Genomic DNA, 57,671 nt, shown 5'->3' with positions numbered 1-57,671 from the left:
TTCGCAGAAATCACGTTTGAAAGACCTCATCGCACGAGGCAAGGAACAAGGTTACCTGACTTACGCCGAGGTAAACGATCACCTCCCGGAAGATATCGCAGATCCGGATCAGGTTGAAGACATTATCCGGATGATCAACGACATGGGTATCCAGGTGTGCGAAGAGACACCAGACGCGGATACCCTGCTGATGACCGAAGGTGACTCCACTGCCGACGAAGCTGCTGCCGCCGAAGCCGCTGCTGCTCTTGCCGCCGTTGAGACCGACGCTGGCCGCACCACCGATCCGGTGCGCATGTACATGCGCGAGATGGGCACCGTTGAGCTGCTGACCCGCGAAGGCGAAATTGTCATCGCCAAGCGCATCGAGGAAGGCATTCGCGATGTCATGGCCGCTGTAGCACATTTCCCGGGCACCGCCGGCACCGTGATTCAGGCCTACGACCGCATCATCGAGAATGAAGGTCGCATCAGCGACATCGTCACCGGCTTCCTCGACCCGGACGACGCCGAGCCGTTCATGGGTGAAGACACCAGCACCGAAGACACCTCTGCTGATGACAGCGATACCAGCAGCGATGACGACGATGACGACACCTCCAGCGAAGACGACAACGACAACGGGCCAGATCCGGAAGAAACCCGGCTGCGCTTCGAGCTGCTGAAAGAGAAGCTGGACGCTGCCGAGAAGGCCTTGGCCAAACACGGCCGTGGGCACAAGAAAACCCAGGAAGCCCTGAACGAACTGGGCCAGGTTTTCGCCCCGTTTAAGCTGGCCAACAAGGCGTTTGACGAACTGGTGAACGTCGTTCGTTCAACCAACGACCTGGTCCGCGAGAATGAGCGCGCCATCATGCAGATCTGTGTACGCGACTGCAAAATGCCGCGCAAAGACTTCATCAAATGGTTCCCGGGCAACGAAACTGATCTTGAGTGGGCCGGCGAAATTGCCGCCACCAAAAAGCCCTATGCGGCCGCTATCGGTGAGCGTGTAGATGAAATCGTTCGCCTGCAGAAGCGCATCCAGAACGTTCAGACCGAAGTGGATCTGGACGTGGCCGACATCAAGGAAATCAACCGCCGGGTGTCGATCGGCGAGGCGAAAGCCCGCCGCGCCAAAAAGGAAATGGTTGAGGCCAACCTGCGTCTGGTTATTTCCATCGCCAAGAAATACACCAACCGCGGCCTGCAGTTCCTGGATCTGATCCAGGAAGGCAACATTGGCCTGATGAAGGCGGTCGACAAGTTCGAGTACCGTCGTGGCTACAAGTTCTCCACCTACGCTACCTGGTGGATTCGCCAGGCCATCACCCGCTCCATCGCGGATCAGGCCCGCACGATCCGGATTCCGGTGCACATGATCGAGACGATCAACAAGCTCAACCGCATCTCCCGCCAGATGCTGCAGGAGATGGGCCGCGAGCCCACACCCGAGGAGCTGGGCGAGCGCATGGACATGCCGGAAGACAAGATCCGCAAGGTGCTGAAGATCGCCAAAGAGCCGATCTCCATGGAAACACCCATTGGTGACGACGAAGACAGTCATCTGGGCGATTTCATCGAAGATATCCAGGCTCTGTCGCCAGTGGATTCAGCCACGGCTGAAGGCCTGCGCGAAGCCACCCGCTCCGTGCTGGCCGGCCTGACCGCTCGGGAATCCAAAGTACTGCGCATGCGCTTTGGTATCGAGATGAACACCGACCACACTCTGGAAGAAGTCGGCAAGCAGTTCGATGTTACGCGGGAGCGTATCCGTCAGATCGAAGCCAAGGCCCTGCGCAAACTGCGCCACCCTTCCCGCTCCGATCACCTGCGCGGCTTCATTGACGACCAGGGCAACGGTTAATCCCCAAGACAGTAGCGGGCGCCACCCCTCGTGGGTATAATGGCGCCCGTTTTCTTTTCCGGGCCTATAGCTCAGTTGGTTAGAGCAGGGGACTCATAATCCCTTGGTCGCTGGTTCGAGTCCAGCTGGGCCCACCACTTCTTACATTTCTGTAATCTTTCCCCCGCTTTTACCGGCCTTCGCCGGAACACAAAACACCCTGCAAAGCCCTGCTGTTACTGGCCTACAGCCTGAAAGACCAACCACAAAGCCCCGCCCGTTGTTCTGAATTGTTCCACTGACTACCGCTAGAAACCGCCGATATGTGGGGGTATCGTTGGGGGTATCTGGGCCGGTCCCCAGATTTTGACCCCAAAAATACCCCCAACATGGAGACCAACCCCATGACCAGAGCGGCCAACAAGCTGACGGAAACGGCAGTAAAGCACGCCACATTCAGCAAGTACGGCAAACGCACCAAGCTGGCGGACGGGGCCGGGCTGTATCTGGACATTCAGAAGGCGGGCCGGTACTGGCGGCTGAAATACCGCTATGGCGGAAAAGAAAAGCTGTTAGCCCTGGGGGTATATCCTGACGTTTCCCTGAAGGAAGCCCGCGCCAAACGCGACGAGGCAAAGCGCCTGCTGTCGGACAATATCGACCCAGTGACCCACCGCCAGCGAGAGAAAGCCGAGCGGGTAGAGGCAACCGCTACCACCTTCAAGGGCATTGCCCTGGAATGGCTGGATCACGTACACAAGAAAAACGTAGGGGCCACCACCTACCCCAAAAACAAACGCCGCCTTGAAATGTACGCCTTCCCTAAACTAGGCCGCCGCCCGATGGCTGAGATTGAGCCGCCTGACGTTCTGGCGATACTCCGAGAGATTGAAGGCAAGGGCCACGTAGACAACGCCCACCGGCTGAAAACTCTAATTGGCCAGGTTTTCCGTTACGCCGTGAGTACAGGCCGGGCAACCCGTGACGTTACCGCAGACCTTCGGGGCATTCTTCCCGCGCCAAACGTGAAGCATCACGCCGCAGTCACCACCCCGGACGAAATCGCGGATATGCTGAAAAAGATTGATACCTACTGGGGGAGCCCTACGGTATGCCTGGCCCTGAAGCTATCGCCCTACCTGTTTCTGAGGCCCGGCAACCTTCGCCACATGCGCTGGGAGGAAATCGACTGGGACGCCGCCACCTGGACAACAGACACCACGAAAAACGGGGAGCCGCTGGTGGTTCCACTGGCCCACCAAGCTATCGCCCTGCTTAGGGAGCTGGAGGAGCTGAACGGTAAACGTGAATGGGTATTCCCGAGCGGAGCGGGCAAAGGCCGCCCCATGAGTGAGAACGCCATTACCGGAGCCCTGAACCGTCTGGAGCTTCAGGGCATTATGTCTGCCCACGGATTCAGAGCTATGGCCAAAACCGTGTTAACGGAGCGCCTGGGCTTTCGGACTGAGATTATCGAAATGCAGATGGCCCACCGAGTAAGGGACGTTCACGGCAGAGCCTACAACCGGACAACCTGGCTCCCAGAACGCCAGGCCATGATGCAGCAATGGGCCGATTACCTGGACAACCTGAAGAAGCCAGACAACAACGTGACACCGATTCACCAGACCGCCAGCAAGTAAACCAAGGGAGAACCGCCATGCTCGACACCACCGGCATAGACATGATTACCAGCGCACACACCCGAACAAGCGCCATTCTTAGCGCCTTATCGTTATACCTGGAGACCGCCCAAGGTGAAGGCATAGACGGTATAACCGCTGATAAGGTTGCCGCCTTAGTCTGGCAAGCCCAAATCAATATGGGAGACCTTCAGGACGGAATAACAGAGACCACCGCCACCCTGAAAGCACTGACAGAGGCCCGCCAGCAATGACCACAACGCAGCGTTACACAGTCGAAAGCTTCACCACCGGAGAGCGCCGGACAGTGACCGCCCCTGATGCCTGGGCCGCGCTGGCGGATCAGCCGGGCCCATGCTTTACCGTGGTTCGCCGGGCTGGCGGACAGTATGCAGCCGTTACCGATGGGGGCGGAGCTTTCCCGGTAGCCGGGGAGCATATCGCCAGCACTCCGGAAGCCGCCGCCGCTTCAATCCGCCAGCATTACGCAGCCATTACAGCCGCAGCATAAAACCAGTTTGGGCCGCGCCTATCCCGGCCAGGAGAAAAGCGGGCACCCTACCCGCCTGGCGCGGCCTTCCAAAATAGGGGCGCTGAAGGGGGCGCAATGAAACCACTGATTAGAAAATCCTGGTACACCCTGACGGAAGCCGCCGACTACCTTACCGAAGGCACAAAGGGCCGCCGCCCGGTATCCGTTGCCAATCTGCTGCAAATGGCTGAAGAAGGAGCCGTTACCCTAACCCTTCAAACGTTTGCCGATACCCCCGGAGAAACCGGCGAACTTGTTGTCCGCTTCAGCGACACGCTGACGAACACAGCCCCAGAGCTTGCACCAGCTGGCGCACGCGTCGAATTTTACGATGCCGAAAAAAGCCGGGGCCGTAAATTGCGAATGAGCCCCCTGAACGACAACGGGCCGCCTTTCCTGTTCTGGCACCCCTGCGAACGCGTGATAATCGAAAGCGGGCAACTGAGGCTGCCTTACATGGTCACAAACCGGGCCCTTTTCCGGTTTTGGTGGCGGTTATCGCTGAAGGGGGAAACCTTCAACCCTGCGCAACTCATAGCCGCCACAAAAGCAGACGAACCCCACTTGTTAGGCCGCTGGCTGTACGCCTCAGAGCCCACCGAGGAACCGCAGTGGTTTGTCAGGCTTCCGCTTGCCGCCCTGCCTGATGACGCCCTGATAGGAATCACCACGGAACAATTAGAGGCCCTGCTACCCGGCAATACCGCTGAACACGCTGGAGAACCTACGCCCGCATTCCCTGACAACACCCCGGAGGATATAGGCTTGTTGCTTGACGCCTGGCGCTTGTTTTGGACAAACGCCACCCCAAGGGATCGAAGCACCAGACCAGACCGGGGCCAGGTTGTGGCATGGCTGGAGGGCCACGGGATGAGCGGTAAGTTAGCAGACGCCGGGGCCACCATGATTACCCCGGACTGGGCCCGAAAAGGAGGAAGAAAATAGAACCCCTACACCCTTAAACCGCCTGATTTTACTGGCGGCCCGCCAGTTTTTGAGCAAAACCCCTGCACCCCTTCCACCTGTTTCAGCACCGCCAGCAATTAGAGGATTACCCCGAACTTAACCGGAACCAAGGGGTAATCCGACATGACCGCACAACCGCAAACCGTAGACACCACCCGCCAGCACATTGACCGCATGTTGCGCCGTAAGGAAGTGGAGGCCATTACAGGCCGCAGCCGCAGCGCAATCTATGAAGGCATGGCCGCTGGCACATTCCCCAAGCCCGTAAAAATCGGGGCCCGCGCCGTGGCCTGGCCTGAATCGGTAATTCGTAACTGGATCGCTGAACGCATGGAAGGGGGCCAGGCATGAAAACGGCACCCGCCCCCGAAGGGGCAAGGCACCAGACCCAAACCCAGTATAGCAACGCCACTGCTGGCGGATATGCGGAGCGTCTGGATTCGATACGCGCCGCCCTGCTGGAAGCGGGCATAGAACCGGCCAACCCTGACGCCCTGCTGTCCCGGCTGGCTGATGCTGAAGGCAAGCCGGTACGGTTTGGCACCGCCAGCAAGCCCCGCAGCAAAAACGGCTGGCTGATCGCCTACCATGACCGGGGCCTGCCCTTTGTCGTTATCGCCGGAGACTGGAGCACCGGAGCTGAAACAAAGTGGATAGCCGGAACCGGGGATACCCTGAACCCTGCCGAGCGCCGGGAACTGAAGCGCCGGATGGCGGAAGCCAAACGGGCCAGGGAGGAAGAACAGGCCCGGCAATGGGAAGCCAGAGCCGCCGCAGCCGCCCGCCACTGGCATTTATGCAGCCCGGCAGACCCGATGCACCCGTACCTGCAACGCAAGGGCATACAGCCGCACCGGGCCCGCCAGAAGGGCCGGGAGCTTGTGTTACTGCTGGCGGACTTCACCGGCAAAGCATGGAGCCTGCAAACGATAGACGAGGCCGGGGGTAAACGGCTGATGGCTGGCGGTAAGAAGGCCGGTAATTTCATCGTAGTGGATGGCCCCGACTACCCCGCCCGCGTGCTTATCTGTGAAGGCTGGGCCACCGGCTGCACCCTGGCAGAGATAGACCCCGCCGCCCTGGTATTGGCTGCCGTGGATTGTGGCAACCTTCAAGCCGTAGCAACCGGAGCCCGTAACCGCTGGCCTGATGCTGACCTGATTGTGTGCGGAGATGATGACCGGCAGACACCAGGCAACCCCGGAGCCGCAGCAGCAAAGGCCGCCGCACTGGCCGCCGGGGCCCGGTTTGCCTTGCCGCACTGGCCGCCAGCCGCACCGCTGCACTTGTCAGACTTCAATGACCTGCACAACTGGCAAGGGGGGCGGTAATGACCAAACAGCCGCCCATTACTGCAACAGACCCCAGAACCAACCTAAGCGCCCCGCTGCCTGGTATTGATACAGCCCCTATACCGCTGGCGGGAAGAACGCCGCCGCCACCCTACCCGGTGGACGCCCTGGGGGAGCTACTGGGCAACGCGGCAAAGGCCCTGGCCTACTACGTTCAAACCCCGCTGGGCATGGCCGCGCAATCTATCCTTGCGGTTACTTCGCTGGCGGTACAGGGCCACGCCAACGTGAAGAAGGGCAACGTGGGGACAAGCCCCACAACCTTGTACTGTCTGACCATAGCCGCCAGCGGGGAGCGTAAAAGCTCACTCGATAGCCAGGCTATGAAGCCCATCTATGAATATCAAGCAGAGCGCCGGGCAGAGTATGACGCCCTGATGGCTGAGTACCGGGCCGATCTGGAAGCCCACGAAATGCGCTACAAAAGCATAGTGGGGAGCTACAAGGGAAGCGGCAAGAAACCCCGCCCGCTAACCCATGACGAGCAACAAGCCCTATCGGCTGAGCTGGCGGAGCTGGAAAAGAACCGGCCAACCCCGCCACCGCGCCCCCATATCCTGATGGAAGAACCCACCGCAGAGGGAATCTATAAGCACTTCCTTGACGCCCTGGCAACCGCTGGCCTGTTTTCGGATGAAGGCGGGGCATTCTTCAGCGGGCACGGCATGGCAGACGAGGCCAAGGGCCGGATTATTACCATGCTTTCCCAACTATGGGACGGGAAACCCATCACCCGCACCAGAGCAGGGGCCGGGGAGTCTGGCGTACTGGCAGGCCGCCGCCTGGCTGCCCACCTGATGATACAACCGGTTATCGCTGACAAGGTATTGTCAGACCGCCTGATGATGGGGCAAGGCTTTCTTGCCCGCTTCCTGGTATGCAGTGACCGGTCATTGGTGGGTAGCCGCTTCTTATCGGGCCGCGCCAACGATGAAAGCGCCGCCAGTGACCCGGCCATTACCCGTTTCTGGGACGCCCTGGGGGAGCTTATCCGCCAGCCCTTGCCCACTGATGAAGCCGGGGAGCTGGAGCCGGAAACCCTACCCATCACCGGGCCTGCCTTTGACGCCTGGGTAGCTGTGCACGATTCCATAGAGGAACAGCTGTCACCGCATGGGGAGCTGTCCGTAATACGGGAGTTTGCCGCCAAAGCTGCCGACAACGCCGCCCGGATCGCAGCTGTCCTGTCCTACGTTGAAACCCGGTCAGCACCAACCCCGGAGCATATCGACCGGGCCGCCGAGCTGATGCAGTACTACCTGCTAACCATGATCCAGCGAACGCAGGAAGCCGCACACAGCACGACCGAGCATGAAGCCCGAGAGCTGGCGGACTGGATCAGGCAGAACGGGGGAGAGCTGAGCGCCGATGGCTTCAAGAAACTACCGGCTGCCTACCGAAAAGCCACCAAAGCACGGGAGCTGCTGGGCCTTCTGGTGGACTATGGCCACGCCTTTGTTTCCGTCACTGGCCCCAACAACAAGCCCCGCGCCTGGAAGCTGAGGGAGGGCCCGGACAATGTTTGATCTGATGGGAGCGATAAGGCAACGGCGGAAAGCCAAAACGCCACCCCTTGCGGATTCTGCGGAAACTGCGGAAAGCCCACAACCACGGGCCGGAGAGCTTGCGGAAGGTTTGCGGAAAACTGCGGATAACTGCGGGCCTGGGATTTTTTCCGCAACTCTCCGCAAAAATCCGCAAACGCCAAAAGCCAGCGAACCCCCGGAAACAAAGGGCTGCCGGGAGTTTTCCGCAAATCCGCAAAATCCGCAGACCCTTGCGGGGAAGAATGGACAGAACCCCGATGCCGTTCTTATGGAGATAGCCACAACCCTGAAGGCTGACGCCCATATGTTGCGGGCCCTTCTGTCTGATGACGATATGCAGGCCATAGCCGAGAACTGCCCCGGTTATGACCTGGCCCGGCTGGCGGATTACTTCAGGCTGATGGAGGCCCACGGAAAGCCCCTGCACGACGTAGAGCACCACCTTACCCAACTGGTACGCCAGGGCACCGCCAGAAACCGCCAGAAGGCCAGGCAAGGCAAAGAGCTTGAACGGGTATGGCGGGCCGCCCATGAATCATTCCTGAATCACGCCATGGCCTGCCCTGCCTGCAATGCACCACAAGGCCGCTACTGCCACACCGGGGCGGCATTTCGCCGGGCTTACCTTCAGGCATACCAGAACACAGACCAGCCGGAGCAATGACCATGACCAACGTAACCCCGCTACACCCTGCCCACCGGCTACGGAGCGCACAAGAGAACCTACGCAGCCGGGCCAGACCTACCCCCTGCCCCTATTCAGTGGAGGACATGAGGGCCGCCCCGCTGCTGATGGCGACACCGCCCGGCTATCAACCCCAGATCGACACCACCACCCGCCAAGTATTGGCCGCCCTGCTGCAAGACCTGGAGGAACACCGGGACTGCTGGCACGACCCCATGACAGACCCTGACGCCTGGCTGTGCGCTGGATACATTCACGAAACCTTGCAAGCCCTGCTATCCCAAGCCGGGCACGCCAAGGGGTAAGCCCTACCGCCAGCGGATCACCCACAACAAGCCGGGCCCTGCTGGCGGACAAAACCCGAAAGGTACTACCGGGCAACAACTCACCACGGGGGCGCAGAAGCGCCCGAGCCGCCCAATTATCGGCACCCTATGGCTTCACCACCGCACGACCGAACGCCCCGCCCTGCCTGCCTGAAGCCGTGGCGAACGTGGAGAAACAGGAAGCCGGGGCCCCTGGCACCTACCCAGCACCGCGCGGACGGTGCAACCACGCGGTAATCGGCAAATTTTCGGGAATTCGTGACGCCTCACCAGATGGCCGGATAAAGCCAGAAACGCCAGATAGTTACGACTGCGACAACTGAGGCCAGATAGCGCCACGACACAGTAAATCATAAGCCCGATGGCTGGATGAAAAGGTACTCCCAGACCGGGGCCCGTTGCGGGTAGCGTGGAGCGCGACCGCTCACCAGATACGAAACCAGACACCGCCCGGTTGTTGTTTGGTAGTCCGCGAGGCCGCACGAGATCGCACCCAGACCACAGCAACGCAGCAACCTACCCCACCGGGGGCGGGTAAAATCCCTGACGCTCCCAAGGGCTCGACCGCGTGCCCTAGCCAGATTTTTACGCGGGAGAAATAAGGAAACTTTTTTCGAGGGGGTACGCCGCTGGATTTTGCCCGTATGAGTTCCAGAGACTGCCGGGGGTAGCCGGTTCTTTTTGGGGGTACTTATGGGGGTATTTCCGAACACACCTGAAAGCCACCCGCATAATTATCAGGTGGTTACAGCCGGACTTCGGGGGAAGCTGGGCCCACCATCTCCCAAACTCCTCCCCCAACCCGCACCCAACTCACTCCTGTCCAACTTATTTACACATACGCCTCCAACCTTCTCTTAAGCACTGCCCAAGCCTCTGTTTTAACGTCAAATAATCCTATTGGCACACACTGTGCTGAAAGTCAGACGTAAGTACAGATCGCGGCTTCGCCGCACTGCGTTCAGGGCTTGCCCTGAGAGAAGGTGAAAAATGAAACAGATTACAAAGCAGATAACACACGTTATTGCGGCTCTGGCATTAACCTGGTCTGCTGGGGCTATGGCCCTGATCCTTGGCCCCGCAGACGCCGACAAAACTGTCGACGTAGGCCCCCCAAATCCAGCGCTTGACGCCGGTGACGTTGCAGCCCTTTTTGGAACGTCCGACCTCACTTTGCTTTACAAGTCCAACTACGAAGGCCCGGAAGAAGGCTCCTACCAATCCTTCTACTCCACCAGTTTCACCGGAGACCCTAACAACGCGGTGATCAGCTGGGATGGCCCGGACTACATTGTGTGCCCTGAGTGTTACCTGGTTGTCAAAGACGGCAACGAGCCACAATACCTGTTCAACATCGGCAGCTGGAATGGCCAGGACGTACTGGATCTTCAGGGCTTTTATCCAAACAGAGGCGCCATTTCTCATGTAGCGATCTTTGGCAAGTCCGTTCCTGTACAGGTTCCTGAGCCAGGAACACTGGGCCTGCTGGGACTTGGCATTCTGGGCATGCTCACAATCAGAAGAAAGTTACAAAAATCCGCCTGAGTGTCGACATTTTTTACATGCCACTAAAGCTCCCCTTGGGGAGCTTTTTTTGTGCCCGTTCACAAAACCGCAAACATTAAGTAACAGAAATACACGGAAGCCCACCTTTTAAGCTCATGAGTTTTCGGCCGTTTTAGACAATTCTTGAGGTACGTGGTTCTACCGACACCCTGTCGTGTCAAAAATGCCAACGTCCCGATCAGACAAGCCTCATACACTAAAACCTGAACAAGCGTACCAGTCCTGAAAGGAATCCCTCGGGACTGAGCACAAAAACAATGAGTGAACGGAGTGTATACATGGTTCTTTCCCCCCGATTCTCAGTACGGGCGGTATCCCTTGCCGTTGCAGCAGTTTCCGCCTCCCTGTCCATGCCCACCAGTGCCAGTATGGGCAACCTGGGCACCAGTTATGGTGTAATGCCGGTCGATGTGGCCACCGCCCAGTCCCTTTCGATGTTCAATGAGTAGGTTTCTGCCACCTACTACAATCCGGCAGCGCTGACGAAAGATCCTCGTGGCGAACTTACGGCGGGTATCCTTCATTCCGAACAGGAGCTGCGTTCCGACAATCCCAACGCCAGCGGTGACATTGTCTCGGACTCTCCGAGCCAACACGTTTTGATCGGCATGAAGACCAACCTTGGGTCACTCACCCGGTTCGGGCACCCCATCTATCTCGGGTTTATTGCGGGCGTGGAAAAGTACGGTAAGGAGATGCTGGCTTTCAGCTCTGAAACCAGCGAGAGCGGACAGTTCCTTCAATACGGGAAAGAACCTTTGTTCCTTAACATCGGTGGTGCAACCCCGATCTGGCGCGGTATTTCCGCCGGTGCTTCGGTTCGGGTAACGCTCGAAGCGACCGCTAATCTTGATGCCGTCTCGACGCTGGGCGGCGAAACCAGCCGTGAGCGCCTTGCGGTCAATGCCGAGCCTTCTCTGAAGACCATTCTGGGCACGAACATCGATCTGGGCAGCACATTTTGTCCTGAATCTGACTGTTTCCTGAACGGATGGGAAACGGCGCTGACCTACCGGACGAAGTCATCGGCCTCAACCACAGTCGACTCCAACATCATCGTGACCCAGACTATCCCGGATCCCGGGCTCAGCCTGGCTGTGACAACCATCGACTCATTCCAGCCGGAAACGATTGCCATCGGCACACAATACTCCGGTGACGGCTGGCGCATCGGCGGCAGTATCGAACAACAGAACTGGTCGGAACTGGAAGACGAATTCAGCGGCGACTCCATCAAGGATCAAGGTTCCGTGGCCTCCGGAAACCGGATCGGTTTCGACGACATCCTGATTCCCCGCCTTGGTGCGGAATATCAGTTGAACAAGAACTTCGCCCTTCGTGGCGGTGTTGCCTACGAAGAGTCTCCCCTTAAAACCACTCGTAATCCGGAGCTCAACTACCTGGATACCGACAAACTGGTGGTTGGCCTTGGTATCAGTGCCACTTACGACCGAACCCGCCTGCTCGCCTACCCGGTGCGGCTCGACCTGGGCTATCAGTACCAGCAACTGCAGGAGCGCGACTTCACCGTGGTGGACTACGACGGTGACGAAACCAGTGTCACTGCCGATGGTGATATCCACGTATTCAGCGGATCCATCACCCTGAAGTTCTGAGGAGGCTTGCCATGAAGTACAACAAGACCCTGGCACTGATTCCGGCCATTTTGCTGGCCGCCTGCGGCGGTGGCGACAAACAGTCCATTGACGAAAAACCCAGACCCGGCTCGATGGTCTATTCCTTCCCGATGGATGGGCAGGCTGATATCAGCCCGAAAGCCGACATCGTGCTGCGCTTCTCTCATGCGATTATCGATGATGAAGCAACCCTGCAGAACAAGATCACCCTGCAGAGTAACGACCAGCCCCAGCCATTTACCGTGACCTTGATCGATAATGGCAAAAGTCTGAAGCTTGAGCCTGCTAACCCGCTTGCGACCGGCGAAGAATTCACCGTAACCTTCCAGGAGCCGCTGGCCGCCGAGGGCGGCCGGCAAATCACTACTCCGAACGCTACTGGTGATGACGGCATCCAGTTCGCAACCCGTGGCGCCTATGCGGGTCTCGCGGGGCTGGCCAACACCGCAGACACTTTCGACATTGCCTGGCAAGTACCCGCCAGCGACAGCCCATTCCAGGCCATGAATTTTTCGACTTTCCGGTTTGCCATGACGCAACCGGTGCATCCTGAATGGCAATCACTCGGCGGCAGTATTCAGCTGCAGGATGCCAACGGTGAAGAGGTTCCGGCGACCGTACTGGTTAAAGGCAACCGCATTACGGTTGACCCCTGCGTAACCCCCGAACTGTCGCAGTGCGGCAGCAAACAGGATATTCTCGACACCGGTGAAACCTACACCCTGCATTTGACCAACCTCGCCAGCCTGACCGACAGCAGTGAGGAGAACCGCTTCACCGGGGAATTCACCTTTACCCCGAGAGAGACCGGCCCAACGGTTGTGTTGCAACAAACCGCCGTAGATTCCGGCAACGGTGAACTGAGCTCCGTGCTCAACGGCCAGGCCCTCAATGCCGTAACGCTCAACTCGGTACTCCAGGGCGAAGCCGGCCCCTCTCAACAAACCGGGGACCTGTTTGCCGAGCTCGCCTACGCCCCGGCGTTTGATGCTGACGAAGCACTGCCGCTGCGTATTCCCAAAGGCAGTGTGCTGGAAAGCACCAGCCTGAACGTACTCGTGGGTGGCAAGGTACAGGTTCTGGATGCCGCGACCGGCGAAGACCAGCAAACCGGCACCATCAAAGTGACCATGCTCTCGGATGCATCCGGCTACATGAGCCCGAACCAGTACACCGATGACATCAATGCCCCGCGGCATATCACCCTGTTCATGGACGTATCCATGAACACGGAGGCAGCACAGCCGAATGCCGCGCTGTCCCAGGATCTGATGGGTGTTGAACTGCGCGGTATTGCTCTGGTTCGGGACGGCGTTCTGACCATCGACGCCATCGGCATGGTGGAACCAAACCTGCTGGGCCAGGAATTCACCGATTCCACCATTGCCTTCCATCTGCAGGCCGCAACCGATGCCGACTCGGTTCTGGATGCCGAAAACCTGCGGGAACTGGATGCCACACCACCCAGCCTGGTGAGCTGGATGCCCGGCCCTGCGAACGCCGTTCCGCCAACCCGTCAGTCCATGCAGCGCCCGGGCGACCCGATCATTCTGTTCTTTGATGAGCCGCTTGATCCGGCATCTGTCGAGAATGGTGTCGAACTCATTGAAAACGGTGCACCGGTAACTAACCTTCAGGCTCGGTTGGATGGAACAGCGCTTGTGCTTAATCCGCAGGGTGGCTTGAAGCATGGCGTACCGTATTCCGTGTCTGTCGACGGACTTACAGACCTGGCGGGCAACCGCGCGATGGTTTCTCCGTTAAGCTTTGAGCTCGATAGCATTGAAGAAAACGGTAGCCCGGGAAATAAAGGATTCCCCCTGGCGTTGACGACCTACCCTGGCTACCCATGTGAAACCGACTACGAAAACACCCTGGATCTGGAAAACGGCGTATTCGGGAAATGCTGGACCGCCGACGCCAACAACGCCGGTGACGTGTTACCCGTCAGCAAAATGCCGGCGGACCGGCCAATCACGGTCGTGTTTTCCAAGTCTCTCGATCTGGATTCAGTCATCGTCGGTGAGACCTTTACCGTTCAGGAAATTGCACAGGAAGCAAACGGTACCGTTACCGTCCTGAACCAACAGGTGGCAGGCCGATTAGAGAAAAACAACCAGCGCATCCGGTTCTACCCAGAGCAGCCGTGGCAGGTCGGTGCGCATTACCGCTACATTCTGGCCTCCTCAGAGCAGAGCGGCACTTGCACTCCTGGACAGTACACGTCGATTTGCGACGAGGACGGCATACCACTGAAAACGGATCTGCTGGAAGGCCTCAATGATGGTGACGGGAACAATGGCCCTGATAATCTTGAGATCGTATTTACCGGTTCAGAAGCGCGCTCCACAGTCTTCACACCGCTGCGGAATCTGCCGATTCGGGACACCAATTCGAATCTTGCGATTGACTGCGATGACCTCGGCAGCGAATCGTGTCTTGAGCCATTTAATCACCAGGGGAGCGATAGTGAAGGCTTTTTGCCCTCGGCAAACGCCGCAAAACTGCTCGTAACCCAGGACCATGCCGAGGATGCCCGGGTTGGTTGTGCGGTTGACGGTGCCGATTGCCCCCGCAAAAAATTCATCTATCAGACCTACGCTCTGAATACGGAGGTTATTGGACCTACCGTGGATCCCGACACCGGGCGAGACGCCGTCAAAGTGCTGCTTTACCCAACCCAACTGGCGACCACGTCTCTCGACGTTCACCTGTCGTTGCTGAGCACGGTTTCCAGCACCGGGCCCCAGGTATTAAGAATGCGCTACGCCAAGGACGATCCTGAATGTACGGGAGCATCCTGCGCCAGAAACAGCCTGATTCCGGGTTACATCACCGAGAATGATCAGGGTGAGACGATTTTCAAAACCAAAGCCGAGCTGTTTCTTGATGCCCCCGGGTTGAAGGCAACCGCGTCCATCCTCGGAATTCCCACAGACTTGCCACTGACTCACAACCTCTTTGGCTATCCTTTCACTCTGGAACTGGAAGGGCGTGTGGTGTTCTTTGATGACGGCCGGATGCAGATCGAACAACGGAACTTCAATGTCCCCCACATCGACGTAGAGGCTGTCGCCCTCGGAATCATCAATACGGAAATCCCATTGATCATCCCCGAGCAAGGCGTCTACCTGAATTTTATATCCAACCCGGTGAAGGAAATTCCGGCTCAGTACGAATAGAACACAGGTTACTCAGGTCTACCCTCCTCAGGCCAGTCTCCGGACTGGCCTTTTTTATGGGCCTTTTGGGGCCACAATCACAATCGGTTTTTCATTCCGGGTCGTTTTCCTGATAATCTGGTTGCAATATGAAACCCAACAACAAGAATTCCGGGAGAGCCTGCATGGAAAACGGCGTCCACTACCGCACCTGTCACCTCTGCGAAGCCATGTGTGGCGTTGCCATTGAGGTCAACAACGGCAAAATCACCAGTATCAAGGGCGACGATCAGGATCCTCTGAGCCTGGGCCACATCTGCCCCAAAGCCGTCGCACTTCAGGATCTGCATGAAGACCCGGAGCGCCTGAAGAAGCCGATACGCAAAACTGCCCAGGGCTGGGAAGAGCTATCCTGGGAGGACGCCTTTGATCTGGTTGCCGAGAAGCTTCATGGAATTCGGAAAACCTACGGCCGGAACAGTATCGGGGTCTACCTCGGCAACCCCAATGTTCACAATCACGGCGCGCTGATGACCACCATGCCGTTTTTGCGGGCCATCGGCACCCAGAATCGCTTCTCTGCCACGTCCAACGACCAGCTACCGCACATGTTGGCCAGCCTGGAGATGTTTGGTCACCAGATTCTGTTTCCGATTCCCGACATCGACCATACTGACCTATTCATCTGTATTGGCGGCAACCCGATGGCCTCGAACGGCAGCTTGATGACCGTACCGGACATCCGGGGCCGCCTTAAAGCACTGCGGCAACGCGGTGGGCAACTCGTCGTTATTGACCCCCGACGCACCGAAACCGCCCGCCTGGCCGACAACTTCCATTTTATCCTGCCCGGCACCGATGCCTTCCTGCTGATGGCCATGGTACACACTCTGTTCGAAGAGAACCTGGTGGATCCCGGCGCGGCCGAGCGGCTGGTGAAAGACGTGGATCTTCTGCGCCTGGCCGCCCTATCGTTCTCACCGGAAGCGGTAACCAGGCACACCGGCATTGAGGCTGAGGCCATCCGACAGCTGGCACGACAGCTGGCCAAAACGCCACGGGCAGCCCTGTATACCCGAATGGGCACCAGCACCCAGGCGTTTGGCGGCACCACCACGTGGCTGGCCTACTGCCTGAATATCCTGACCGGTAAGCTGGATGTACCCGGTGGCGTACTGTTCACCCAACCGGCGGTGGATCTGGTGGCACTCGGCGCCATGTCCGGGCAGCGAGGGCATTTCGGTAAGCGCCACAGCCGGGTTCGCGGTCTACCGGAATTTGCGGGAGAGTATCCGGCCAGCACCATGGCCGATGAAATGCTTACACCGGGCGAAGGTCAGGTCCGTGCCTTTGTGACCGTGGCCGGCAACCCTGTGCTATCAAGCCCTAACGGCCAGCGACTGGAGTCAGCCCTGGAGGGGCTGGATTTCATGGTGTCCGTGGATTACTACCTGAACGAAACCACCCGCCATGCTGATGTCATTCTGCCGCCAACGGCGGCCCTGGAGCGCAGTCACTATGATCTGATCTTCAGCCAGTTTGCCGTACGCAACGTAGCCAAGTACAGCGAAGCACTGTTTCCGGCAGCGGACGACGCCCGCCACGACTGGCAGATTCTGCTGGAGCTCGCACACCGTCTGGAACAACAGCGTAAAGGCGGGCGCCTGCCCCTACGCTCGGAAATGGGCTGGAGGGCGTTCAAAAAACTGGGACCAGATCCTATTCTGGATCTGCTCTTGCGAACAGGCCCCTATGGTGCCGACGCCGGCCCGGTGCGCCCATTCGCCCAAACCGCCATCGAACTGGTGATGGACATTCTTCCGGAGCGTAACCCCCTCAAAGGCCTGGCCCGGCTGAGCCCACTCAACCGACGTTGGGATGAATTACCTAAAGGCCTATCACTTTCTGCTCTGAAAGCCGCACCGCATGGCATCGACCTCGGTCCCCTGCAACCGGCGTTACCGGAAAGGCTGTTCACCCGCGATGGTCTGATTCAGATGGCACCCCGCCGCTATCTCGCGGATGTGGAGCGCATGCAGGCTACCCTTGAATCTGCACCCGCTGACGGCCTGCTGTTGATTGGCCGTCGCCATGTCCGCAGCAACAACTCGTGGATGCACAACAGCCAGCGTCTGGTCAAAGGCAAAGGCCGCTGCACCCTGCTTATCCACCCGGACGACGCCAGCAAACGAGCGTTGAACCCCGGAGATCATGCCGAGGTTTCGGTTCAGGGGCGAGACGTGGTGATCCCGGTGGAAATCACCGAAGACATTATGCCGGGTGTGGTGTCCATCCCCCACGGTTGGGGTCACCATCGATCAGGCACCGGCCAATCAGTGGCATCGTCCCACGCCGGGGTCAGCATCAACGATCTGTTGGATGATGCCCTGGTGGATCCGGTTTCGGGAACCTCGGTCTTGAACGGCCAGGCGGTTGATGTCAGAGTCTGGCAACCCGAACCTCAACAGAAACAGGCCTGATAGTGGCCTCTTGAACAAACAGGAGTGTAACCATGCCCAGAGGGCTGCAATTGGTCTTTATTGCCATCGGGCTGGTTATTATCGGTGTGTTACTGGTTTATATCTGGCGCCAATCCAGGCTGCTGTCCGAACAGCGGCTGCGCCAGAAGAAAACTGAGGAGTTTCAGGCCCGGCGCCGGGACGAAATGATTGAAAGTATCCGGATTATCGCCATGGCGGTAGAGGAAGACCAGGTTGAGTATTCCGAGGCCTGTCTGAGATTCAAGGGTCTGCTGGATTACCTGGCCCCGGAACTGCTGGAAAAGCCACCCTTTCAGGTGTTCCAGACGGTGCACGACAAGATTCAGCATATGCCCACCCATCGGGCGAGGAAGAATACCGACTCCGCGACCATCCGGGAAATGGACAAAGAACGGTTTGCGGTGGAAAGGGAGTATTCCGATGAAATCCGTCGGGCCGCTACCGCAATCCGGCATCATCGTTTTGACTGACGTCAGGGTTTTGTAACTTTTTGTTACCGACCGGACGCCCGCCTCAAAAATATGTCAAAGCAAATCAATAGCTTTAAGCCTCAAGGAAAGCTGACACCATGCTCATTTATGTAATCTGCATGCAGTCGCCTTTCCTTTTCCTGGAGCTTGTCTAAATTTAAAAACAGGAGGCCGCTCCCACCACACTGGATCAGCCTCCCCGTTGTTTTCTCCTGACAAGTTTGGACGACTCTGCAACAAGCGGGTGAACTTGCCGGCCTCAATGGCCGGCCCTTTTTTATCCGCCCTGACTCATCATCCCGGCCATGGCCATAATACTGTCTTTGCGGCTTACCAGCTCATCAAACTGTTCCTGAACCAGCTCCCTGTCCAGACCCAGCTCATCATAAACGGCCTGAGTTGCCGGCTCACCTGCGCCCAAGGCAACACCACGTTCCGTCAGTAACTGCCGTCCCAGCCACAATAAACGAGCATAAACACTATGGGGACCGTCATAGGAAGGATTCTTCTGGTAACGAATGGCCAGTGTCACCTCGTCCGGCATACCCCAGTTTTCCATCAACTGCGCTGCAATCTGCTCCCGGGTGATCCCCAGCAGGTAATGCTCAATGACACTGGAATCAATGTGCGGGTTCACCTCCAGCGACCGGCAGACCAGCCTGAAATGCGGCGGGAACACCTGAGCCAGTACCAAATGCCCGAAGTTATGGAGCAAACCAGCCAGGTAGGCGAGGCCAAACAGAGGTCGCTGCCCTCGAGGCATCATGCTCGCGAGAATGCCCGCAGACTGAGCCTGCCAGATGGCCTGCTGCCAGTAATCCACATAACCGTCCGGATGATCCTTCGGGTGCTTCAGGGCACGCCCCAGCGCCAGGCCCATGGCCAGGTTCATCACAAGATCAAAACCCAGTACCCGGGACACCGCATCGTGGACGGAACGCACCTGCCCTGCAGCGGCGTAGAACGATGATGATGCCCAACTCACGACCTGGGCTGCCAGGCTCGGATCGCTCTCCACCACATCCACCAGGTCCCCCATTACCGCATTAGGGTTTACCCGCAGATGAATGATGCGCTGAGCAGTCTCAGGCAAGGGCGGCAGCTCCAGCGTATCCTCCAGTCGCTGCTGAATACGCAAGCCGGTGAACTTTTTGATGGCGGAATGCAGCTGGTCACGGTCGGCGGCGTGATTGTCAAGATTGACGGATATATTCGCGGTATCCACCGCAAAATCGTGTCGGGCGGCCTTTGCCGTCAACTGGCGGAAATCTTCGCCCGGCATCATCAGGCCCAGGTCCTGTTCCCCCAACTCCAGCGCGACCGCCTCGAGTTCATCCACACGCCGGTCAACTACGGTCGGCCAACCGGTGAGTGATGGCAGCGCCGGCAACTCCTGAAGCCCGGCTTTCTGGCGGACCCGAACCTGCTCGCGCCGCTGCATCATTCTCAGATCCCGCCCCAGACGCTTGTTCAGGGCTTCCAGATCGAGCATATCGTTGCGACGGCAGATGGCCTGCAGATTACCTTGATCGTCGCTGAGCAGTACCATTCGGAGCAAATGGCCGGTATCAATCTGGCTTACGCTCCGGAACGATACACCGGGGGCGTTATCACCAAGTGCCTGCTGTACCACAACAGGAAGTTCCATAGCATTCTCCGGACAAAGGTTATCAATCAGTTTTCATGCATTTTGCAGTCATTAACGCGACATTAACAGGCCAATATCGGCCACGAGCACAGGCGTTATGAAATTCATGACCAACACTATACGTCGCCATAACGAATTTTCTCACCCAGCCACCGTCTGATAAGTGCTGAGACTACCCGAGGCTCCTTCATCAGGCTCGGCGCCATGTCACGAATGGGAGCAATCCAACCCTTGTCGCGTTCAAAATCGGCCAGGCGAAACTGCATCAAGCCAGTCTGGCGAGTACCCAGCACTTCTCCAGGACCTCGAATCTCAAGATCCTTTTCGGCGATAAAGAAGCCATCCTGACTGTCCCGCAGCGCCTGTAACCTGGCCTTGCCATTATTGGACAGGGGCGGGTGATACATCAGCACGCAGAAACTGGCTTGCTCACCGCGGCCAACCCGGCCCCGCAACTGATGCAACTGCGCCAGCCCGAGCCGCTCCGGGTTCTCGATAATAATCAGAGAGGCATTGGGCACGTCCACGCCGACCTCGATCACCGTGGTGGCCACCAGCAAATCCAGTTCGCCGTTTTTGAAGCGCTCCATTACCGCGGCTTTTTCCTGGGCTTTCAGGCGGCCATGAACAAGGCCAATGGCCAGATCCGGCAACCGCTCAACCAACTCCTGGGCGGTCACTTCCGCCGCCTGGCACTGAAGCGCCTCGGATTCCTCAATCAGAGTGCAGACCCAATAGGCCTGCCGACCTTCCCTGCAGGCCTTGCGTACCCGCTCAATGATGTCGTCCCGGCGGCTCTCCGGCAGCACAATCGTTTCGATGGGCTTGCGCCCCGGCGGCAGCTCATCAATCACGGAGGTATCGAGGTCGGCATAGGCGCTCATGGCCAGGGTTCGCGGTATGGGCGTCGCCGTCATGATCAACTGGTGCGGTGCCAGCGTTCCGCCAACCCCTTTCTCTCTCAGGGCCAGCCGCTGGTGCACGCCAAACCGGTGCTGTTCGTCGACAATCACCAGCGCCAGGCGCTGGAATACCACGTCATCCTGAAACAGGGCATGGGTACCAATGGCAATCTGCGCACGACCCTCGGCGACCGCACTCAACGCTGTCTGTCGGGCTTTGCCTTTCACCTTCCCCGACAACCAGGCTAACTCCACACCCAATGGCTCCAGCCAATTTCGGAAGTTCTGATAGTGTTGCTCCGCCAGAATCTCGGTAGGTGCCATCAAGGCAACCTGGGCGCCGGCTTCGATGGTTTGCAGAGCAGATAAGGCAGCAACCACGGTTTTACCCGAGCCGACATCTCCCTGAACCAGGCGTAACATCGGCACCGGCTGACTCAGATCCTGCCGGATATCGGCAATCACATGGCGCTGGGCACCGGTCAGACTAAACGGCAGTTGCTCCAGAAATCGCTCTGCCCGGTCTCCCGCTGGTAGCAGCGGCAAGGCCTCCCGGGCCTGTATCTGCTTCCGGACCTGCAACAGGCTAAGCTGATGCGCAAGCAACTCCTCCATCACCAGCCGCTGCTGAGCCGGGTGCTTTCCCTCTACCAGCAGATGCACCGGGGCGCCGGCCGGAGGCAAATGCACCAGGCGAACAGCCTCGGTTATGCCGGGCAACTGGTAGTCCGCCAGCAGTGCCGGGGGCAGCCAGTCCTTGATGGGGTAGCGATCCAGATAGCTCAGGGCCTGCTGACACAGCCCCCTGACCCTGGGCTGTTGAATGCCCTCGGTCAGAGGATACACCGGCGTGAGCGTCGCCTGTTCGGCCGGCGGCATGGCAGGAGGATTGGTCTGGTATTCCGGATGGTAGAATTCGTAGCCGGCCCGGCCTGGGCGCACCTCGCCGAAACAGCGCACTCGTGTGCCTTCAGCAAGCTGGTTTTTCTGGGCGGCATTGAAGTGAAAAAACCGCATCACCAGAAACCCGGTGTCATCCCGCAACGTCACCTGCAGGCTGCGCCGGCGGCCCATCACCAGGTCGGCCTTCATGACCTCACCTTCCACCACAGCAATATCGCCGATACGCAGGCTGCCCATGGGCACTACGCGAGTGCGGTCTTCATAACGGTAGGGAAGATGGAACAGGAGATCCTGAATGGAGTGGATACCCAGCCTGGCAAGTATTTCCGCCAGGGCGCTTCCTACGCCCTTGAGCTGGGTTACCGGGATGTCCTCCAGTGACGTCATACGGCCCTCAGGCGCTTTCAGCAACCGCCGGTGTGTCGGTTTTGGCTTTTTCTATCACCCGGCACTGGCTAGCCGCCAGTGACAGTACATCGATGGCTTTGGGCCGCGGGAAGGTTACACGCCAGGCTAGCGCCACGGTTCGGAAAGGCACCGGCGCCGCAAAAGGCCGCACCGCAAGGATATCTTCCTGGTATTTGATGGCAGTGGCGGCCGACAGCGGCAGTACCGTGATTCCCAGTCCGGAGGCCACCATGTGCCGGATGGTTTCCAGCGAACTGCCCTCGGTCACCAGCTCCGGTCTGCCGTTGTCCGCCCGCTTGGTGATGGCATCCACCAGGGGCGGACATGACTCCAGCACCTGATCCCGGAAACAGTGGCCGGGCCCGAGCAGCAACAATTGCTCTTTCGCCATCTCTTCGGCCGTCACCTGCTCCTTCTCTGTCAGCGGATGATCCGCTGGCAGCAGCACCACAAACGGCTCATCGTAAAGCGGCAGGGTTACTACTTCCGGCTCTTCAAACGGCAGGGCAATGATGATGGCATCCAACTCTGAGTGCCGCAGCTTCTGGCGCAGGCTGGCGGTGTAGTTCTCTTCTATGTAAAGGGGCATGTCTGGCGCCGCTCTGCGCAGCTCCGGTAATAAATGCGGGAACAGGTAGGGTCCGATGGTATAAATCGCGCCGACCTTCAATGGCGAATTGAGCTGATTCTTGCCGTCCTGCGCCATATCCTTGATCACGCCCACCTGGTCCAGAACCCGCTGGGCCTGCTCAATGATACGCTGGCCAACCTCGGTCACCCGAATACTGCTTTTGCTGCGCTCGAACAAGGGGATACCGAGCTCATCCTCAAGCTTTTTAACCGCAACGCTAAGGGTCGGCTGGCTGACATGACAGCGCTCTGCGGCACGGCCAAAATGCCTTTCCCGGGCAAGCGTAACAACGTATCGTAACTCGGTGAGGGTCATGGTGAGCTCCGGTTGACGTACTCAGGTCGAAGTTTCACTTACTTTATCAGCCAAAGGATAAGGATTGAAATTGTCTATGGCAATGACTGATGACAAGCAAAAGGCACAAATTCTGGTGGCGGGCTGCGGCAAGCTCGGAGGTGACATTGCCACGGTTCTGCTGGGCGCCGGAGACGTATACGGGCTGCGCCGCAACCCGGATCGAGTCCCTCAGGGAGTGACCGGGATCGGGGCAGATCTGACCCGCCCGGAATCCATGGCCGGCAAGCTTCCGGAACACCTGGACATCGTCGTCTATTGCCTGACGCCATCCAGCTACGACGAAGAGGGTTATCATCAAGCCTATGTCACTGGTCTCAAGAACCTGCTCAACGTCATCGGTGAGCAATCCCTCAAACGGCTGATCTTCATCAGCAGTACCAGCGTCTTTGCGCAGAATGATGACAGCTGGGTCGATGAGAACAGCCCTGCCGATCCGGACCGGTTCACTGGTCAACAAATCCTCCAGGGCGAACGTACCGCCCTGAACAGCGGGCATCCAGCCACCGTTGTTCGCTTCAGTGGCATTTATGGCCCCAGCCGTCAGCGTTTTCTTGAGGAAGTCCTGGAAGGCCGCATGAACCCCCAACCACCCGCACCTTTCAGCAATCGCATACACGAAGTGGATGCCGCCAACGCTGTGTCATGGCTTGCGCAAAAAGCCCTGAACGGTGAGGACCTGGAGCCACTGTACGTCGCCAGTGATTGCGAGCCGGTTCGGCTGGATGAGGTGGTTGATTGGGTGCGTTCTCAGGTGCCGTGCAAAGCCCCGGTGGAAGGCGCCCGTAAAGGCGGGCGGGCCGGTAGCAAGCGCTGCAGTAATCGAAAACTGCTTCAGAGTGGCTTTGAATTCCGGTACCCCGACTATCGGGCGGGGTACCGGGAGATGATCAGCAAGCTCTGACGCTTAGCTGAGCACCATAACGGCTTCCATTTCCACCGGAACGCCTTTCGGCAGCGCGGCTACACCGACGGCGGCGCGTGCCGGATACGGCTCCTGGAAATAGGTGGCCATGATCTCGTTGACAGTGGCGAAGTTGGCCAGGTCCGTCATGTAGATATTCAGTTTGACGATGTCCTTCAGCTCGCCACCGGCCGCTTCACACACGGCTTTCAGGTTCTCGAACACCTGACGGGTCTTGGCGGCAAAGTCGCCCGCCACCACTTCCATGGTTTCCGGGTCCAGCGGAATCTGGCCAGACAGATACACGGTGTCCCCGGCTTTAACAGCCTGAGAGTAGGTACCAATCGCCTGAGGGGCGTTTTCGGTCTGGATAACAGATTTGTTGGTCATGACCTGCAATTTCCTCTTTTCCAAAACGCCAATCGTCACCTTTGGGCGTAGCCACTGTCAACCACGCAAAGGTCTCAGTGCCGAACCCGGCCGATATGGGTCACTGCACGAATGTTCCGGACCCTGCGCATCACCCGCGCCAGATGCTTGCGGCCATTCACATGCACCACGAGGCTGACGATGCCGAAGCGCGCGTTCTGGTCTTCCACACTGATGCGCTCGATGTTTCCGTCTGCCATGGCAACGGCGTTCGCTACTTCGGCAATCACCCCGCGCTGGCGCTCCAGTTCAACCCGAAGCTCCACCGAGAATTCATCGGTAATGTCCTTGGCCCACTTCAGGTGGGTCAGCCGGGCACGGCCTTCATCGTCCTCCGGCAGGCGGGAACAGGTATCTGAATGAATCACCATGCCGTTGCCGGAGTCCATCACACCAACCACCGGGTCCCCGGGAATGGGTTTGCAACAATTGGCAAAGCGTACCAAGAGCCCTTCGGTGCCGCGTATGGTGACGGCGCCCTGCTTGCTGTCCGGGGCGTTTTCCAGGTTGGCCGGCGCGTCCATCACGTCATTGCCGGACACCAACTGACGGGCCACCAGATAGGCCATACGGTTACCCAGACCAATATCGCTGATCAGATCATCAAAGCTGTTGACCTGGTTGTGATTAACCACCGCCTGTTTCTGGGCATCGCTGATATCCGACAGTTTGGCACCAAAACCCTTGAGCGAACGTTTGAGCAGGGTGCGACCCAGCTCCATGGACTCGGTCCGCTTACGGGTTTTCAGCACATGCCGAATACTGCTTCGGGCTTTGCCGGTCACCACGAAGCTGAGCCAGGCAGGATTCGGGCGGGCGCCGGGCGCGGTGATGATTTCCACCGTCTGCCCGCTTTGCAGCGGTTGACTCAGAGATGCCAGATTGCGATTGATCCGACACGCCACAGAGGCATTGCCGATATCGGTATGGATTGCATAGGCAAAGTCCACCGGGGTGGCCCCGCTTGGCAGCTCCATGATCCGGCCCTTGGGCGTAAACACATAGATCTCGTCCGGGAACAGATCGACCTTGACGTGTTCAATGAACTCCATGGAATCATCCGCGCGTTCGCGCATTTCCATGAGCCCCTTCACCCACCGATCTACCCGGGATTGATTGATGGTGGTCACGCCGGAGGCTTCGTTTTTGTACATCCAGTGGGCAGCAATACCATTGTTGGCAATGTGCTCCATTTCCTCGGTCCGGATCTGGATCTCGATGTTCACGTGCATGCCGAACAAGGTAGTGTGAATGGACTGATAGCCATTCGACTTGGGCATGGCAATGTAATCCTTGAAACGCCCGGGCAGTGGCTTGTAGAGACTGTGTACGGCACCAAGTATGCGATAACAGTTATCCTCGGTATCCGTAATGATCCTGAACGCATACACATCCATGATTTCATGGAAGGATTTCTGCTTGAACTTCATCTTGTTATAAATGGAGTTCAGGTGTTTCTCCCGCCCCAGAATGCGGCCCGGAAGCCCACGCTCCTCCAGCTTTTCCTGCAATTTTCCCCGGATGTCTTCAATGATCTCCCGGTGGCTGCCACGAAGCTTCTCCACCGCCTTGGAAATGTACTTGGCGCGCATGGGATAAAGCGAGGAAAAGCCCAGATCTTCAAGCTCGGTACAGATGGAATGCATGCCCAGGCGATTGGCAATGGGCGCATAGATATCAAGGGTTTCAGTGGCAATACGCAGGCGCTTCTCGTACGGCATGGGGCCAAGGGTGCGCATGTTGTGCAGACGATCCGCCAGCTTCACCAGAATCACCCGGATATCCTTGGCCATGGCCAGGGTCATCTTCTGGAAGTTTTCCGCCTGGGCCTCCGCCCGGGAGCGGAACTCAATCTGGGTCAGTTTGGAGACACCATCTACCAGCTCGGCCACATCCTCTCCGAACTGTTCCGCCAGCGCATCTTTTGGAATGCCGGTATCTTCAATGACATCGTGAAGCATGGCTGCCATCAGGCTCTGATGGTCGAGCCGGAGGTCGGCAAGAATTCCGGCCACAGCCAGGGGGTGGGTAATATAACGGTCGCCGCTTTTACGCATCTGGCCTTCGTGGGCCTGTTCGGCGTAATAGTAAGCCCGTCGCACCTGATTGATGCGATTGGTATCGAGGTAGGAACTGAGCTCTCTGGCCAGTTCTTCTACCGTTGCCTCTGCTGCGACCACCGCGCCTCCATCGTTGTCAGTGTACCGGGGACAAAAAAGCCCGAATGCGTGCATCCGGGCTTCCGTTGTCCTTCCTGGCAAGTTTTATAGTTACACTATAAAACTGCGGAGGCAGATTTCAATGCTTCTCAATTACCGGCACGTATTTTTACGCATCGCCGGCAACCGGACGAACTCAGTCGTCGTCTTCTTCCAGCAGAAGATCGCGGGTCACCTTGCCTTCTGCAATTTCACGCAGGGCAATAACGGTCGGCTTATCATTCTCTTCCGCAACCATCGGCTCGGCACCCTTGGTGGCGATCTGGCGGGCGCGTTTGGTGGCCAGCATGACCAGCTGGAATCGGTTATCTACGTTTTCCAGACAATCTTCAACGGTAACTCGTGCCATTATCTTCCCCGAACAAAAAGAATCACTGATTTAGCAGACCGCGTAGTTTACTGGCCCCGGCTCAATTTGTATACAGTGAAAACCACCATCACCCGTGAGCGGACAAGTCCCGCAGCAACTCACCGTGGCGAACCTGCTGGGTGGCCATTTTCAGCCGCTGACTGCGGACAATGGCCAGCAGATCAGCTAATGCCACCGCAAAGTCATCGTTGACCACCAGGTAATCAAACTCGACCGCGTGCCGGCACTCTTCCTCCGCCTCCGACAGCCGCCGTTCGATGACTTCCGGCGCGTCAGTACCACGCCCAACAAGTCGCTGGCGGAGGATTTCAGCCGAGGGCGGCACAATGAAAATGCTCACACATTCCGGAATCAGCCGGCGCACCTGTTCCGCCCCCTGCCAGTCAATCTCCAGGATCACATCCTGCCCGGTAGCCAGGGTTTCCCGCACCCACACCTGGGAGGTGCCATAGTAGTTGCCGAAAACATCCGCATGCTCCAGGAAATCACCCCGGGCAATCATGGCCTCGAACTCATCCCGGCTGATGAAGTGATAGTTCACGCCATCCTGCTCTACATCGCGCATCGGGCGAGTGGTGTGGGATACCGACACCCCCAGCCGGGAATCCTGACGGAGCATTTCCGACACGAGGCTGGTCTTGCCCGCGCCGGAAGGAGCGGAAATCACAAACAGAGTACCCTGCCCACCGGCCTGCTTCATGGCTTGAAGACTCCTGAACAACAGTTTGCGGCCAACACGCATGGCCAGAAAGCGGCAAATTATACGGGGTTTGACTTATCTCCGCATCCCGGCCCGGGTTCAGCTGTTAGTATGACCACAAACACCCACAGTAAACGGATACCGCCATGGAAAAACTCCTGATCATCATGGATCACCATCATAAAGACCAAACCGCCCTCGCCCGTGGCGTGGCACTGGCCCGGGCAACGGGCGCAGCGGTGGAGGTCGTGGCGTTTGTGCATGAATATCTGGATGCACTGCCGGGCGATCCGGAGGTACAACAACGGGCTCGACAGGCGCTCATGGAACATCGCCAGAAATGGCTGGAACAGATGCTGGCGTTGGCCGATTGCAATGATCTGAAGATCCATGCCCGAACGGTCTGGGAAAAGCACATTCACCTGTGGGTAATTGCCCAGTGCCAGAAAGAGAACGTTGGTGTCGTGGTAAAGACGGGCCATCGCTCAGAAACCTTCCTGTATACCCCAACCGACTGGCACCTGATTCGCGAGTGCCCGTCACCGGTGATGCTGGTGGCGGAGAACAAATGGAACAAGGCTCGGCCAATCCTGGCGGCGGTGGACCTGAGCTCCGACAAGCCCGTGAAGAAAGCCCTGAACAATCGCATCATTGATCGCGCCTGGCATCTGGCGAAGGCTCTGGAAACAGAGCTGCACCTGGTGCACGCACTTCATACCTCGGTGGTTCTGGCCGACCTGGACATCATCGACCCTCTGGCCCACGCCAGAAAACGGGAAGCGGCCCTGAAACCGCAGATTGAACACCTGTGCAACACCTGGCACCTGATGCCGGAACAGGTCCACATCGAATCTGGCCCTGCTCAAAAGATCATTCCCAGTGTTGCCAACCGGATCAAGGCCGACATGGTCGTCATCGGCACCACCGGTAAAACCGGCCTGGCCGCCCGTGTCATCGGCAACACGGCCGAAAAGGTGCTGACGCATTTGCGGACCGACCTGCTCGCCATCAAGCCGGCGGAGTAAACCGCACGAACGCCGGGGAGGCACCAACCGCCCCGGCTTATACCTCACTCCAGATTCTGCACCTGCTCGACGAATAAAAATTAAAAAGCATTTATAAACAGTTGCTTGGTGTATTTTTCACAGCCATCGCCGCTCAATACTACCCATTTTACTACCCATGGATAGAAACTCTATCTCTGAGCAGTCCGCGTAGTTACTACCCATGATTATAAACTGGGATAATAGGGAAACTGGGAATCTCGCCCGGATATTTGTTTGTCGACAAAAATGATGTGGATCAGCCTAATTGCTGTGGTTCGTGCGTAAGATACAGCTTAAGATGTGGGTCTACAAAGATCGCGCTCAGCCTGAATTCAATGGTCAAGAATGAGTGAGCCAACTGGCGTGGAGCAATCCAAGACGTGAAAAAATTCATGAAAGCAGGTATTCGAGGCGTCGCCGCTGCGATTGTCATTGGGCTGGGCGTTTGGGCTTGGTGGCATTTTCAACCGCAGGACTTGCCCGACGGATTCGCCGCCGGAAACGGCCGGATCGAGGCGGTCGAGATCGATATCGCAGCCAGGACCGCAGGCCGGATCCGGGAGATCCTGGTCAACGAGGGCGACTTCGTCCGCGCCGGCCAGGTCTTGGCGAAAATGGACACGGCCGTTCTGGAGGCGCAGCTCCGGGAGGCCGAGGCGCAGTTGCAACGGGCGCTCATCGGCATCGAGACCGCGCAAAGCCTGGTGACCCAGCGTGAGGCCGAGAAGCAGGCCGCCGAAGCGCTCATAGCCCAGAGGAAGGCCGAGCTCGACGCCGCGCAAAAACGGCTTGCCCGCACCCGGGAGCTCGCCTCAAAAAATGCCGCCTCCGAGGCGCAGCTCGATGACGACCGTGCCGCGGCTGCGGCGGCGAAGGCTGCGGTCGGCGCCGCGGAGGCGCAGGCGGCGGCCGCGCAAGCCGCCATAGGGCGGGCCAGGTCGGATGTCATTGCCGCGGAGGCCTCGGTGGAAGCGGCGCGGGCCACCCTCCAGCGTATTCAGGCGGATATCGACGACAGCGTGCTGAAATCGCCGCGTGACGGGCGTGTCCAGTACCGTGTCGCTCAGCCCGGTGAGGTTCTCTCCCCGGGCGGCGTGGTGCTGAACATGGTCGATCTCACCGATGTGTACATGACCTTCTTCCTGCCGACAGAACAGGCCGGGCGGATCGCGCTCGGGGCCGAGGCGCGGCTCGTGCTCGACGCCGCTCCCCAATACGTGGTCCCGGCCGAAATCTCCTTCGTCGCGGACGTCGCGCAGTTCACACCCAAGACGGTGGAGACGCAAGAAGAGCGCCAGAAGCTGATGTTCCGCATCAAGGCGCGGATCGCCCCGGACCTGCTCAGAGAGCACCTCCTCCAGGTCAAGACCGGCCTGCCGGGCATGGCCTATGTGCGGCTCGACCCGCGGGTGGATTGGCCGCCTGAACTGCAGACGAGACTGCCGCAATGAGCCGGGAGGCAGATACACTGATCGAGGATGACGGGGGGGCTGACGTGCCGGTTGCCCGCCTGCGCGATGTATCCCTGCGCTACGGCAAGGCGCGTGCGCTCGACGAGGTCACGATCGACATCCCGGCAAACTGCATGGCCGGGTTGATCGGCCCGGACGGGGTCGGCAAGTCCAGTCTGTTGGCGCTGATCTCAGGCGCCCGCGCGGTCCAGACAGGACGAGTCGAGGTGCTCTGCGGCGATATGGCCGATGCGCGCCATCGCCGCAGAGTCGGCCCGCGTATCGCCTACATGCCACAGGGCCTGGGACGGAACCTCTATCCGACACTCACGGTGTTCGAGAACCTCGACTTCTTCGGGCGCCTATTTGGGCATGACGGCGGCGAACGGGCGCGCCGCATCGAGGTGCTGACCGGGGCCACCGGGCTCAAGCCGTTTCTCGATCGGGCGGCGGGCAAACTATCCGGTGGGATGAAGCAGAAGCTCGGCCTCTGCTGCGCGCTGATCCACGATCCGGACCTGCTCATCCTCGACGAGCCGACCACCGGTGTCGATCCGCTCTCGCGCAGACAGTTCTGGGATCTGATCGCCGGCATCCGTCGTTCCCGGCCCGGCATGAGCGTGCTGGTTGCCACCGCCTATATGGATGAGGCGGCACGCTTCGACTGGCTGGCAGCGATGGACGGTGGGGCGGTGCTGGCCAGCGACACGCCCGAAGGCCTGCTGCACAGCACGGGAGCGGATTCGCTGGAGGCGGCCTTCATCCGGCTGCTGCCGGAAGACAAGCGCCGCAATTATCGGCCGGTCGAGATTCCGCCGCGGTCGGCAGACGATGGCGACCCCGCGATCGAGGCCCGGGATCTGACCATGCGCTTTGGCGAATTCATCGCGGTCGATCATGTGAACCTGCGTGTCCCCCGGGGTGAGATCTTCGGTTTTCTCGGCTCCAACGGCTGCGGCAAGACCACGACCATGAAGATGCTGACCGGCCTCCTTCCGCCGAGCGAAGGCCGGGCCTGGCTGTTCGGACACGAGGTGGACCCGCACGACCTCGCGACCCGCCGCCGAGTCGGCTTCATGTCGCAGTTCTTCTCGCTCTACACCGAGCTGACGGTGCGGCAGAACCTGGAGCTGCATGCCCGGCTGTTCCAGGTGCCCGCTGCCGAGATTTCAGGGCGGGTGGACGAAATGGTTGAACGCTTCGATTTGACCGCCGTGGTGGACAGTCTGCCGGGCCAGCTGCCCCTCGGCCACCGGCAACGCCTGTCGCTGGCGGTCGCCATGATCCACAAGCCCGAGATGCTGATCCTCGACGAGCCCACCTCGGGCGTCGACCCGGTGGCGCGCGACGCCTTCTGGCGCCAGCTGGTCGAGCTGTCGCGCCGCGACGGCGTGACCATCTTCATCTCCACCCACTTCATGAACGAGGCCGAGCGCTGCGACCGCATCTCGCTGATGCATGCGGGCCGGGTGCTGGTCACCGACACGCCGGCGAATATCGTGCAGCAGCGGGGCGCAGAGACCCTGGAAGAGGCATTCGTCGCGCATCTGGAGGAGGCGTCGGGGGAGGGCGAAGGCGGAGAGGAGCAAACAGCGTCGCTCGATACGGTTAACGCGTCGGCAGGCCATGGCGAACCCCAGGGCTGGCGGCGCATGTTCGATCCCCGGCGCATGATCAGCCAAGCCCGGCGTGAAGGGTTGGAGCTGCGCCGCGATCCCATCCGGCTGACGCTGGCGCTGCTCGGCAGCGTCATCCTCATGTTCGTGATGGGCTATGGGATCAGCCTCGATGTTGAGGATCTCACCTTTGCGGTGCTGGATCGCGACCAGACCACCGTCAGCCGCGACTATACGCTCAACCTCAGCGGCTCCCGGTACTTCGTCGAGCGGCCGCCGATCACCGATTATGCCGATCTTGACCGGCGAATGCGCGAAGGCGACATCAGTCTGGCGATCGAGATCCCGCCGGGCTTCGCGCGCGACATTGCCCGGGGCCGGCGGGTCGAGACCGGCGCCTGGATCGACGGCGCCATGCCGACACGGGGCGAGACCGTCCGCGGCTATGTGCAGGGGATTCATGCCCACTGGCTGGCGACCAAGGCGCGCGAGGCCGGCTACGGCGAGGCTTTGGCGGGGCTCGTCAATATCGAGACCCGGTTCCGCTATAACCCGGACGTCAAGAGCCTGGTGGCAATGGTACCGGCGGTGATCCCGCTGCTGCTCATGCTGATCCCGGCCATGCTCGCGGCGCTCAGCGTGGTGCGCGAGAAGGAGCTCGGCTCGATCACCAACTTCTACGTCACGCCCACTACGCGGCTCGAGTTCCTGCTCGGCAAGCAGTTCCCTTACGTGGTCCTGTCCTTCCTGAGCTTCCTGCTGCTCACGCTGCTCGCGGTGACCGTCTTCGGCGTGCCGCTGAAGGGCAGCTTCCTGACGTTGGCGGTGGGTGCGCTGCTCTATATTGGTGCCGCCACGGCCGTGGGGCTGCTGATCTCCACCTTCATGCGCAGCCAGATCGCGGCGATCTTCGGCACGGCAGTGCTCACCATCCTGCCGGCGGCGAACTTCTCCGGCATGATCGACCCGGTCTCGTCCCTGGAAGGGATGGGCCGGCTGATCGGCGAGGTCTATCCGACCACGCATTTCCTGACGATCGCGCGCGGCACCTTCTCGAAGGCCCTCAACTTCTCCGACCTGCATGGCGCCTTTCTCCCACTGGCGCTGGCCGTGCCGGTCCTGATCGGGCTGTCCGCCGCGCTGCTCAAGAAGCAGGAGCGATAGTCTATGCGCCTTGCCAATATTTGCCATCTCGGTGTCAAGGAGCTGCGCAGCCTTGTCCGCGACCCGATCATGCTGGTGCTGATCGTCTACGCCTTCACCGTTTCCGTCTACACGGCGGCCACGGCCATGCCGGAGACCCTCAACAAGGCGCCGATCGCGGTGGTGAATGAGGATCGCTCGCCGCTGTCCTGGCGCATCGTCAGCGCCTTTTACCCGCCGTACTTTGTTCTCCCCGAGGTGATCGAGCAGGCCGAGATGGACGCCCGCATGGATGCCGGCCTCGACACCTTCGCTCTTGACATCCCGCCCAACTTCCAGCGTGACCTGCTGGCAGGGCAGCGGCCCACGGTCCAGCTCAACGTCGATGCCACGCGCATGAGCCAGGCATTTACCGGCAGCGGCTATATCCAGACCATCGTCACCGACGAGGTGCGCGCCTTCGCGCAGCGTTATCGCGAGGTTCCGGAGTTGCCGGTCGATCTGGCGCTGCGGATGCGCTTCAATCCCCAGCTCAACAAGTCGTGGTTCGGCGCCATCATGCAGGTCATCAATAACGTGACCATGCTCTCCATCGTCCTCACCGGCGCGGCGCTCATCCGTGAGCGCGAGCACGGCACCGTCGAGCATCTGCTGGTCATGCCGGTCACGCCTTTCGAGATCATGAGCAGCAAGGTATGGGCGATGGCGCTGGTCGTCCTTGCCGCCACCGCCTTCGCACTGACTGCGGTGGTGCAGGGTTGGCTGTCCGTGCCCATCGAAGGCTCGCTCGCGTTGTTCCTGGTCGGGACTGCGCTGCATTTGTTCGCGACCACCTCGATGGGCATCTTCCTGGGCACCGTCGCCCGGTCCATGCCGCAGTTTGCCTTGCTGCTGATGCTGGTGCTGCTGCCGCTGCAGATGCTCTCCGGGGGCTCGACGCCGCGCGAGAGCATGCCGGAGGCCGTCCAGTACATCATGCTCGCCGCGCCCAACACCCACTTTGTAATGCTGGCCCAGGCCATTCTGTATCGTAGCGCGGGCCTCGCCACCGTGTGGCCGCAATTCCTGGCCATCGCCGTTATCGGGAGTACCCTTTTTGCCTTGGCCCTGACCCGCTTCCGGCGAACACTCAGCACCATGGCCTGACGGACCTGATGCATGGCAGCGTGGAGTTGCGCCGGGCACACTCCGACTAGAACCAGTTATTCAGCAGAATCCCCACGCCAAACCGCTCGATACGCTCGTTATAATCAATCAGACTCTCCCCATACCCGTTGTAGTACTGGAAAAAGCCCTTCATCGTATCCCCCATCGGGAAACTGTACCCGAACTCCACCGACGTCCGATTGGTAGAACGCATATTGTTCAAAAGCTTCAGCGAGAACGTGCGGTCCTCTGTCAGCTTGTAAACCGCGTGGTAACTACCATGTCCGAGATACTTCTCGATATCCGAGTTGTCGTCATCGCTGCCACTCTCCGGCAGCCGGAACCAGGGGTTAACCATAAACAGCCAGCGGTCATAGCTGTAAGCCGCGGTGCCCATGATCCGGTTCCAGCTGCGCGACCGGGGTTCTGATTGACCGTTAGACTGGTGATTGAAGCTCAGAGACACCGCACTCAGAGTGCCAGGCCCAAGATCCCAGTCCAGCCGGTGCCGGAAGAAAATCTCGGGCTCGTAGTTGGTTTCACGGAAGGGAGCGGAGTCTTTGGTGTTGTACACCTGCCAGTAGGACTGCTGGGTATAGCCAAACCAGAAGGTGGTTCGATCATCAAAAATGCCAGTCAGCAGTGGAATCTTGAAACTGATCTGGTATTTCGCCTCTTCCTCTTCCAGAGCGAAGTCATAGCCGGCGGGGCCCAGTCTCGGGCTGGTGGGCCTTGGGTTAGGGTCGTCCACATAGGTGAATGGCAGGATGTAGTTGGGGCGGTGGGTCACAAAACTGCCGGTGAATGAAAAAATTGCCTTCTCCGCGGTCAGGTAATTATCCACCAGGGCTGTCATCAGACCGGTGTCTGAGTCGTCCTCAAGAGCATCGCTGACGATCTGCTCCCGCCGGGCATCATCAGCCACCGGAATAGCGGCTTCCTCATCCGCCTGCTGTAACGTGTCTTCGTCCGCCGCTTTTCTGGCGGCAATGGGGTCATTCTGGGCGTCATAGCAGGCAAGTCGCTGGATGCCGTCCCGGATCAACGCACAGTTAACGGTTTCTTTCTGTTCATCCGGTGCAGCCTGAGCTGCCACCGTGGGGCTGGCCATCGCGAACATCAGCGTAAGCGCCCAGGCTGCTGAAAAACCGTAAGGATATCTTTTCATCGCGTCTTCTCAATTGGCAGCGGTCAGGCTGATCCAGGTGTTGGCAATGCTGCAAATCCGGACCCCAGCAGGCTCAATGCCAGCAGAAGAAAAATCAGCTTGTGCCGGATGTTAGCTTAACCGCTGGCTGACACAACCCAGCACAGGTACATAACGTCTGTTTCTTCGCCGTGAAGCAGGCTGCGAGCCTGGTGCATTTCCGGATCGCGTTTTCTGGCCCGGTTTTTCGTGGACGGCGATGCGGCAAGCAGCGTCGCGTCCACCACGGTGCCCTCGCGTAGCATCAGCCCCTGCCCAGCCAGATGAGCGTTGATCGCCTCAAACAGCTTGCCGGTGAGCCCTTCGCGCTCCAGCAATCGGCGACACTTGAGCAAGGTGGTCGCATCCGGTGCTGACTCCCGGCCAAGGTCAATGCCAACGAAACGCCGGATCGCCTGATTGTCGTAAATCGCATCCTCGATGCCTTGGTCCGAGAAGCCAAAGCACTGTTGGGGCCACTAACATACAGCCGCAACATTCGTCCCAGGCCCATGGGTGGGCGCCCCCGGCCCACCGCCTTTGGGGTAAAACGCTTCCAGTTACGCTTCCAGCGCATCCCACGGAGGCCTGCACGGTCCCCAGTTTGAGCGAACCGGCAATGTGAATAATGTCATCCCAGTGCTATTCGATCTTGTATTGACGCAACTCCGGGCCAGCTCATCAAAGAGTTCGACAACATGGGTGTGGCTATCCGGTTCCTCGACGATGGGATCAGCACCGAGGGGATCATGGGCAAGATGGTAGTCACCATCCTGTCGGCCGTGGCCCAAGCCCGAGCGTCAGCGCATACTGGAACGCACCAACGAGGGCCGCCTGGAGGCCAAGGCCAAAGGGGTCAAGTTTGGCCGTAAACCCAGGGTGGACAAGGATAGAGTCCGTGCCCTGCACAGCCAGGGAGTGGGGGCTACGGAGATCGCCAGGAGGTTAAAGATAGGCCGGTCAACAATCTATAAAATACTGGCATCTGACCAAACGCAGTGATTTTGCTAATATCTACAGCTTGACTGTATCGCATTTGAGATACAAAGTAGAGTTACGCATGACAAACGGAGAATTCATCATGGCTCACACTTCAATGCTGCACGTTCGTGTGGACGACGAGCTGAAGGCTGATGCAGCGGAAAAGCTCGCCAGCTTCGGCTTGACGGTATCAGATGCCGTCCGCATCCTTCTAACCCGCGTAACCAAAGAGGGCGGATTGCCCGTTGGGTTAACGGCTGATCCGGAAGCCCATGACGCCTGGTTCCGCGATAAAGTGAAAGAGGCCCTGGCTGATGCCCGACCTACCGTTCCTCATCAACAGGTAATGGATGAGGCACAAGCGTTGATCGACAGAAAGCGTCGCCGTGCCTGAACTGGAATGGCTGGAACTGGCTCGTACCGATCTGCTAGGGATTGTCGATTACATCTCTGATGACAATCCCGATGCAGCACAGCGCGTAAAAGATGATATCGAGATGAAAGCTGAAAAGCTGCCGGAGTTCCCCACAATAGGCCGCCCTGGTCGGGTTGAAGGGACCCGGGAACTCGTCGCCTGGTCGAACTATATCCTCGTGTACCAGGAGGATGCCTTGACGGTACGAATACTGCGCGTGTTACATGCTGCGCAGCAGTGGCCGCCAACCGATTAACACCTGAATCAAGGGCTTTCTCCTCAGCCTAGCCGGCGAAGACCTTGATGAAGACCCTGCGACATATTCCTTGACAACTACCGGTCCGCAACGGCCACCAGCAGGCTGCATGGCGCGTGGGCGAGCAGCGAAGCGCCGACGGAGCCGTGCCACCACCGGGCCATCGCGCTCTGTTCACGGTGACCGACCACGACCAGATCCGCGCCGACCTCGTGCGCCATTCGGCCGATCTCCTCGGCGGGGTTGCCCGCAGCGAGGCGCGTGTCGACGGAAAGCCCCGCCCGCCGCAGCGCTTCCGCGCCCTCCGTCAGCACGCGGCGCACTTCCTGATATTCTCGCTCCGGCAGGTCTGAGGGTGCCGCCGCTTCAGCGAGCGCGACACCCAGTTCATGGGTGACGACGGCGAGGAGATAGACACGAGCCTGGCAAAGCGAAGCCAGCTCGGCCCCCTGGTCCAGCGCCTCACGGCCTTGCCGGCTGCCGTCATAGGCTAGGAGGATCGTCCTGTACATCGTGGTGCTCCTTTCTGTGATCGGGATGGAACGCCTTTCCCGGTCCTCTGCTCTAGACAGTGCTGCCTTCGGGGCTACATCCCTCGCCATTTGATACTTAGCTATCTATTGATTATAGTACAGCTACATAATGATGCAGGCAATGAGATGACGAAGCCACTTCACGATCAGGAACAATTCGGCCTTCGCCTCGGGCTGGTCGCCCGGCTGTGGCGCGCCGAAATCGACCGGCGGCTGGCCACCTTTGGCCTCACCGAGTCCCGCTGGTTGACCCTGTTACATCTCTCTCGCCTGCCCCAGGCGGCAACCCAGCGTGAATTGGCCGAGGCGGTCGGGGTGCGGGGGCCGACCCTGGTACGCGCGCTGGACCGGCTGGAAGCGGAGGGGCTGATCGAACGCCGCACGGAAGCCGCCGACCGGCGCACCAAATCGGTTCACCTGCGTGCGGAGGCTGCCCCTGTTCTGGAACGGATCGAAGCTACCACAGCGGCGGTGCGGGCGGAAATCTTATCCGACCTGTCCCATGCCGAGGTGGCGACCTGTCTGAAGGTCTTCGAGAAGATCGCCGACAAGCTGGGCGGCACCCCAAGGGCGATGCAGCCTGTGGACAAAAACTGATGAGAGCTAGAGCGTGAACCAGCATATGACCCACCGGGAACACCAGGACGACGATCAGGAAACCGATCTACGCACCGCCCCCGACAAGAAGAGGGAGGCTGAGTCAGAGACGGCTTTACCTCCTGCCCGCCCTCGGCCATGGCGATGGTATGGCGCGATCCTGGCGACGCTGATCGTTCTCGGAGGTGGCGGCTGGTGGCTGTATCAGCAGCTCACCCATGTCGTTGTGACGGATGCCCGTGTCGCCGCCGACATTGTTGCCATGAGCAGCCGGGTTCCCGGTTGGGTGACGGTACTTGAAGTGACCGATGGCGATGCCGCGCAGAGAGGCAGGGTTTTGATCCGGATCGACGACCGGGAAAGCCGTCTCCGTGTCGAGGCGCTTGACGCGCAACTCGCCGGGATTGCCCGCCGCCGCGAGGAGATCGAAGCGCGCATCGCACTCACCGACCGTCAGACACAGAGCCGCATTACCGCCAAACAGGCAGCGGTGAGGGCGGCAGAGGCCAGGTTGGCAGCAGCGGCAGCGCAACTCGATCTTGCCAGACAGGAGAATGACCGGGCGGAGAAGCTGGCGCCGAGCGGTGCCATCAACCGTGCGCGCCTGGACCAGACGCGGGCGGCGCTGGAGACGGCAAAGCAGCAGACATTGAGCGCCCAGGCGGACCTGGAAAATGCCCGCGCCGCCCTGGCCGAGGCTGAAGCCGCGCGCGGGGAACTCACGGTGCTGCGCACCCAGCTCGCCGAACTCGGCCCGGAGGAGCAGCGGCTACGTGCACAAAAAGCCCAGGCCGAACTCGACCTGGAAGATCGCACCATCGTCATGCCATTCGACGGCGTGGTGGACCGGGTATTTGTGGACAAGGGCGAATATGTCACCCCCGGCCAACGCCTGCTGATGGTGCATGATCCCGAGCGGGTGCGTGTCGAAGCGAACGTCAAGGAGACCGACATCCGCTTCTTCCGGCCGGGAAAGAGCGTGATGATCACTGTCGATGCCCTGCCGGGGCGGCGCTTTGAGGGCAGGGTCACGCGCGTCGGGCAGTCCGCCACCAGCGAGTTCGCCCTGCTGCCCAACCCCAACCCGAGCGGCAATTTCACCAAGATCACCCAGCGCCTGCCAGTGCGCATCGCGGTGCAGCAGGACGGCGGCGAACTCAAGCCGGGTATGATGGTGGAGCTGGAGGCGAGAGCCGATGACTAGCGCGCCCCGGCCGGACAGTATCGAGGGGCTATTCGCCCGTTTCGGCCCGTCCTATCGCTGGCTGGTCACAGCGACGGTCATGATGGGCACGATCGCCACTATCCTGACCGCCACCATCGTCAATGTAGCCCTGCCGGATATCATGGGCGCTTTCGGCATGGGCCAGGACAAGGCGCAACTTCTCTCCACCGGCTTCCTCGCCGCGATGACCGGGACCATGCTGCTCAATGCCTGGATGGTCGATACCCTCGGCCAGCGCGCGACCTTTATGTTGGCGATAACCATCTTTATCGCCGCCTCCATCATGGGTGGGCTCGCCCCCGCCGAGGGCGTGCTGATCCTGGCCCGTGTTTTACAAGGCGGCGCGGCCGGCATCCTCCAGCCGCTCGCCATGCAGACGATCTTCCAGGTCTTTCCGCCGGAGAAACGCGGGTCGGCCATGGGAATTTACGGCATCGGCGTGGTGCTGGCCCCGGCGCTTGGCCCGACGCTTGGCGGCATCATGGTCGACAGCTTCAGCTGGCGCTATGTCTTCTTCATGGCCGTGCCCTTCTGCTTCATCGGCCTGTTTATGGCCGCGATCTTGATGCCGGGGCGCGCAACCTCCGGTCCGCCGCGCAAATTCGACTGGATCGGCTTTGGACTGATGACGGTGTTTCTCGTGACCCTGCTCAACGGGTTGTCGAACGGGCAGCGTGACGGCTGGATCTCCGACCCCATCCTGCGCGACTTCGCCATCGCCCTGGTCGCGGGCATCGGCTTCATCGTCTGGGAGCTGCGCACGTCCGCACCCATGCTCAATCTCAAGCTCTTCACGAACCGGGTCTATGCGGGCGCCTCCGTCGTGGCCTTCATTTTCGGAGCAGGCATCTTCGGTTCGACCTTCCTGATCCCGCTGTTCGTCCAGACGATCCAGGGCTACACGCCGACCCGCTCGGGCCTGCTGCTAATGCCGGCGGGGCTGATTCTGGCCCTGGTCTTCCCCATCGCGGGGCGGCTGACTGACAGGACACCCGCCTATGCCACGGTCATGTTTGGGCTTGTGATTTTCGCGTTGTCATCGTTTCTTATGAGCAACGTGGATACCAATACCTCGTTCTGGCTGTTCGCCTGGTGGATCATGCTGGGGCGTATCGGCCTTGGTTTCATCATGCCGAGCCTGAACGCCGGCGCCCTCAAGGCGCTCCCCATGACGCTACTCAGTCAGGGCTCCGGCGCCATCAACTTCGTGCGCCAACTCGGCGGGGCGTTTGGTGTCAACCTGCTCTCCATCGCTCTGGAGCGGCGATCTCAGCTCTACGTAGACAGCTTCACGGCGGCACAGCATGCAGGCAACAGTGCAACGACCGCTATGCTGCACGAAGTAACCGGCTTGTTTGCACAGGCTGGCGTGCCGGAGGCGATACGCCAGGCCGGGGCGATGAACTATCTTGGCCGCGTGATCTACAGCCAGGGCAACATGCTGGGGTACCGGGACAGCTTCTTTATCGTCGGCGCGATCTTCCTGGCCGCCCTTGTTCCGGCGCTGATGATGCGCCGGAGGTCCACGCCTCCGGCGCTGCCGGCCAGCGAGGCCATGCGTCACCCGCCATCGTCGCAGAACGCGATTCAGCAGAGTCGGTGACGCACGTGTCTAGGGGTCACCTCACGAAACGGAAAACAGCGTACGCTAAGCCTCTCGCGGCGTTCGAAGCGGCCACACCGGGCAATGACAGCCGGGAAGCGCTAGAGGGGTATGACCAGTGGCGGGAGGAAAGGGCCGCTTGAAATATATAGATGCCTAATGTTTATACTAGAAAGTTGTTTCACCCGATTCTGACCAACCAACCATGAGATACGCCCATGAAAATCGTTAAAGTTCAGGACATCATTGGTACCGAGCGTGAAGTCAGCGACAAGCAGTGGACCAGCCGCCGCCTGCTGCTCAAGAAGGACGAAATGGGATTTTCCTTCCACGAAACCATCATCAAGGCAGGCTCCGAGCACACTTTCTGGTACAAGCACCACCTGGAAGCCGTTTACTGCGTTGCCGGTAACGGGCGCATCAAGGACCTCGCCACGGGTGAAGTTCACGAGATTACCGACGGTACCCTCTACGCCCTGGACAACCACGACAAGCACACCCTGTACGGTGGCACCGAGGACATGCGCCTGATCTGCGCCTTCAACCCGCCGGTGACCGGCCAGGAAGTTCATGACGAGGACGGCGCCTACCTGCCGGACAGCAGCGATAACTGATCCGCCCTAATAGAGGGCGACTGATCTGACCGCTGGCACACCGCCAGCGCGACTGCTGGCGGTAGCGCTGTTGCTTTGGCTGGTACGTCCATGCCGGAGAATCCCGATTATGCCTGGACACCTTTATTGATGACACCGTCCATAGCGATCTGCCAGACCAAATCACCAATGGCGTCGAGTGACTGGGCCCCGTTCGGGTCGAACCAGGTTGCAACCCAGTTGAGCGCCCCAAGGCCGATCAGGCGAAGCAAACGGCCGTCAACATTCTTCCGGACCACGCCCTGCGCAATCATTGTTTCGAGGATACCGGCCCATAGGGACTCGTACTGGTCACGCAGTTCGATGATTTCCTTACTAGCCTCCGGGCCCAGCGCCCGCCATTCAAACAACAGCACGTAAACCGCATCCGAACCTAACAACAGGGCTCGCAGATGTGCGTTGATACAAAGACGCAAACGCTCAACCGGGTCGTCCGAGCTGGCGTAAGCCGACTCGACCTCTGCGGTAACCAGGTCGACTCCCCGGCGCATCAGCTCGACAAGCAGCGCTTCGGCAATCTACTTGAGCGACGTCCTTTCAAAACCTTTCTCACGAAAAAGCCTGGCTGCGTTAAAGACGATCTGTGGCGTCAAGAGGGCCAATGTTCCGAAAAAACAGTTTAAGTACGCTTTTTTGCTGAACAGCATCTGACCGCCTCAACAAGCGCTGTATAGATGTACTGACAACAATAACGAGAAAACGGAGCATATTAATGCCTAAGACTCCCCTTTTTACTAAGGGCCCTACCTCTTGCCTTGCAATCGCAATTCTGTCCGCTGGGGGTTCTTTTCCCACTCAGGCCAGCATGGGCAACATCGGCACCACCTACGGGGTAATGGCAGCCGACGTGGCTACAGCGCAATCCCTGTCTATGTTCAACGATCAGGTGTCTGCCACTTACTATAACCCGGCTTATCTGACAAAAGACCCCCGGGGAGAGCTGACCCTGGGCCTGCTTCATGCAGAACAGGAACTGAGAGTGGATGGCCCCCTGCGGGATGGCGACGTACTCGCCGACTCGCCGAGCCAGCATGTGCTGATCGGCATGAAAACAAATCTTACTTCCTTGACCCGTTTCAAGCACCCCATCTACTTTGGCTTCATCGCGGGAGTAGAGAAGTATGGCAAGGAACTGCTGGCCTTCGGTTCAAACACATCGGAAAGCGGCCAGTTCATGGAGTATGGCAAGGAACCCCTGTTCCTCAATATCGGTGGTGCCACCAATATCTGGCGAGGTATTGACGCCGGAATCTCGGCAAGAGTCACCCTCGAAGCCACGGCCGAGCTCGATACGATATCGAACCTGGCCGGTGAGACACGGCGTGAGCGCCTGTCAGTCAATGCCGAACCCTCTGTAAAGTCGATCCTCAGTACCTCCATCGACTGGGGCAAAACCTTCTGCTCTGAAAGCGGCTGTTGGTTGAGCGGCTGGGAAACGGCCCTGGCTTACCGCGCAAAATCATCGGCTTCCACCAGTGTCGACGCAAACGTCATTGTCGACCAGACGATTCCCGACCCGGGGCTTGCGCTTGCGGTCACCACGATCGACTCCTTTCAGCCGGAAACCTGGGTCATTGGTACCCAGTATCAGGGTGACGGCTGGCGTATCGGGGGCAGCGTAGAACAACAGAACTGGTCAGAACTGGAAGATGAATTTGCCAGCGACACCATCAAGGATCAGAACCGCCTCTCCCCTGCTGCCCGCATGCAGTTTGACGACACCCTGATTCCCCGTCTCGGTGGCGAGTTTATGCTGAACGATAACTTCAGTTTGCGTGCCGGCGTCGCCTATGAAGAATCCCCTCTGAAAACCACCCGAAACCCGGAAATCAACTACCTGGACACAGACAAGATTTCTGTCGGGCTTGGCTTAAGCGCCACATTCAACCGCACCCGTCTTCTGGCCTACCCCGTTCGCGTGGACCTTGGTTACCAGTACCAGAAGCTGCAAGAGCGTGATTTCACCATTGTCGACTTCAATGGCAATGAAGAAGACGTTACTGCAGACGGCGACATTCACGTGTTCAGCGGTTCGGTTACGCTGAAATTCTGAAGAGGTGCGGCATGAAAAAAACAACCATTGCATTGATTGTCACCACAGCACTCGCAGGCTGCGGGGGTAGCGGAGACAAGCAGACCGTTACCCGGGCTCCGACACCCGGATCGCTGACATTTACCTATCCGGCTGACAGTACGTCCCCCGGCGGCGATCAGCCCGGTGTCACGTCCACCGTCCCCACAACAGCACCGGTCTTCCTGCGCTTCAACAAGTCCATCGATACACCGCTGACTGACCTTCCCGATGTCCTGGTCCTGAAGGATGCCACCGGGAATGAGGTTACCCTCACCGACGTGATGTTCACTGGTGAAGACAAGATGGGGCTGGCGGCAAAGCCGGACAAGGCGCTTGCACCGGGAACCAGCTACACCCTGACCGCAGAGGGACTTCAGGTTGGCGGCGCACCAGTGTCCCTGACCGCGGACGGAATCAAATTCAAGACAGCACCGGCAACATCCGGCCCGCTTCTGAGCCAGACCGAAGGTACCGGATTTGAACTGGCGCGGACCATTCCGGACGGAGGGAGCGACTACCCCGTCACGGATTTCACGACATTCCGGCTTCAGTTTACCGAGCCCGTCGACCCGCAATCGGTGGTTTACGGCCAGACCATCCGCCTGACGGACCAGGCCGGTGAACCGGTGAATGCCGAAGTGTACGTCAAGGGCCACCGGGTCACGGTGGATCCGGAAGGCTACCTGGATCCGGCCCAGACCTATAACCTGACCGTGACCAGCGGCATAAAAAGCGCTCTGCTGGGTGACACCCTGTCCGAAGATCACACACTGACCTTCAACCCGGTCGACTCCCGCTCTCCGACGGGCAAGCGCCAGATCATGGCTCAGGTAGCTGAAAGCATACCGGGCCAATTGCCACTGACCGGTGCCGATTACAACTCGGTAAACCTGAGCTCCCTTCTTCTGGGCCCGAACAACCCGACCAGTGTCACCGGCACCGTGTTCGCGGAGCTGGGTTTTATTCCCAGGTTTGAAGCGGCCGGCCAGAGCATTCCCCTGAGGATCGACCGGGGCACCTTGCTCACCGGAAGCTCCGTGGTCGTCAAGGTCGCCGGCGCCGTGCCGGCCGGGTTCGAATCCGAAGCCGTCGAGGTTCGCTTTCTCTCGGATGCCAATGGTTTCCTGATGCCCAACCCCTATACCGATGCAGTGGATGCACCCCGGGTGCTCGAGCTCTACATCGATATGGCCCTGAATACCGGGAACACGGTTGCCAACGGCGCCCTTGGCCAACAGCTCATGCACGTGCAGCTCGTGGGCACCGCCATCGTCGAGGACGGCAAGCTGAGCATCGAAGCCGTTGGCGTTATTGAGCCGGACGTGATGGGCATTGACACGGCCTCAGGCCTGATCTCCTTCAAGCTGAACGGCTTCCGCAACGTCGAAGATGCCCCGCTACAGGCCGACTTTGCGGACACCGCAGCGCCCTTCATCAAGAGCTGGGTCCCCGGGGAACACTCCAACATACAGAGGCCTTCTGACCCTTTGATTGTCTATTTCTCGGAACCTCTCCTTCCGTCATCCATCAATCCGGACAATATCACCCTCATCGCCAATGACGGCACCACATCGGCAGAGGTTGCCTTTAAATCCCGGCTTGACGGTCCGGCTCTCGTTATCCGGCCAACCGAGCCGTTAACGCATGGCATCGATTATACCCTTACGATGGACGGCCTTGTTGACCTGTCGGGTAATCCGATGGCCAGCACAAGCCGTAATTTCAGGCTCGACCCAACGGCGGAGGTTCCGCCAGCTGACGTTGGTCCGATTGCCCTTACAACCCTTCCTGGTTACCCATGCGCCAAGACGGACCTGGATGCCCAGCCCGGAAAACAGGGGCGGTGTCTTGGTGGCATCACGAGCCAGACCCCTGCATCCACGAATTTTGGAGAGCGCCCGCTGGATGATTTGCTGCCCATAACGGAGCATCCGGCCAGCGAGCCTATCATCGTTCGCTTCTCGCAGGATATCGACCCGGACTCTGTTGTGGCCGGCGAAACGTTTGTTGTGGAAAAGCAGGACGAGAACGGCGAATGGAAACCATTTGAGGATTACAGCCTGCGCCTCCTCAACGGCCGTGAACTAAGAGCCGTACCGCTCGAAAGGTGGGAGCCAGGCACAAGCTACCGTTACGTGCTGACCGATGGTATTACCAATCAACAGGGTATCCCCCTGTACAGCAGGCTCCTGAGCCAGTACGCCGACCCGGGAAGGGATATCGCGGATCTTTCGTCAGGCGGACAACCGCTTGAGAACCGGTTTGTTGCCAGAGATACAGCCAGAACCTCCGTGCTTCTGCCGCTGAAAAACCTCCCGAGCAGGGATGTGAATGCTAATCTGAAGCTGGATCCGGAAGAGCCTGCAGCGATCAGCGGAATCCCTGAAAATTCCATGAAGCTTGCCATCACGGAGATCAGTAGCGGGGTGTTGGATAACGGGCAGATAGGTTGTGAAGTAGGCACCGAAGTTTGCGATGAGTTCAAGAAATTTATCTTTCTCACGGCAAACCTTGATGTTGAGATAGCGGGTGAACCAACCGTTGCCGAAGATGGCAGCATGCGAGTGCCCGTGAAGTTGCATCCTTCTGTGCTGCTTACCACACCCAGCGACATCTGGGTCAATCTGAGCAATCAGCTGCTGGCAGTACTTGCAACCAGCGATTTACAGACCTCTCAAAAGTTTGACACCGGGCCCCTCGCCTTGCGCATGCGTTACCAGGGCGAAAACCGCGATGGCCTGATTGATAGCGTAATTGTGCAGAAAGATGGCCAGCTGACCTTCGAGACCGAGCTGGATGTTTACCTTGATGCACCGTACCTGAACGTCAGGCTGAGCGGCTTGGCCAATACCCGCCTAGAGGATAATCTGCGCAGCTATCCGATTAACGGGCTGAAGCTCTCTGGCCCGATAACGTTCCTTGATGATGGGCGGATCGTTATTGAACAGCGAAACGTAGAGCCGATTGTGCTGTCAACCAGGCTCTTGGGGGAGGCAACGGTGGGCTTGCTTGAAGAGGAGTCTGCAATTTGTAGTATCGGAACAGGTCTTCTTTGCCGCCTATTGGGCGGGGTTGTTAATGGAGTAGTAAACTCAGTGATCGACGTAGATACTGAGCTCACAATACAAGTTGCACCGAATGAACTTCACCTCAGGTATGTGGCACCTTACACACAAAACTGATAAAACCCGATACAGGGCCAGTCTCCGGACTGGCCTTTTTTCCGTCGAAACCGGCAAACCGGATCACCCCGGGAAGATGCCCCCTGCCCATACCCCGGTCCTGCAACCAGCAGAGCACCGGTTACGTCTCACTATAGAAGTCCGCGCAGTCGCGCTTCAGTGACCGCCTGAACCCGGTTGGTTACTCCAAGTTCGCTGAAAATCTTCTTCAGATGCCATTTGACAGCATCCTCGGTCACAAGAAGCCGCTCAGCGATCGCTTTGTTGGTCATTCCGTTGCTTATGCACTTCAGTATGGAAATCTGCCTGACCGTGATGGCGGCGTCGGTATGTCCCGGTACCGGTGCAGCGCTGAGGTCGCCTGCCCGGACCTCGGGGTCCTTTGTAGTGGCAGCTTCAGCGGTGTCCGGCAGATCATCAAAAAGATTCCGGGCAATGGGACTCAGGGAAAGCAGCGTTTCTTTTATCCACAGCGGTGTAAAGTGGCAATTCAGATGCTCCGCATGCAGGTTGGCATCAAGCATCATGCGCTTCGCCGGTTTTGAGGAACCGAGGGCAAAGGCTGCCAGGGCCTGGCAATACTGAGCGGCGACCCTGGTTCTGGCATCTGAGATGGCACTGGCAGCCTGAAGCGCCTCTCTGGCATAGTTCCCGGCCACACCAAACTGCTTCCCAAGCCTTAGCCTGTACATTGAGCGCACTAAAGCAATGTGCGCCTGAATGGCCCGGTTTTGATTCGGCGTAAATGTCAGCTCGGATTCATCGGGAAGTATCGGTGGCTCCAATTCCTCGTTGTTCAGGAGAGTGAACTCAGCCAGCTGAACTTTCGTCAGGATATTGAGGCGCGGGAGCTCGCGCTCGCTGGCGGCCAGGCGGGCTTGCTCCAACAGGGCCATGGCTCTGTCCCGGAATCCCTGGTGGTACAGCAAACGGCTGCAGGTCTGTGTACATCCCCACAGAATGTCGGTAACGCCATAATTCAAGGCGAAATCAAAGGATGCCTGTGCAGATTCCGGGGAAACCAGGTGATGATCCTGTTCGAGCAGGATTTGTAACTCAAGAACACCAAGCATCTTGCTTAAAAAGCTTTTTGGTACGCCAATCTTTTCTGCGGTTTTATTCGCCTGACGCAACAGGTGCATTGCCCGGACCATGTCGCCTTTGAACAATTCTGTCTGAATTTCCGCCGTTTTAAGCCAGATAAACGCGTAGAATTGATTGGATGACTGATTGGCCACAGCCGCCTTGTGCAATAATTCTTCTAACTCTTCAAAGCGGCGGTCGCTGGAGGCAATGAATGCCTGGCATGTAAGGGCCGCGCCTTTACCCACCAGGTTGCGATCGCCAAAGGCGTCAATCCACTTTTCACAGAGCGCCTGACTCTCCGGCAATTCATCGTGTGTGGCTTTACCTATTGCCTTAACCAGTTCCCGCCAGCCTTCCTCATCAAGGTTGCCCAGCCCCCTGGAAATCGGATGGTCCGAACTGGCCAGCATTTCCTCTGCCTGCCGCGCCTGCTGGCTGAAATACAGGGTCCAGGCATATCCTATGCCTAAGGAAGCGATTTTTTTTATCGTGCGGACCGGCACCTTTTCAAACCATGTGCGAAGCACTTCAATTTCACCTTGCCGGAGCGCCACATCCAGAATAATGCTGTCACTGACCACGCGCGCCCAGCGATGGTCACTGGCTTCCAGGGCGACGTTGATTGAATGGAGGTACTCTCCCCTGCGCCAATGCCAGAAGGCAACGCGTTTCAGCACATACGAACGGCGCTCCCGTTGAGTGGCGCTAAACACACTGCGCAAATACTCTCTCAGCACAGGGTGCATGGTCAGGTGCTTGCCGGAGGCGGCGGTGGGGGCTAAAAGTGCAAATTTTTCGTTAAGAAACGAAATTTCCTGATCAGCCTGTTGCGTTTTATAGACATAGTCATAGCATTCAGCGCTGATCTCCTCGAGCATCGCTGCGTTGCAAACAAACCTTCGCGCATTATCGGGTAGCACGGACAAGAGATTGTCTCTGAAATACGAGCGGGTTTCCGGCCAGGATTCGGGAGGCAGGTCCGGGTTCGGGGTTTGGCGCATCAGTCTGACGAGTGCGGGCCATCCGCCCGTGGCTTGTATCATGTTGCCTGCTTCGAGGCCATCTATACCCGTTACCTCACCAAGCTCCTCCAGCTCCTCTTCTGTAAAGGCAAGCTCATCAGCACCATAGGTCACAACACCCGTCATCAGCGACAAACGCGGCAATGCCCCGGCGCTGCCGGGCGCAATAAAAAATTTTACATTGTCCGGTGTTTCACAGATCAGATCCTCAATCAGATCCCCGTTATCCGCCCCTTCACCGGGCCCGTCAAGGCAAATTCTTATGGTCTTTCTTGCATTGAACAAGGCGTCCCGAAGCGCTTCGATGGTGTCAGTGTCACTTTTCAGCGCTTCCCGGGATTCAGGTCCTTCAATCTGGTATAAAACCAACGCCGCAAACAGGCTGTCAGTGACTTCGCGCGGGTCCGGGTACGATCGTCTATTGATATAGACGGCACTCTCGTGTTCCGGATCGCGGATGTTCGCTGCCAGGGCTACCTGTACAGATTTTCCGTAGCCCGGCGGAGCCCGGTACAGAACGACTTTTGCTCCAGGCACCGCGGAAGCACTCAGGCGCTGGCGGTCTGTACAGCCTTGAGTGATGAAACGCTGACGACCCCACATCCGGGCGGACATCTTTCTGCACCAATCTTCCAGGCTATGGCGTGTCATGACAGTCAAGTCTCCTGCTTTGCCGCCCCGGAACGCGAGCGCGCCAGGGCATGACGTATATCGACCGTTATCCGGCGCCAAACCTACCCGTTCGGGTAGTTGTTTGACCCCAACTTATAGCCAATCCTGTAACTGCGTACAACCGGCCCGCTCATCTGAGTGGCCCGTTGTGCGCGATGCAAAACAATACAATATGTAAAAAGATGATGAATCTAATAACAATAAGGTGATCCTCATGTCAATGTCAGAAAATGTACTAACAGAGTCCCTTCAAAGGGACCCTGGTGCCGAAAACTATGTGGACAGAAAGCGCCACCTGTGGATCCTTTCTGTGCTGTGGCCAGCAACACCCCTTATCAGCCTTTATCTGGTCGCCCAGACCGGATGGAGCATCTGGTACGGATTGGTGTTGATCCTTTGGTATGGCGCAGTTCCCTTGCTTGATGCCATGTTCGGAGAAGATTTTTCCAACCCCCCCGAGTCGGCTGTGCCCCGGCTTGAGCAGGACCGTTACTATCGGGTGCTGACCTACCTGACCGTGCCCGTTCACTACGCATCTCTGATTGTCAGTTGCTGGTGGGTGGCCACGCATCCAATGAATGTTTTCGAGTTTCTGGCATTGGCCCTTTCCATGGGAATCATCAATGGCCTGGCTCTGAACACAGGCCACGAACTTGGCCATAAAAAAGAAACGTTTGACCGTTGGATGGCGAAGCTTGTCCTCGCCGTGGTCGGATATGGTCATTTCTTCATTGAGCACAATAAGGGGCATCACCGTGATGTGGCAACGCCGATGGACCCGGCGACATCCCGCATGGGTGAGTCCATTTACGCATTCTCACTGCGTGAAATTCCCGGTGCTTTCAAGCGGGCATGGGATTTAGAGGAACAGCGCCTCAGCCGTTGTGGAAAAAGTGTCTGGAGCCTGGAGAACGAAGTGCTTCAGCCGATGATTCTGACGGTCGTGCTGTATGCCGCATTGCTGGCGTTTTTTGGCCCGTTAATGCTGATCTTTTTGCCCATTCAAATGGCCTTTGGCTGGTGGCAGCTGACCAGCGCCAACTATATTGAGCATTATGGCCTGCTGCGGAAGAAGATGTCGGATGGACGTTATGAGCGTCAACAACCGCACCACTCATGGAACTCAAACCATATTATGTCGAACCTGATTCTGTTTCATTTGCAACGACATTCCGACCATCACGCCCATCCTACAAGGTCCTATCAATCGCTTCGCGACTTCAAAGACCTGCCTTCCTTACCATCGGGATATCCCGGAATGTTCCTGGTCGCAATGTTTCCCTCATGGTTTCGGTCGATCATGGATCACCGGGTGGTGGAATGGGCGAAAGGAGATCTCGACAAGATTCAGATCCAGCCCGGCAAGCGTGAGTACTATGAGCATAAATTTGGTGTGACGGGCCATCAACAGGCCAATACCGCAGCTGCTAAATGAGCGGGTAGCTGGGGTTATATACCTCGTTTACGTTACTTACGTTGTAGATAAAGGAGCGTGTCTGACGTGCACCTGAAAAGGTGCGCGTCGGGCGCTACCAAAACAAAGACAACAAGATCGTTTGAAAGGTGTTTTAAATGGCTAAATATCAATGCCCGGATTGTGGCTATGTATACGATGAAGTGGCTGGTGATCCGCACGAAGGCTTTCCTCCAGGGACGACATGGAAAAACATTCCCGAAGACTGGGCTTGCCCGGACTGCGCAGTAAGAGATAAAGTTGACTTTGTAGCGCTCGGGGGATCCGGTTCCGAACCTTCGGCACCCGAATCCGACACGTCAGCGGCCCGTCCTGCGGGCGAGACCGGCACCGGGGGGGCATCCCGGAAAGCAACGGAGGCATCTACGCCTTCAGCTAAGAATAAAACAAAGCCTGAGGCGAAATCCAAGCCTGCCTCTTCAAAATCCTCCAAAGACTCGCCTTCAGCTAAGAATAAAACAAAGCCTGAGGCGAAATCCAAGCCTGCCTCTTCAAAATCCTCCAAAGACTCGCCGGGTGATGCCCCCTATCGGAAATGGATCTGCGTTACTTGCGGCCATATCTATGATGAAGCTCTTGGAGATGAAACCGAGGGATTCCCGCCCGGCACACGTTTTGAGGATATTCCGGACGATTGGTGCTGTCCGGACTGTGGTGCCGCAAAAGAGGACTATGTCCTCTATGAAGAAGAAAACCTCTGATCGAAAATAATCATAATTCCGTTTAGCAAGAGGTAATTTATAATGCAGACTGCCAGCCTGGTTGAGGTCGGGGCCACCAACAGGTCAACCACCGATACAATTGAAGCAACTTTCACGGCCATGCAGCAGGCACAGCTTGCACGCCGCGGCAGTTTTACCCTGGAGGCTCGAATAGCGCAGCTCGACCAACTGCGGGATTCGATTAAACGCCACGAACCAAAAATTATTGCGGCGTGCGCGGCAGACTTTCGGAAACCCGCTCCCGAAGTCAAATTAACCGAAGTTCTGCCGGTGCTTCAGGAAATTCGACACACTAAAAAACACTTGCGTAAATGGATGCGTCCGAAGCGGGTGGCTGCCTCCGTTGGCGTTCTGGGTACGAAATCTTATGTTCGGCCAGAACCAAAGGGGGTGTGCCTGATCATTGCACCGTGGAATTATCCGCTCAATCTCGCGCTGGGACCTCTGGTCTCGGCGTTGGCTGCAGGAAACGGTGCGATCATCAAACCCTCGGAAATGACACCCCATACCTCAAAGGTGATCGCTGATATTGTCGCCGAAACCTTCTCTCCTGACCTGGTTTCCGTGGTTGAGGGGGATGCTGCGGTAGCGCAGAAACTGTTGACCTTGCCCTTCGACCACATATTCTTCACTGGTAGCCCTGCGGTAGGCAAGCTGGTCATGGAGGCTGCTGCCAGGAACCTTTCCTCAGTGACACTGGAGCTGGGCGGGAAATCCCCGACCATCGTAGGCCCGGATGCCAACATAAAGAAGGCTGCCAGATATATTGTCTGGGGGAAGTTTGCCAATAACGGCCAGACCTGCATCGCTCCAGACCACGTTTTTGTACACAGAAGTATCGCAGACCAATTCAATGAAGCACTTAAAAAGCAAATCGGGCGCACCTACGGAAAAACACCGGAAGCTCAAAAATCGACGGCTGACTATTGCCGGATTGTAAATGCCCGTCATTTCCAGCGCGTATCAAACATTATAGATGATGCCAAAAGCAAAGGCGCAAAAGTCTTTGAAGGTGGCGTTACAGATGCTGAAGAAAATTTTATTGCTCCGACGTTGATTGCAAATGTATCCAGCGACATGGATATCTCACGTGAGGAGTTATTCGGCCCGATATTACCGGTTATTGAGTTCGATGATATTGATTCGGTTATCAATAAAATAAATGATAACCCCAAGCCGCTGGCGCTTTACGTATTCGACAAAAACAAGTCTTTTGCCAGGAGTATTATCGAACGAACAAGTTCCGGCGCTGTAGGAGTCAACCTTACAGTTGTGCATTTTCTACATCCGGGCCTGCCGTTTGGTGGAGTTAATAATTCCGGGATAGGGGCGGCACACGGTGAATACGGTTTCCGCGCTTTTTCCCATGAAAAGGCGCTGATGGAGGATAAGCATTCTCTCATCCACCTGCTTTTTCCTCCCTATACACGCTGGGTCCGGCGGCTCATAGATGCTGCTGTTCGTATTCTGGGCTGAGCATAATCCAATAACAAGAGAGTCACTATGTACGATTACATTATTGTTGGCGCCGGGTCGGCTGGCTGTGTATTGGCTAACCGACTGACTGCCGATCCCTCGAAGCGAGTAGCGTTACTTGAAGCAGGGCCAAAGGATAAGAGCCCGCTCATACATATGCCTGTGGGTATTGCACTTCTTGCCAATAGCAAGCAGGTGAACTGGGCCTTCGAAACCGAGCCTCAGGAACATCTCAAGGGGCGCCGTCTGTTCTGGCCCCGGGGTAAAACTCTTGGCGGCTCCTCCTCCATCAACGCCATGGTCTACATCCGGGGCCACAAAGCCGATTATGAACACTGGGGTCAGGCTGCCGGAACCGACCTTTGGGGATGGGACCGCGCATTAACATTGTTTCGCCGACTGGAAGATAACGAACGTTTCGGACCGGATGCTTACCACGGCAAGGGCGGTGAACTCAGCGTAAGCGATCTGAGATCGGTCAATCCGTTAAGTCGGGATTTTGTTCGCGCCGCTTCCCATGTGGATGTCCCGGTGAACACGGATTTCAATGGCGAAACGCAAGAGGGACTGGGCCTCTACCAGGTGACACAAAAAAATGGTCGGCGCTGGAGTTCGGCGCAGGCGTTTCTGCGTGGCGCAGAGAAACGGCCTAACCTCGATGTGCTAACGGACGCTCGGGTAACCCGGGTGGTAATGGACGGTAAGCGGGCAGTCGGCGTGACACTGAACCAGGGGGGCGAATATCGCCAGCTTAGACTCAATAACGGCGGTGAAGTCATATTGTCTGGTGGTGCGGTTAATTCACCACAACTACTTATGCTTTCGGGAATCGGTGATAGCGAAGAGCTTCGGAAACACGGAATCCCTCTGGTCCATCACCTTCCTGAGGTGGGCAAGAATCTGGTCGATCATTTGGATATTACGCTGATGCACGCGGCGAACTCACGTTTGCCTATTGGTGTTGCCCCCAGCTTCCTGCTTCGGGGAGTGAGCGCACTTTTTTCCTATATTTTTGCGCGACGCGGGTTTCTCACCAGTAATGTAGCCGAGGCAGGAGGCTTTGTTAAATCCAGCCCTTCGTGTGAACGACCGAATGTGCAATTCCATTTTTTGCCAACTTTTTTGAAGGATCATGGGCGAAAAGTGATGACCGGGTATGGCTACACCTTACACATTTGCGATCTGCTGCCCAAAAGCCGGGGTTTTATTGGACTGAAAAGCCCTGATCCATTAGCCGATCCGTTGATTCAGCCCAATTATCTGAGTGACCCCGAAGACATCAAGACAATGATTTCCGCCGTTAAATTCGGGCGACGAGTACTCGCGGCACCGACAATGGCTTTGCATAGTAAGCGAGAAGTCATGCCCGGAAACTCTGTGTCCTCGGACGATCAGATTGCGGACTTCATCCGGGAAAATGCAGAGACTATCTACCACCCCGTTGGCACCTGCCGTATGGGCGTGGATCCGGAGTCAGTCGTTGATCCAGAGTTGAAAGTCAGAGGCATTGAAGGGCTTAGAGTCGTCGATGCTTCGATAATGCCCAGTTTGGTTGCCGGTAACACCAACGCACCCACCATGATGATTGCCGAAAATGCAGCCGACATCCTCCTGGGAAATGTCACGGTTCAGGCTCGGGTTATGACGCCCACGCCCACCGCGGACACTACTGACGCCAACTATTCCGTCCCACGAGCAGTAGAAATGGAGAGGAGATAAACGTGCTTGGCCAAATGATGAACATGGAGCTCACCGTGAATTCCTTGATCGACCATGCTGCTCGCTACCATGGAGACGCTGAGATTGTGTCGATAGGAACGGATGGAAATCCCAGTCGATCTGACTGGGCAACTGTTTCGGAGCGGTCGCGACAACTTGCGTCAGCGCTTCGAACGGCAGGCTATGTCCAGGGGGATCGGTGCGCGACCATTTGTTGGAATAACGTGGGGCACCTGGAATGTTATCTTGGCATCTCTGGTGGCGGGATGGTGTGTCACACCATTAACCCGCGACTGTTTCCAGAACAACTCGTTTACGTTATCAACAATGCTCAAGACAAAGTCATATTCTTTGACAAAACGTTCCTTACCATTGTTTCAAATATCCGTGACCGACTGGAGACGGTTGAGGAATTTGTATTGATGTCCGAACCGGACGAAGAAATTGCAGCGCAATTTCCAGGATTGTTGTTTTATGAAGAGTTTCTCCAGCGAGGAACGCCTAACGCGAATTGGCCTGAAATCGCCGAAAACCAGGCTTCAAGCCTCTGCTATACATCGGGCACCACTGGAAATCCCAAAGGGGTGCTCTATTCACACCGCTCCACCGTTCTGCACGCGCTGGTAGCTGCTCAACCTGACGCACTGAATTTATCGGCACGGGACGTGGTGATGCCGGTTGTTCCTATGTTTCACGTAAATGCGTGGGGGGTACCCTACATTACGGCGATGGTTGGAGCCAAACTGGTGTTGCCTGGTCCTGGCCTGGATGGGCAAAGTTTGGTCAAGCTGATCGATTCAGAAAGCGTAACGATTGCGCTGGGTGTGCCTACGATTTGGCAGGGACTTCTCTCGGCTTTGGACGAGCTTGGCTCCTCGGCACAGTCGCTTAAACGGACGGTGATAGGGGGTAGCGCTTGTCCGCCCTCAATGATGTCGGAGTTTCGTGGTAAGTATGGCGTAGAAGTTGTCCATGCATGGGGAATGACAGAAACATCACCGATCGGAACCGTCAACGCACTGCTGTCGAAACACAATACTCTTTCGGAGGAAGGAAGAAACAAAATCCGTGAAAGCCAGGGACGGCCTCCCTACGGGGTGCAGCTCAAAATTGTAGGAGAAGACGGTCATCAACTGCCCGAAGATGGCATTGCTCAGGGAAATCTCCGCATCCGTGGTCATTGGGTGGTAGCCGATTACTTCGGTGTTGAACCAAATCAGACTCTTGAGGAAGACGGTTGGTTCGAGACAGGTGATGTTGCTTCGATCAATGATGATGGATTTATGACAATACGTGACCGCTCAAAAGATATTATTAAATCTGGTGGTGAATGGATATCTACAGTCGAATTGGAGGGAATCGCAATGGGCCATTCTGCCATCAATGAAGCTGCCGTAGTGGCGGCCTCCCATGATAAATGGGACGAACGACCGATCCTGTTGGCAGTAAAAATACCCGACGCAAATATTACGGAGGAGGAACTTCTTGCTCATTATCAGGGGAAAGTCGCCAAGTGGCAGATCCCGGATCGCGCGATCTTTGTGGAAGCATTGCCACGCAATGCCACTGGGAAAGTATTAAAAAACAAGTTGCGCTCTGAATATGGGGAAGTGTTAGTCAATAAACCGGCAAGCTAGCATCAATGAGTGGCATTTGTGTTACGAAAAATTGCAGTTTTACCTAAAGCCAATTTGTTTTAATACCAAAAAGGATAATAAAAAAATGAAACCTAAAATAATTAGTAAAGTCTCGTTAGTGGCGTTCCTTTTACTTTCACTTGCTGCGAGCCTGGCCAACGCTCAATCTGAGCCGGTTTACAGTAGAGGCGACTGGGTGGTTGGACTGAATGCCACTAGAGTTTTAACCGATGAAGATTTGCGATCAGCCTCTGCGGGGGGTGCCCCCGTTCCAAATTCCAACCTGTCTATTAACAACGATACGACCGTTTCATTCGACGTGTCGTATTTTCTGAGTAATCAGCTGGCATTTAACATTTTTGGCGGCATTCCCGCTAGTGCGGACCTCCAGGGCGAAGAGTCTCTCTCCGGTCTTTTTCTTGGTCAAACAGATTATGGTCCGGTAATTCTTTCGCTTCAGTATCATGTCTTAACGGGTAGCAACTTCTCTCCGTACTTTGGAGCGGGTGTAGGACGGATTCTCTTTTTAGATGAGAAGGATCGCGCACTAACCGACTTCGACGTCGAAGATACATGGGCCCCTGCGGTTCAGGCTGGTTTTCGCTGGAGGATACACAATAACTGGTCGGCAAATTTTGACGTTAGATATGCACCCTTCGAGGCGGATATCACCGGTAACCTGGGCCCGGCCCCTGTTCAGGCAAAAATGGAAGTGGACCCCACTATCGTGAGCATCGGTGTTGCATATCGCTTTTAAATGCCAAGTATACCAACCGTCTGCATTTGCTGGTCGCTTTCAGCAACCTGCTGATTGATAAAAAACCTGCAGCGTAAGACCAATGCGCCCCTTTTCCGCCAAGATTGCGGAAAAGGGGCAAAAACCAGCGGTTATTCAGATCTTCCTTAGGTATATAGCCCCAGCCTTATGCATCATTTAAAGGTCTCGTATCGTTTAGTCGAGTAGTATATAGCCATCAGGACTGCGTATTCCAGACCAAGGTTGCCACTGATTCCAGACGAAGCCTGCCACCCATTCCACGCGAAAGCTGCCACTGATTCCACGGCAAAGCTGCCACC

The 57,671-nt window shown here is 57.8% G+C and carries 44 protein-coding genes, 1 tRNA gene and 3 pseudogenes (1 of these 48 running past the window's edge); 36 read left to right on the top strand and 12 right to left on the bottom strand.

Annotated features, from left to right (window positions below):
• The 16 genes and pseudogenes from rpoD to Q669_RS07980 form a co-directional block, all read left to right on the top strand.
• Window positions 1-1,846: the 3' portion of an RNA polymerase sigma factor RpoD gene (gene rpoD, locus Q669_RS08055; protein ID WP_011784189.1), read on the top strand. 11 nt of this gene lie to the left of the window's left edge; 1,846 of the gene's 1,857 nt are visible here — the last part of the coding sequence; the start codon falls outside the window, past its left edge; it ends in the stop codon at window positions 1,844-1,846.
• Window positions 1,847-1,906: 60 nt separating this feature from the next.
• Window positions 1,907-1,983 (top strand) — tRNA-Ile (locus Q669_RS08050).
• Window positions 1,984-2,229: 246 nt separating this feature from the next.
• Entirely contained in the window at window positions 2,230-3,468 is a 1,239-nt protein-coding gene (locus tag Q669_RS08045) for a tyrosine-type recombinase/integrase (RefSeq protein ID WP_022991889.1), read from the top strand.
• A 17-nt stretch (window positions 3,469-3,485) separates the two neighbouring features.
• Window positions 3,486-3,722 (top strand): hypothetical protein, encoded by a 237-nt coding sequence (locus tag Q669_RS08040; protein WP_022991888.1) that lies wholly within the window; start codon window positions 3,486-3,488, stop codon window positions 3,720-3,722.
• Complete coding sequence (locus Q669_RS08035; protein ID WP_022991887.1) at window positions 3,719-3,979, top strand: hypothetical protein; 261 nt, start codon at window positions 3,719-3,721, stop codon at window positions 3,977-3,979. The genes Q669_RS08040 and Q669_RS08035 overlap by 4 nt, the downstream gene beginning before the upstream one ends.
• 96 nt (window positions 3,980-4,075) lie before the next feature.
• On the top strand, window positions 4,076-4,945 hold the full coding sequence (locus Q669_RS08030; RefSeq protein ID WP_022991886.1) for a hypothetical protein: 870 nt from the start codon (window positions 4,076-4,078) through the stop codon (window positions 4,943-4,945).
• Window positions 4,946-5,089: 144 nt separating this feature from the next.
• Complete coding sequence (locus Q669_RS08025; RefSeq protein ID WP_022991885.1) at window positions 5,090-5,317, top strand: helix-turn-helix transcriptional regulator; 228 nt, start codon at window positions 5,090-5,092, stop codon at window positions 5,315-5,317.
• Window positions 5,314-6,297: a toprim domain-containing protein gene (locus Q669_RS08020; RefSeq protein ID WP_022991884.1), complete on the top strand. Its 984-nt coding sequence runs from the start codon at window positions 5,314-5,316 to the stop codon at window positions 6,295-6,297. The genes Q669_RS08025 and Q669_RS08020 overlap by 4 nt, the downstream gene beginning before the upstream one ends.
• On the top strand, window positions 6,297-7,844 hold the full coding sequence (locus Q669_RS08015; protein WP_022991883.1) for a YfjI family protein: 1,548 nt from the start codon (window positions 6,297-6,299) through the stop codon (window positions 7,842-7,844). The genes Q669_RS08020 and Q669_RS08015 overlap by 1 nt, the downstream gene beginning before the upstream one ends.
• A gap of 289 nt (window positions 7,845-8,133) precedes the next feature.
• Window positions 8,134-8,529: a hypothetical protein gene (locus Q669_RS19500; RefSeq protein ID WP_152525036.1), complete on the top strand. Its 396-nt coding sequence runs from the start codon at window positions 8,134-8,136 to the stop codon at window positions 8,527-8,529.
• Between the two features lie 2 nt (window positions 8,530-8,531).
• The gene (locus Q669_RS08005) at window positions 8,532-8,855 is read left to right on the top strand and encodes a hypothetical protein (protein WP_036149220.1); all 324 of its coding nucleotides are present in this window, start codon (window positions 8,532-8,534) and stop codon (window positions 8,853-8,855) included.
• Window positions 8,856-9,866: 1,011 nt separating this feature from the next.
• Window positions 9,867-10,421, top strand: coding sequence for a PEP-CTERM sorting domain-containing protein (locus tag Q669_RS08000; protein ID WP_022991880.1), 555 nt, complete (start codon window positions 9,867-9,869; stop codon window positions 10,419-10,421).
• Window positions 10,422-10,720: 299 nt separating this feature from the next.
• A pseudogene (gene aupA / locus Q669_RS07995) lies at window positions 10,721-12,058 on the top strand (alkane uptake protein AupA).
• Between the two features lie 11 nt (window positions 12,059-12,069).
• Window positions 12,070-15,261, top strand: coding sequence for an alkane uptake protein AupB (gene aupB / locus Q669_RS07990; protein ID WP_022991877.1), 3,192 nt, complete (start codon window positions 12,070-12,072; stop codon window positions 15,259-15,261).
• 164 nt (window positions 15,262-15,425) lie between these two features.
• Window positions 15,426-17,720: a molybdopterin-dependent oxidoreductase gene (locus tag Q669_RS07985; protein ID WP_022991876.1), complete on the top strand. Its 2,295-nt coding sequence runs from the start codon at window positions 15,426-15,428 to the stop codon at window positions 17,718-17,720.
• Window positions 17,721-17,752: 32 nt separating this feature from the next.
• The gene (locus Q669_RS07980) at window positions 17,753-18,211 is read left to right on the top strand and encodes a DUF2489 domain-containing protein (RefSeq protein ID WP_014420409.1); all 459 of its coding nucleotides are present in this window, start codon (window positions 17,753-17,755) and stop codon (window positions 18,209-18,211) included.
• Between the two features lie 277 nt (window positions 18,212-18,488).
• Here Q669_RS07980 and Q669_RS07975 read toward each other — a convergent pair whose 3' ends face one another.
• From Q669_RS07975 to Q669_RS07965, 3 genes are all read right to left on the bottom strand, one after another.
• Window positions 18,489-19,859, bottom strand: a complete 1,371-nt coding sequence (locus Q669_RS07975; protein ID WP_022991875.1) for an aminoacyl-tRNA deacylase and HDOD domain-containing protein — start codon at window positions 19,857-19,859, stop codon at window positions 18,489-18,491.
• 116 nt (window positions 19,860-19,975) lie between these two features.
• Window positions 19,976-22,051, bottom strand: coding sequence for an ATP-dependent DNA helicase RecG (gene recG, locus Q669_RS07970; protein ID WP_022991874.1), 2,076 nt, complete (start codon window positions 22,049-22,051; stop codon window positions 19,976-19,978).
• 7 nt (window positions 22,052-22,058) lie between these two features.
• Entirely contained in the window at window positions 22,059-23,018 is a 960-nt protein-coding gene (locus Q669_RS07965; RefSeq protein WP_011784172.1) for a hydrogen peroxide-inducible genes activator, read from the bottom strand.
• Between the two features lie 76 nt (window positions 23,019-23,094).
• On the opposite strand from Q669_RS07965, the gene Q669_RS07960 reads away from it, so the two are divergent.
• Window positions 23,095-23,961, top strand: a complete 867-nt coding sequence (locus Q669_RS07960; RefSeq protein ID WP_022991873.1) for an NAD-dependent epimerase/dehydratase family protein — start codon at window positions 23,095-23,097, stop codon at window positions 23,959-23,961.
• A gap of 3 nt (window positions 23,962-23,964) precedes the next feature.
• Here Q669_RS07960 and Q669_RS07955 read toward each other — a convergent pair whose 3' ends face one another.
• From Q669_RS07955 to gmk, 4 genes are all read right to left on the bottom strand, one after another.
• Entirely contained in the window at window positions 23,965-24,351 is a 387-nt protein-coding gene (locus Q669_RS07955) for a RidA family protein (protein ID WP_011784170.1), read from the bottom strand.
• 74 nt (window positions 24,352-24,425) lie between these two features.
• Entirely contained in the window at window positions 24,426-26,624 is a 2,199-nt protein-coding gene (locus Q669_RS07950; protein WP_022991872.1) for a RelA/SpoT family protein, read from the bottom strand.
• Window positions 26,625-26,745: 121 nt separating this feature from the next.
• Window positions 26,746-26,958 (bottom strand): DNA-directed RNA polymerase subunit omega, encoded by a 213-nt coding sequence (gene rpoZ / locus Q669_RS07945; protein WP_011784168.1) that lies wholly within the window; start codon window positions 26,956-26,958, stop codon window positions 26,746-26,748.
• A gap of 88 nt (window positions 26,959-27,046) precedes the next feature.
• Window positions 27,047-27,679 carry a guanylate kinase gene (gene gmk, locus Q669_RS07940; RefSeq protein WP_022991871.1) on the bottom strand — a complete coding sequence of 211 codons (633 nt, stop codon included), beginning with the start codon at window positions 27,677-27,679 and terminating at the stop codon, window positions 27,047-27,049.
• Window positions 27,680-27,825: 146 nt separating this feature from the next.
• On the opposite strand from gmk, the gene Q669_RS07935 reads away from it, so the two are divergent.
• The 4 genes from Q669_RS07935 to Q669_RS07920 all read left to right on the top strand — a co-directional run bounded on the left by Q669_RS07935 (window position 27,826) and on the right by Q669_RS07920 (window position 34,081).
• On the top strand, window positions 27,826-28,704 hold the full coding sequence (locus Q669_RS07935) for a universal stress protein (protein WP_014420403.1): 879 nt from the start codon (window positions 27,826-27,828) through the stop codon (window positions 28,702-28,704).
• 413 nt (window positions 28,705-29,117) lie between these two features.
• Window positions 29,118-30,176, top strand: a complete 1,059-nt coding sequence (locus Q669_RS07930; RefSeq protein ID WP_052000790.1) for an HlyD family secretion protein — start codon at window positions 29,118-29,120, stop codon at window positions 30,174-30,176.
• Entirely contained in the window at window positions 30,173-32,956 is a 2,784-nt protein-coding gene (gene rbbA, locus Q669_RS07925) for a ribosome-associated ATPase/putative transporter RbbA (RefSeq protein WP_022991869.1), read from the top strand. Before Q669_RS07930 ends, rbbA begins: the two co-directional genes overlap by 4 nt.
• Window positions 32,957-32,959: 3 nt before the next feature.
• Window positions 32,960-34,081 (top strand): ABC transporter permease, encoded by a 1,122-nt coding sequence (locus tag Q669_RS07920; RefSeq protein ID WP_011784164.1) that lies wholly within the window; start codon window positions 32,960-32,962, stop codon window positions 34,079-34,081.
• A gap of 46 nt (window positions 34,082-34,127) precedes the next feature.
• Here the strand turns inward: Q669_RS07920 and Q669_RS07915 are convergent, their stop codons facing one another.
• Together Q669_RS07915 and Q669_RS07910 are read right to left on the bottom strand one after the other, a co-directional pair.
• Window positions 34,128-35,201 (bottom strand): phospholipase A, encoded by a 1,074-nt coding sequence (locus Q669_RS07915; protein ID WP_036149235.1) that lies wholly within the window; start codon window positions 35,199-35,201, stop codon window positions 34,128-34,130.
• A gap of 230 nt (window positions 35,202-35,431) precedes the next feature.
• Window positions 35,432-35,844 (bottom strand): annotated as a pseudogene (locus Q669_RS07910) (transposase); the annotation flags it as partial.
• 97 nt (window positions 35,845-35,941) lie between these two features.
• Between Q669_RS07910 and Q669_RS07905 the strand changes: the two are divergent.
• The 3 genes and pseudogenes from Q669_RS07905 to Q669_RS07895 form a co-directional block, all read left to right on the top strand.
• Window positions 35,942-36,269 (top strand): annotated as a pseudogene (locus Q669_RS07905) (helix-turn-helix domain-containing protein); the annotation flags it as partial.
• Window positions 36,270-36,348: 79 nt separating this feature from the next.
• Window positions 36,349-36,642, top strand: coding sequence for a type II toxin-antitoxin system RelB/DinJ family antitoxin (locus Q669_RS07900; RefSeq protein ID WP_011784162.1), 294 nt, complete (start codon window positions 36,349-36,351; stop codon window positions 36,640-36,642).
• Entirely contained in the window at window positions 36,635-36,919 is a 285-nt protein-coding gene (locus Q669_RS07895; protein ID WP_011784161.1) for a type II toxin-antitoxin system RelE/ParE family toxin, read from the top strand. Before Q669_RS07900 ends, Q669_RS07895 begins: the two co-directional genes overlap by 8 nt.
• Window positions 36,920-36,996: 77 nt before the next feature.
• On the opposite strand, the gene Q669_RS07890 is transcribed toward Q669_RS07895, so the two are convergent.
• Window positions 36,997-37,431, bottom strand: coding sequence for a universal stress protein (locus Q669_RS07890; RefSeq protein ID WP_011784160.1), 435 nt, complete (start codon window positions 37,429-37,431; stop codon window positions 36,997-36,999).
• A 147-nt stretch (window positions 37,432-37,578) separates the two neighbouring features.
• On the opposite strand from Q669_RS07890, the gene slyA reads away from it, so the two are divergent.
• From slyA to Q669_RS07870, 4 genes are all read left to right on the top strand, one after another.
• Window positions 37,579-38,049, top strand: a complete 471-nt coding sequence (slyA, locus tag Q669_RS07885) for a transcriptional regulator SlyA (RefSeq protein WP_011784159.1) — start codon at window positions 37,579-37,581, stop codon at window positions 38,047-38,049.
• A gap of 13 nt (window positions 38,050-38,062) precedes the next feature.
• Window positions 38,063-39,253, top strand: coding sequence for an HlyD family secretion protein (locus Q669_RS07880; protein ID WP_198324799.1), 1,191 nt, complete (start codon window positions 38,063-38,065; stop codon window positions 39,251-39,253).
• Window positions 39,246-40,877, top strand: a complete 1,632-nt coding sequence (locus tag Q669_RS07875; protein WP_011784157.1) for a DHA2 family efflux MFS transporter permease subunit — start codon at window positions 39,246-39,248, stop codon at window positions 40,875-40,877. The genes Q669_RS07880 and Q669_RS07875 overlap by 8 nt, the downstream gene beginning before the upstream one ends.
• Window positions 40,878-41,095: 218 nt before the next feature.
• Window positions 41,096-41,491: an ectoine synthase gene (locus Q669_RS07870; RefSeq protein WP_022991867.1), complete on the top strand. Its 396-nt coding sequence runs from the start codon at window positions 41,096-41,098 to the stop codon at window positions 41,489-41,491.
• Between the two features lie 107 nt (window positions 41,492-41,598).
• Here Q669_RS07870 and Q669_RS07865 read toward each other — a convergent pair whose 3' ends face one another.
• The gene (locus tag Q669_RS07865; protein ID WP_022991866.1) at window positions 41,599-42,021 is read right to left on the bottom strand and encodes a TetR/AcrR family transcriptional regulator C-terminal domain-containing protein; all 423 of its coding nucleotides are present in this window, start codon (window positions 42,019-42,021) and stop codon (window positions 41,599-41,601) included.
• A 221-nt stretch (window positions 42,022-42,242) separates the two neighbouring features.
• Here Q669_RS07865 and aupA (Q669_RS07860) point away from each other — a divergent pair, with 221 nt between their 5' ends.
• Entirely contained in the window at window positions 42,243-43,583 is a 1,341-nt protein-coding gene (gene aupA, locus Q669_RS07860; protein WP_036149210.1) for an alkane uptake protein AupA, read from the top strand.
• 11 nt (window positions 43,584-43,594) lie between these two features.
• Window positions 43,595-46,786 (top strand): Ig-like domain-containing protein, encoded by a 3,192-nt coding sequence (locus Q669_RS07855; RefSeq protein WP_022991864.1) that lies wholly within the window; start codon window positions 43,595-43,597, stop codon window positions 46,784-46,786.
• Window positions 46,787-46,917: 131 nt separating this feature from the next.
• Here Q669_RS07855 and Q669_RS07850 read toward each other — a convergent pair whose 3' ends face one another.
• Window positions 46,918-49,626 (bottom strand): helix-turn-helix transcriptional regulator, encoded by a 2,709-nt coding sequence (locus Q669_RS07850; RefSeq protein WP_227501068.1) that lies wholly within the window; start codon window positions 49,624-49,626, stop codon window positions 46,918-46,920.
• A gap of 154 nt (window positions 49,627-49,780) precedes the next feature.
• Between Q669_RS07850 and Q669_RS07845 the strand changes: the two genes are divergently transcribed.
• The 6 genes from Q669_RS07845 to Q669_RS07825 all read left to right on the top strand — a co-directional run bounded on the left by Q669_RS07845 (window position 49,781) and on the right by Q669_RS07825 (window position 57,351).
• Complete coding sequence (locus Q669_RS07845; RefSeq protein ID WP_022991862.1) at window positions 49,781-51,001, top strand: alkane 1-monooxygenase; 1,221 nt, start codon at window positions 49,781-49,783, stop codon at window positions 50,999-51,001.
• 137 nt (window positions 51,002-51,138) lie between these two features.
• Window positions 51,139-51,741 (top strand): rubredoxin, encoded by a 603-nt coding sequence (locus Q669_RS20090; RefSeq protein WP_081699718.1) that lies wholly within the window; start codon window positions 51,139-51,141, stop codon window positions 51,739-51,741.
• A 42-nt stretch (window positions 51,742-51,783) separates the two neighbouring features.
• Window positions 51,784-53,238 carry an aldehyde dehydrogenase family protein gene (locus tag Q669_RS07840; protein WP_022991860.1) on the top strand — a complete coding sequence of 485 codons (1,455 nt, stop codon included), beginning with the start codon at window positions 51,784-51,786 and terminating at the stop codon, window positions 53,236-53,238.
• A gap of 27 nt (window positions 53,239-53,265) precedes the next feature.
• A complete protein-coding gene (locus Q669_RS07835; RefSeq protein WP_022991859.1) occupies window positions 53,266-54,957 on the top strand; it encodes a GMC family oxidoreductase in 1,692 nt (563 codons plus the stop codon).
• 2 nt (window positions 54,958-54,959) lie between these two features.
• Complete coding sequence (locus Q669_RS07830) at window positions 54,960-56,594, top strand: long-chain-fatty-acid--CoA ligase (RefSeq protein WP_022991858.1); 1,635 nt, start codon at window positions 54,960-54,962, stop codon at window positions 56,592-56,594.
• A gap of 85 nt (window positions 56,595-56,679) precedes the next feature.
• Window positions 56,680-57,351, top strand: coding sequence for an OmpW/AlkL family protein (locus Q669_RS07825; RefSeq protein WP_022991857.1), 672 nt, complete (start codon window positions 56,680-56,682; stop codon window positions 57,349-57,351).
• Window positions 57,352-57,671: the final 320 nt, after the last annotated feature.

Origin of the sequence: Marinobacter sp. C1S70, from assembly GCF_000475355.1 — a bacterium.
GTDB lineage: Bacteria > Pseudomonadota > Gammaproteobacteria > Pseudomonadales > Oleiphilaceae > Marinobacter > Marinobacter nauticus.
The sequence above is the reverse complement of the archived record's forward strand: the minus strand, read 5'-3'. Positions and strand labels throughout refer to the sequence as shown.

Coding starts and splice junctions, on each gene's coding strand:
- Q669_RS07955 (WP_011784170.1), bottom strand. CDS start 24,351: ATGACCAACAAATCTGTTATCCAGACCGAAAACGCCCCTCAGGCGATT.
- aupA (WP_036149210.1), top strand. CDS start 42,243: ATGCCTAAGACTCCCCTTTTTACTAAGGGCCCTACCTCTTGCCTTGCA.
- recG (WP_022991874.1), bottom strand. CDS start 22,051: ATGACGTCACTGGAGGACATCCCGGTAACCCAGCTCAAGGGCGTAGGA.
- Q669_RS08005 (WP_036149220.1), top strand. CDS start 8,532: ATGACCAACGTAACCCCGCTACACCCTGCCCACCGGCTACGGAGCGCA.
- Q669_RS07965 (WP_011784172.1), bottom strand. CDS start 23,018: ATGACCCTCACCGAGTTACGATACGTTGTTACGCTTGCCCGGGAAAGG.
- Q669_RS08045 (WP_022991889.1), top strand. CDS start 2,230: ATGACCAGAGCGGCCAACAAGCTGACGGAAACGGCAGTAAAGCACGCC.
- Q669_RS08000 (WP_022991880.1), top strand. CDS start 9,867: ATGAAACAGATTACAAAGCAGATAACACACGTTATTGCGGCTCTGGCA.
- Q669_RS08020 (WP_022991884.1), top strand. CDS start 5,314: ATGAAAACGGCACCCGCCCCCGAAGGGGCAAGGCACCAGACCCAAACC.
- Q669_RS07985 (WP_022991876.1), top strand. CDS start 15,426: ATGGAAAACGGCGTCCACTACCGCACCTGTCACCTCTGCGAAGCCATG.
- Q669_RS19500 (WP_152525036.1), top strand. CDS start 8,134: ATGGAGATAGCCACAACCCTGAAGGCTGACGCCCATATGTTGCGGGCC.
- rbbA (WP_022991869.1), top strand. CDS start 30,173: ATGAGCCGGGAGGCAGATACACTGATCGAGGATGACGGGGGGGCTGAC.
- Q669_RS20090 (WP_081699718.1), top strand. CDS start 51,139: ATGGCTAAATATCAATGCCCGGATTGTGGCTATGTATACGATGAAGTG.
- Q669_RS07975 (WP_022991875.1), bottom strand. CDS start 19,859: ATGGAACTTCCTGTTGTGGTACAGCAGGCACTTGGTGATAACGCCCCC.
- Q669_RS07840 (WP_022991860.1), top strand. CDS start 51,784: ATGCAGACTGCCAGCCTGGTTGAGGTCGGGGCCACCAACAGGTCAACC.
- aupB (WP_022991877.1), top strand. CDS start 12,070: ATGAAGTACAACAAGACCCTGGCACTGATTCCGGCCATTTTGCTGGCC.
- Q669_RS07845 (WP_022991862.1), top strand. CDS start 49,781: ATGTCAATGTCAGAAAATGTACTAACAGAGTCCCTTCAAAGGGACCCT.
- Q669_RS07855 (WP_022991864.1), top strand. CDS start 43,595: ATGAAAAAAACAACCATTGCATTGATTGTCACCACAGCACTCGCAGGC.
- Q669_RS07900 (WP_011784162.1), top strand. CDS start 36,349: ATGGCTCACACTTCAATGCTGCACGTTCGTGTGGACGACGAGCTGAAG.
- Q669_RS07865 (WP_022991866.1), bottom strand. CDS start 42,021: ATGCGCCGGGGAGTCGACCTGGTTACCGCAGAGGTCGAGTCGGCTTAC.
- Q669_RS07915 (WP_036149235.1), bottom strand. CDS start 35,201: ATGTTCGCGATGGCCAGCCCCACGGTGGCAGCTCAGGCTGCACCGGAT.
- Q669_RS07980 (WP_014420409.1), top strand. CDS start 17,753: ATGCCCAGAGGGCTGCAATTGGTCTTTATTGCCATCGGGCTGGTTATT.
- Q669_RS07935 (WP_014420403.1), top strand. CDS start 27,826: ATGGAAAAACTCCTGATCATCATGGATCACCATCATAAAGACCAAACC.
- Q669_RS08025 (WP_022991885.1), top strand. CDS start 5,090: ATGACCGCACAACCGCAAACCGTAGACACCACCCGCCAGCACATTGAC.
- Q669_RS07950 (WP_022991872.1), bottom strand. CDS start 26,624: ATGCACGCATTCGGGCTTTTTTGTCCCCGGTACACTGACAACGATGGA.
- Q669_RS07960 (WP_022991873.1), top strand. CDS start 23,095: ATGGCAATGACTGATGACAAGCAAAAGGCACAAATTCTGGTGGCGGGC.
- Q669_RS08015 (WP_022991883.1), top strand. CDS start 6,297: ATGACCAAACAGCCGCCCATTACTGCAACAGACCCCAGAACCAACCTA.
- Q669_RS07870 (WP_022991867.1), top strand. CDS start 41,096: ATGAAAATCGTTAAAGTTCAGGACATCATTGGTACCGAGCGTGAAGTC.
- slyA (WP_011784159.1), top strand. CDS start 37,579: ATGACGAAGCCACTTCACGATCAGGAACAATTCGGCCTTCGCCTCGGG.
- Q669_RS07890 (WP_011784160.1), bottom strand. CDS start 37,431: ATGTACAGGACGATCCTCCTAGCCTATGACGGCAGCCGGCAAGGCCGT.
- gmk (WP_022991871.1), bottom strand. CDS start 27,679: ATGAAGCAGGCCGGTGGGCAGGGTACTCTGTTTGTGATTTCCGCTCCT.
- Q669_RS07920 (WP_011784164.1), top strand. CDS start 32,960: ATGCGCCTTGCCAATATTTGCCATCTCGGTGTCAAGGAGCTGCGCAGC.
- Q669_RS07930 (WP_052000790.1), top strand. CDS start 29,118: ATGAAAGCAGGTATTCGAGGCGTCGCCGCTGCGATTGTCATTGGGCTG.
- Q669_RS08030 (WP_022991886.1), top strand. CDS start 4,076: ATGAAACCACTGATTAGAAAATCCTGGTACACCCTGACGGAAGCCGCC.
- Q669_RS07835 (WP_022991859.1), top strand. CDS start 53,266: ATGTACGATTACATTATTGTTGGCGCCGGGTCGGCTGGCTGTGTATTG.
- Q669_RS07875 (WP_011784157.1), top strand. CDS start 39,246: ATGACTAGCGCGCCCCGGCCGGACAGTATCGAGGGGCTATTCGCCCGT.
- Q669_RS08035 (WP_022991887.1), top strand. CDS start 3,719: ATGACCACAACGCAGCGTTACACAGTCGAAAGCTTCACCACCGGAGAG.
- Q669_RS08040 (WP_022991888.1), top strand. CDS start 3,486: ATGCTCGACACCACCGGCATAGACATGATTACCAGCGCACACACCCGA.
- rpoZ (WP_011784168.1), bottom strand. CDS start 26,958: ATGGCACGAGTTACCGTTGAAGATTGTCTGGAAAACGTAGATAACCGA.
- Q669_RS07825 (WP_022991857.1), top strand. CDS start 56,680: ATGAAACCTAAAATAATTAGTAAAGTCTCGTTAGTGGCGTTCCTTTTA.